Consider the following 57671-nt stretch of genomic DNA (forward strand, 5'->3'; position numbering starts at 1 on the left):
CCACGAAATTAGCATCATGCTAGCAAGTTAAGCGAACACTGACATGATAAATTAGTGGTTAGCTATATTTTTTTACTTTGCAACAGAACCTTTAATTAAAGGTAGTCATTCAAGTAGAATTCCTGAAAATGCAGTAGGTATTTCTTTTTATAAAGGATAATAAAGAATTTTAAGTACAGCTTTTAAGATTACTTTGAATGCCTCCTGTTAATTTATTTAGAAAGTAGGTAAATATCTTATGAGAAAATTGTTCAATTACATGATGACAATTATTGTGTTCTTATTATTAGCGTGTTTGCCTGCTTTATTTGATGATCAACATTTTAGTTTTATGAACTATCTTAATGCGTTGAAGTCGACGTTTTTATACATATTTCATCCACAAGATATTATATTTACAAATAAAATATCACATGTTGAACGCAGTTTATTTCCGTTCTTTATTGAACCATGGTTGAATACTATCTTTATTTTATTTGCTGCGTTATTGTTAGCTTTTATCGTATCTTTATTATTTACTTACCTTCTATATGTTAATGAACATATTAAAAAATGGTATTTAAAAATTAATATGGTCCTATCTATTATTCCGGATATTTTTTATATACCTTTTTCAATTTCGTTGGTGATATTATTTTATAGATATACAGATATTCTATTGTTTAATGTAGCAGATAGTTTTGAGAACAAAGCTTTGTTATTTCCTGTTTTAGTACTATCCATTATCCCTTTAGTGAGTAGTGTGACATTTTTAAGTAGTATTCTAGATGATGTATCTCATACCGATTATATTGAATTTTCTAAAGCTAAGGGGTTATCAAATGTAGAGTTATATTTTAATCATATATTAAGGAATTTGTTTGCATCCTACTTAATCAATTTTAAACATATTATCTGGATCACGCTTTCAAGTTTATTACTACTGGAGAGAATCTTTAACATGCACGGTTTGTCATCATTTATATTTGATTACGGATCCCCAGAAGTATTATTTGTCACATTTATATTGATTTATATACCTGTATCTATCGCCATATTTATGAGTCATAAAGTATTGTTTACCATCACTGGCGTACAGGGAGGGTTATCATGAAGAAATTTTATATACTATTAACGTTACTTATCTTACCTGCCCTAGTGGGTGTCGTTTATTTTGATTTACTAAACATCACGCCTAAACCTATGAACTTTCTATACAATTCTAATGGGGATATTATCAAGAGTTCGCCATTTGCACCTAGCTTTAAAGCTTTGTTTGGAGTAGATGCTGCTTCTAAAAACATGTTATTTGAAGTGTTGTCTGGATATCGTATCACTTTACTGATTATCATGGTTATATCAAGTTTATCTATTCTTTGTTCAGTAGTAATTGGAACTTATTTAGCATTTAATCGTAAGACAACAAGTATTTACAGTATCTTTTCTAATGCTTTATTTTATATTCCTCAATCTATATTGGCATATATCTTATTACACCCTTTACTATATGAAACAATAGACGGCTTTACGACCAATACGCAATTTAGAATAATTTACAATATCATCATTCTGACAATCTTAATGACACCAACGACAACTATGCTGATAAAAGAATCAACCCAACACTTATTAAATCAAGACTATATCGAAGCTGCATATACCATTAGTCCTAATCATAAACATATTTTTATCAAACATGTATTACCTAACATACAAACTCAATATTTGATCATATTTTTGAGAATATGCTTTCAAACCTTGCTAGTTATGACACACCTAGCCTTCTTCAAAATATTCTTCGGAGGCACAAAAGTTTGCTATGGCCCTGCATGCGAAATTATAGAGAGACCAAGTATCAATGACTTAAGCAGTTTATTAGGCTTTCACTCAAACGAGCTAACAACAAACTGGTGGACATTTTATGCACCATTAGTTGGCATATTATATATATTCATTATTATTAATTTATTGTCTAATCTATTAAAAGTAATACAAAGATAAGAAAAGTAGCGCAAATATAATTAACCCAAAACGACCCCCAAATCCTGAACATGTTGAGACGTGTTCGGGATATTTTAATGTAAAAAGGAAGCGGAAAGGAACGTACCAGATAAAAATTGTCCAGTTTACTGTTGACATACCAAGATGGAATGTCAACAGTTTTTCAGACACTTTTCATGTGAAGATTTTTAAACGCCACTGGCTTTAAGTACTGTAATGAAGAATGTGGTCTAAAATTGTTGTACCAATTTACATAATCAAATAATTCTGTTTCTAACTGTTCTAAGTTTTAATTTATATATTTTTTATAAAAATTAAAAACCTCATCACTTATGATACGATTCACAAAAACATAACAGCAATTCTCATAAACCTCATACGTTCCGATACGTTCAAAATCCCTTTATGAAGCGGCTGAAAAAACCGCATCATTTATGATATGCTTCTGCGTATCGGTTAATGATGCGGTTTTTTATATTGTTTTATCGTCAATCTTAAACATGTAAAATAACTTTTGAATTAAATGCAGTATAAATTAATTTAGGGAGCGAGACTACGATTCAAAATGAATTTTATCCCACTTCTCATACATGCTTAGTATCTCATTTTATTCACTAATGATTTGTCCTTTGATGACATAATCCTTTTGGTTAACAAAAAATCTCACATCTTTATCTTCAATTTTATAGATATATTCTTTACCTCAGGCTGATGTAGATGTATACTTTGCTTCAACGTAATGATTCAAAAATTCTTTTTTGCTCACTGACTTACGGTCTAATAAGAAGAAAACACCATTCGCTTTATGTTTAGAAACCCCGTAATATGTTGGATCGTATAAGTCTTTATTATTTTTAGTAATCTTGTAATTATTAATCTTGAAGTTAACAGCTTTTAGAGATGTTTTAAATTTCTTATCTAGAATAAAGTTACTTTGATGTGCTGTCTAACCTCTATAATTAAAAGAAGGTTTCACAGATTCTTGTGCATGTGCTTGAGTGACATTAAATAATTCGGGCGTTACAGAAAAGCTCAAAACTAAACTACTATCTAAAATAAATTTAGAAACTTTTTTCATAAAAACCCTCCTCATATTTGTCTTACAGGCCACATTATTACATTAATATTACAATGCCACAAAATAATTATATAAAAATATAAATTTTTTACTTCTTTTTACATTCATACACGCAATTTAACTTTTGATTTTCTTAGTTTAGAGACTTATCACTATAGACAAATTACAAAGTAAATGTTTGATATAATCATAATTAAATAAAGAGCGCATATACATTGCCATGCCCCATGTTGAGAATCATTTGATATACATTGATTTTAAGTGTAAATATAAAAAAATCGCTTGGAACAAAACGTAATGTTCCAGGCGTTGCTATGATAAGTCTTATAATAGTTTCGCGAGTGCGAACATGACAAATTGTAATTGCTCATCCACTTAGAAAGGTTGAATATTGCTTTTTGTATCATTCATTCTACCTCTCATGTAAGGATCTATAGATAAATAAATGGAGTCTACTTGAACTTCACCTACTTAAGGTTCTCGTGCTTCTATTGTTTCAAATCTAAATACAACGGTCTTGAGGGATACCTTATGGTAGTTTTGCAAGTACAACTTGTTGATTATTCATTTATTATTCCTCCAGATATTTAGTCGTTGCGTCTGGTAATGACAAATCACCATTGATGATTTGGAATTCGTGACCTTGTAATGCTTCATCAGTTAATACAGAAACAAGCACTTCTGCTACATCTTCTCTTGTAATAGACGGATTTTGTACATTTTCAAATTGCGCACTCATATTGAATTGTTGCGTTTCATGTTCGTTTGTTAAAGCGCCTAGATGCACAATGGTATATTTTAAATTTGCATGTCTTAAGTAGTCATCCGCATAATGTTTAGCAATGGTATATGGTTTCAAGTCGCCTGACGCATCAAAAGCTTCTCGACGTGAGTCGTACGTTGATACCATAACAAAGTGTTGACGACCGACGTGTTCACTTGCTTTAATTGCTTTCACTGCACCGTCTAAATCTACTATGATTGTTTGATCGTCACCTGTCCTTCCACCAGAACCGACGGAAAAAAGGATTTGATCATACGGTTTAAATAATTCTATTAATTCATCAATAGATTGTTTTGCAACATCAATGTAAGTTGCATCAATACCATCTGCTTTTAAAACTTCAACTTGTTCTTCTTTTCTAACACCGGCAGTAAAGTCAACGTTTCGTGCTTTGAGTTTGCGTACGAGATGTTGACCAACGCCACCATGAGCGCCAATTATTAATGATTTCATGTGTATCGCTCCTTTTTAAAATTATTGATTAGCTAAGATTTTTAAAGCATGTTCAGCAACTGCATGTCCTGATTGAGGATTTTGACCAGTGACAATGCGACCATCTACGACTGCGAAATTACTCCAGTCATCCTCTTTTTTAAAATGTGCACCGTTACTAATAAATTCGTCTTCTAATAAATATGGCATGTATTCAGTTGTACCATTTGCTTGTTCTTCACTATTTGTAAAACCAGTCACGTCTTTATGACGAACGAGGTAATCGCCATTTTCTTTAATGTCGAGTAGACCAGCCGCACCATGACATACAGAAGAGAGAACGCCTTGGTTATTGTAAATACTTAACGCAATGTCGTTAAGTTCTTTGTTATTTCTAAAACCCCAAATCGCACCATGTCCACCTGCAAAGTAAATGGCTTGATAGTCGCTAGGATTAACCTCTTTTGGAGATAATGTTTGTCCAAATTTATTCATATAATCATGATCCGTGTAGTATTCCCAGTCCTCAGCTCCCATCATTTCAGGGTTAAGACTGATAGGATCAAGAGGCACATATCCACCGTTCGGACTTACGAAATCAACATCATAACCTGCGTCATAGAAATCTTTCGCAAAGTGTGTAACCTCTGAGAACCACGCACCCGTAGGTCTGTCTAAATTATCGTATTTCGCAATGTTTGTTACAACAATTAAAGCCTTTTTCATTGTCTTTCCTCCTCATTCATGTTTGTATAGATTACAATATCAGTTAAACCTTGGTTTAAGAGAAAGGATATGCTTATATGAAACAATATTACATTGAATATGTCTCAGATTATTGCAATATACCTAAAAGCAAACTGCGTTATTACGAGAAAAAGAATATCTTGAAACACATCGACAGAGATAGCAATAACAAGCGTTTATACACAGACGACGATATCGAAATGATTAAATTTATCCAGTGCCTAAGCAATTTGAATATGCCATTAAAAGAAATACGAAAAAACACAGACATGCTTTATCAAAACAAAATAGATGTCTCAAGCGTTTTACGCGCACACCTAGAATTCTTGAATGAACAACGGAATTTGGTCAGTAAACATATCGACTTAATTGAACAAAAATTACAAACTGCCATGACCGAGTGACGAGGGAAAGGTATATGTGAATTAAAATAACGATGCTAACAAGTCATAGACTATACACAAATCTAATCCTATTATATGTAAATCATGCTCCACTATTAAGTGAATGTACAAAAAATAGAAATTATATCAGAGAAATTCGAAGATATGTTTGGCAAGATGATTTTGATATAATAGAAGATTTAAGGCTTATAGATTCAATTAAAAAACATATAAACTAAGGGGGCAAACAGTAAAAACACGATTTGGTGATGCAAAAGAACAGCATAGTAAGAGATGGGCAAGATATAAAGGTAGTAAAAAAGTTCCATAGACACCACCGCTTATTTGCGCTGCCATAAATCATAAAAAGTTGGCAATGTATCTCGTTAAAGAGCCACAAATAGCTATGATAAAACGTAATTTAATCATGATTTTAGTGAAAATTATTAGTTTATACTAAAAACAAACTGAACTTATAAATTTAAGTTCAGTTTGTCCATAGTCTGAAATGAGGCATATGTCTCTTTTTTTATACTTTATAAACATTTTTTCTAAACACTTCTTGATATTGAACATACCCTGATAAATAGTGTTCAATATCATCAATTCTTACTCTATAGCCATGATGTTTAATGAAGAATGAATTCACAATGCGTGCTGGATTTTTGAAATACATAGCAATTTCAGGATAAAAGTAGCCTGTTCTTTCATAATCAGCTCTTAAATGTATAGTATTAATAAATTTTTCTTCATCTAAATAAGTTTCAACAAGTTCAACATAGCCTGTCTTTTTAGCTTTTTCTACTAAGTGATACGTCGCCATTAACATTTCTAAAAATGTTGGGAATGTCGTTTCCCTTTGTTGCATATAATCTAAATAACTCGATACGTTCTGAATGCCAAATTTATAATATTTCTCTTGTGGATCAATTTGTACTAATTCATTTGTACAATATCCTAACCAGTGATCATGATACTTCCAATATTTTTTCTCTATAAACATTTCAAATAACATTTTGATTGTATTCAACCATTCTTCATTATGATCAATTTGATAAAGTCTTAATAATGCTAAAGCAGCTTCACCATCATAATATACAATTCTGAATTGTTCTTTTATCGTTAAATCAGGATAATTTAATACGTGAATCGTTTGTTGTTGATCATCAATCATCGTCAATATCCCTTTTGCAACTTTCTGTGCAGCTTCTAAATATTGATTTTTCTCAGGTACATGCTTTAAATATTCACAAATCGCGAAGATAAATGCAGCATTTTGACCTAATTTTATTTCATTCATACCTTCTGTATCATCAAATATATATCCTGCGCCATCAACTTCATATAAATAATGCTTGATTAAATAATCAATCGCCTTTTCTACAATTGTGACATCTTCATTTAAATAACTCAGACCTTCTATTAATGCATATGTTGAAGATGAATGACGTAAATTATTATAAAATCCTATTTCTTTATCGAAATGTGGAAAATAACCATAAATATACTTTCCGTTATCTTGAATTTGATTTTTCAAAAAGTGAGTACTTGTCTCAATTAGTCGATCGATTTCTTCATTAATATTATCAATTTTTCTTAGACCTTTACGATATCCCTTTTCTTCTAATTCAATAAGTTGATCTTTTTCAATAAAATAGCTTTTCGTGTAGAACTTATAAACATCTTCATTTTCATAATTACGATGTGTGAAATATTTTCTTATTCTTTTGTATTTTTTAATATAGTTGTTAATATTCTTCTCAGACATGAAAAGCTCTTTACTATTAGGTTCTGGTCTTATAAATGCATTGGTATTAATTTCTTCAGGTAAGAATGCTAACTCCCAATTATTATCTAATGAAAAGCCATATTCTACATAATTTCTACGAGTATGAGTTAAATCATGCTTTAATTGTTCATATTTAATTTTTTCAATTGATGTAACGAAATCTATTTTGATCCATTCAGCATTTTTACCAGTATTTTTTCGAAATGATTCGATATATTTTTTAATATTTCGTTCAGCATTATTAGCTTTAAACATTTTTACTATAGCCTTTTGGGAAGGATGACCAACACTAACAAATATTTTTTCTACATCAGAATTACTATTGAATAAATTCTTTAGTTGATTAGATATCTCCATACATTACATACCTTTCTGTATTAACTTTTATAAAAATAAGCCTAAATCTGTTTTATTAATGAAAATTATGAAACTACCCTAAAAATCATAGAGGCTGGGACAAAAAATTTGCCCCAGCCATAAAATTTCATTTATATAATTCTAGTTATTTTCTTTGTTGTCTTTTTTGCGACGACCAAGTAAGAATAATGATCCAATTCCAGCAAATAAACCGCCGAATAAAGCACCGTTATTTATTGGTTGTTCACCAGTGTCTGGTAATTTCTTATCATTATTTGATTTATCATGATCATCTGTAGTTGCAGCTTTTGCAATGCCGTTTCCACCATTGTTGTTTGAATCAGTTGAACCCATTCCCATATCTGAATCAGAGTCTGCATCTGAATCTGAGTCTGCGTCTGAATCACTGTCTGCATCTGAATCTGAGTCTGCATCTGAGTCAGAATCCGCATCTGAGTCTGCGTCTGAGTCAGAATCTGCATCTGAGTCTGCGTCTGAATCAGAGTCTGCATCTGAGTCAGAATCCGCATCTGAATCTGAGTCTGCGTCTGAATCACTGTCTGCATCTGAGTCAGAATCTGCATCTGAGTCTGCGTCTGCATCAGAGTCAGCATCTGAGTCAGAGTCTGCATCTGAGTCAGAATCTGCGTCTGAATCGCTATCCGCATCTGAGTCAGAATCTGCATCTGAGTCAGAATCTGCATCTGAATCAGAGTCTGCATCTGAGTCAGAATCTGCATCTGAATCAGAGTCTGCATCTGAGTCAGAATCTGCATCTGAGTCTGAGTCCGCATCTGAATCTGAGTCTGCATCTGAGTCTGAGTCTGCATCTGAATCTGATTCAGCATCTGAGTCTGAGTCCGCATCTGACTCTGATTCTGCATCTGAGTCAGAGTCTGCATCTGAATCTGAGTCTGCGTCTGAATCACTGTCTGCGTCTGAATCACTGTCTGCATCTGAGTCAGAATCCGCATCTGAGTCTGAGTCTGCATCTGAGTCTGCGTCTGAATCACTGTCTGCGTCTGAATCACTGTCTGCATCTGAATCGCTATCCGCATCTGAGTCAGAATCTGCATCTGAGTCTGCGTCTGAATCAGAGTCTGCATCTGAGTCAGAATCTGCATCTGAATCGCTATCCGCATCTGAGTCAGAATCTGCATCTGAGTCAGAGTCTGCATCTGAATCTGAGTCCGCATCTGAGTCGCTATCTGCGTCTGAATCGCTATCCGCATCTGAATCGCTGTCCGCATCTGAATCACTATCTGCGTCTGAGTCAGAGTCCGCATCTGAGTCACTGTCTGCGTCTGAGTCACTGTCTGCGTCTGAATCACTGTCCGCATCTGAGTCAGAATCTGCATCTGAATCGCTGTCTGCGTCTGAATCGCTGTCTGCATCTGAATCGCTATCCGCATCTGAATCTGAGTCTGCATCTGAATCTGAATCGCTATCTGCATCTGAGTCAGAATCTGCATCTGAATCAGAGTCATCTAATTCATAATAACCTTTATCGACACTCATGTTATCTGCGCCATCAATTGTTGCTTTTGTGATTCTTGTATTTGAATCTGTTTCTTCATTTTCACCTTGTTCTGTTGGCGTTTCTTCGAAACCTTCTGGTGTTATAAATTCAACTTCATAGTTCCCATTCTCTAATCCATCAAATTCGTAATAACCTGTTTCATCTGTTTTTGTTCTACCTATTTCTTTACCATTTTCGTCTCGTAAAATTACTTCTACATTTGAAATTGGTTTCTCATTTTCATCTGTTCCTTGTACACCATCTCGGTCAATATCATGCCATACATAATTACCTAATTTATATTTCTGTCTATTATCTCCATCCGCTCCACCATCACCAGTGCGAATTATGTTCTCATTATCCCAATAGTAAGACTTTTTGCTTCCACCATAAATGTCACTATTTGTTTCAGTTACTCTTGTCTTCACGTTTTCTCCGCTATCATCATACTGACCATCTACAGTTATAATGTAAGTTTCATTGATATCACCAAAATTAAATGTGATAGTGTTATCACCATTATCGTAGATATATGGTAAAACATCATTAGTAACATCAATATAATTAGAGCTATTAGGATCAATATAATAACTGTCAGTTACTTTTGCACCATCAGCTAATTTATACACTTTAAATTTAGTAACATCTTTATTTAGAACTGTACTACTTGTATTAGGATCATTATGATAACCCTGCAAAGTCACAGTAGTGTCTCTTAAATTATTATTTTTAGAGTTTACATATATAGTTTGTTTATAAGTTCGTTCTCCTGAAGATTTATCTATTTTTGTAATAAATGACGAAACATTTGCTCCATCTTCACCTGGAAGTCCCATCGACGGATCACCATAATCAATATCTATATTAGAATTAAATTTTTCATTAGCTATATCAAATTGAACATCATAGTTCCCTGAATAAGGAGTAATTTTTCTATCAGTCCATAGTGGTAATTCAAAAAATCCGTTAATATTTTCTTTACCATTTACATAATTAGTAAAAATATATCTACCAGTTTTAGAAAGTACATTATATTCACCTTTTGCAACAATATCTCCATTAGCATTTTTAATATCCACTAATTTCATAGAGTTATCCGTTTTTGAATAATCAATATCTCCGTCAATCGTTAAATTATTTGGAATAACAAATGTGAAATAATCCCCTTCTTTTACAGGACCATCAACACTAAATTTGGCGCTCATATTTGAGTATCCAGAATTATTTGGATATAAAGTTTTATTATCAAAGTTAAACTCACCAACTTTTATTTGATCATTAACATCATTCTCAGAAATAGCTGCGAAAGAATATTCTTCTTTATCTTCATTCTCTTTTAAAGAAGAAACTACACTCTCATTATTTTCACTAGATTCGTTACTATTTGCAGAAGTCTCTGGCTTAACTGTTTCTTCACTTGCTGGTGTTGCTTCTTCTGTTTCTACTTTGTCTGTTTCTTCTGCTGTTGGTGTCTCTTCTGTTTCTACTTTGTTTGTTTCTTCTGCTGTTGGTGTCTCTTCTGTTTCTACTTTGTTTGTTTCTTCTGCTGTTGGCTCTTCTTCTGTTTCTACTTTGCTTGCTTCTTCAGCTTTTGGCGCTTCTTCTGTTTCTGCTTTGTTTGATTCTTCAGATGTTGCTGCTTCTTCTGTTTCTACTTTGTTTGATTCTTCAGATGTTGCTGCTTCTTCTGTTTGTTCTTCTTTAGCGACCTCTTGTTCATTAGTTGCAATTTCTTCTGTGCTCTCTTGATCTACAATTTGTTTTTCTGTTGATGTTTGTTTTTCTATAGCCTCTTCAGATTGACCATCATCATTTAAATTGTTTGACTGTGATTGTACAGAATTATTTTGTTGTTCATTCGCTTTTGCTTCTTCACCTATCCCGAAAAGTAAAGTAGCTCCGACTAAAATAGAAGCAGTTCCTACCGTAAATTTTCTAATAGAATACTTATTAAGTCTATTAGGGATAAAATCTAATTTCACACCTCTTTTTTTCTTCATAACGCCTTGTCTGTCTCCCTTCAATATTATAAAAATTGATATGACACATATACAGCTAGTCCTATCAACCTCATTTTAATATATGGAAATTTAATTTTCAATAATTAAAAAATTTAAACAATCATAAAAATTATATCATTGTTTTATACAACTAAATATCATACATTTAATTGCATATAAATTTATATAAAATGGTATGTATCACTAGGATTTATTATAATATCTAGCAATGACAATAAAATACTTGTATATTGTAAAATTTTTGTAATTTTTTTGTGAAATCCATTATTTACTTATAAGTAAAGACAATATGACAAAACCAAAAATCCTAACTTCATTTTCATGAGTAAAAAATAATAATTCTCTCACTATATCTCTTTGTGTAAATAGATTTTCCCTTAAAACAATTACTTGTTATAACCTTTTATTCTTTATATATTTTATAAATAAAATATCAATGATTTCATATTTTGATATTTGCGAAAAAATTTCTATTTAAATTTTGTTTAACTATATATAATCTTTGATTATATGTGTAGACTCCTTTTAATGTATAAACCTTTTATATTTTATTCTCATTTCGAAAGCTATATATCTTAAAATTTTAAGAAAATCACTTTACCTTTAGGATTTTTTACAGATTAAAAACTTATAAATGACATATAACATTTATTCGATATTTGGATGATTAGGGTGACAAGTATTCCATAATCCATCAGTATTCAATGTTTCTGAATAATCAACTTTTACTTTCATAAGGTGTCTTCTTTAATTAAGAGTAGAATAGTACTTAATAAAAATTTCAATACAATTTATCTATTAAGTAGGACTATATGAGCAGCTAGTCTGTTCCTGTCTAAAAATATCATGAAGTACAAAGGAGATGTTTCACAAATTTTACTATTGTGAATAAATTGTTAATGTAGTAATACTATTTTAAAATTTAAATACTGTCTCTGATTCATTTAGTTTTTAATTTTGCATTACTATAGTACTACTTATCTAATTTAAAATTGATTAAATTATAATTTGAAAGATATTGTTTAATGTATAAACAAAGACGAAGTGCTAAGGTGCACTTCGTCAAGAGGATAGTTATTAAAAAGTACCTACTTCTTTATTGAATTTTATTGTGACGTAAAGCTTTTTTATTGTTGTCTTCATGAATATCAATGTACTCAATAATGCTTAGATATAATGCTCAAAACTATTTTTATAGATTCTACTTTCCTAAGTATATGGGAAAATGGTTTCTATTTGAATTTCGTCATACAACGATTAATCTATTTTTTCTTTAGATTACTTCATACAATTTTTGTGTAGTTAAGAATCATTAATCCTGGTCTAACTTAACATTTTTTAAAGTTAATTATATTTATAAATATTGTCAGTGAAAAACTATTTCTTTAAAGCATCTACAGCTTTAAAAAACAATGATACATTATATTCAATATTGTTATGCTTTGTTTTTTTTCTAGGATAGTAGTATTCCTTATAATAATCAATTTTAGCTTCTAGCATATTCTGTTCAATAGACAAAGTCGCGATTGATAATTCTTCTTTCAACGCATTTTCAAATCTTTCAATCTGTTCTTTTACATATCTGTACTTTTTAATGGATTCCTCTATCAGTTTAATTCTTTTTTGATTATCTGATTCTTTTTCGCATTCATCCACAATACGCCTAATAATATATAACCTAACAGTCGGTAATCTTATATCTATAAGTAAAATAATGACATATGATTGAATAAATGCGTTCAATCCTTCTTCAAATTCATGGCCAGTTTTCTTTTGTCCTTTAAATGCCTTCAAATATAATTCTATTAAATAAAATAATTCATTTAAAAAAGCCCATGCATATTCCATTTCTAAAGCAACATAACTAATTAATTGATTAGTAAGATTATAATACTGAATCTCATTATGTAAATATTCCCAATGCTTCTCCATCTTTGTATATGATATTTTTCCTCCTAACCGTACATACTCATTTTCTTTTTTGGATCGATTATAGAGAATATTTGGCTTTGTAACCAATCTTTTTTGCGTCTTGTTTATATCTGCTAATGCTTTTGAGGTAATAGATGGGTCATAACTCAAATGTTCATCTACTTTCTTTATCGCAAGTAGTGATTTTAATTGTTCTTCATTTATAAATGGTTTAAGTTTAAATTCATTGTTTTGACTATTGATATACGTCATAGTATTTAAATTTCTATAAATTTTATTCATACTTCTAAATTCTGAGTCATCTAACAAATAATCAAAATTAGAGTTAAAGTGTTTTTGTATAAATGATACTCTATGCATCTTTTGGTGTTCATTTAAATCGCTTAAACTTCTTAATAACAATAAATCTTCATAAACCTCACCTGATATATCCAACTGCAGACAATCTACTAAACTGCCATACTTGTCAATAATCTCTTCTATCGTAGGTATCATATATACCCCCCTCCCTATTTTTTGTTCCGCGTCTAATTAAAATGCTTCATTTATGCTTATTATAGCAATCAACCATTGAGGTGTTAAGCATCTACAGTATTGATTGACTAATAAGACTTATTTGGAGGAACTTATTATGAAAGAAAAAGAATTTTATTCACTAAAACGTGCTGTTACAAGCATCGCATTTAATTTACCTGTAGGCACCCTGTTTATGTATCACGATTTGAATGTGAGGGCTAATGTTTTGTGCTCGACTGAAATTCAACAAGATGTTGGTCGTTGGTTTGCACATTTTGTAAAATATACACCTAACCTTCCATTCATTGTAGTTGGAAAAAAAGGTTCATCTTTGCTCTACCTTAAGACTGCACCAAATCCGATGAATCATCAAAATAACTGGAAAGGTGGTAACAACTAATGACTAACATCATCTTTAGTGAATATCCATACTGGCTTACTGAAGATTCATGGTATGAAGTTATACCACCGAAAGGTAAAAATGATCAGCAAAAGTCCATACGCTTATCTAGTCCAATTTTAATTAAAAACAAGTTTCTTGACCCCAAATCTGGGGTTGAGAAACTAGTTATTTCCAACGGACAAAATATTGAACGTATTGAAACATCAGATATTTTAACATCGCAAAAGTTACCTTCACTAATCATGTATGGCTTCAGCATCAATGAGAAGTACATTAAATCATTAAGCAATGCACTACAATTAATGCGCCAATCACTGCCTCTGTCATCGTTGTATACGGGTGTCGGTGTGTTAAATACTGATAAAGGTGTCGTCATTTCATTAGATGAACCATATCTTTCAAAAGAAATTACACAGTCGCAGGCGGATGAAATCATTTGTGAAACACAGTACGATCTACAACCTAAAGGCACTTTTGAAGACTGGTGGCAAATGTATCTTGATGAAGTAAAAGGAAACTTGTTACTCGAACTTGCTGTAGTGTTTGGTATTTCTTCATTAGTAACTGCGTTTTTAAAAACAAAACATGAGGTTGAATTCGCAGGTACGATTTTCTCATTTACGGGAAATTCAAGCACGGGTAAATCAACTGCAGCGGCTTTAGGAGTCTCAATAACCGGCAACCCTACTAAAGGTAGTAATACGCTGTTTAGATCATGGAATGGCACTAGAAACGCGCTTGAAGGATATCTAAGTAACAACTATGGTGTACCTATTGTATTGGACGAACTGTCATCTGCAACCTTTAAAGATACAACTGGTTTGCTCTATTCAATTGCCGAAGGTCAAGGAAGACAACGTTCTAATATACACGGAGAAGTCAAGTCACTAAAAAACTGGGGAACCTCAGTAATTAGTACTGCCGAACACAGTATTTTCAATAATAGTGCACGTAATGATGGTTTGAATGTACGTACCATTGAAATATCTGAAGCTTTTACAACTAACGCTGACAACGCAGATACTATTAAAAAAGCAACATCAGCTAATTATGGTCATATCATGCCATTAGTAGCTGAATATCTACTCAATCGTGAACAAGAAGTCATTAAATGGTTCCAAAATGAGCACCTAAGGTTCAAAACTCAACTAGAAAAGGAAACCAGCAATACAGGAATTCGGATGTTCAAACGCTATGCAACCATTACAACATCAGCACGTATATTGGAACGTGTCATTGCCACACCTGTTGATTTGAATGCTGTAAGGGACTATCTTATTAACTATCATTTAGATTCTGTTAGTGAGCGAAGCCTAGCTGATAAAGCAATTGAAGTCATTGTCCAATTTGTAGCACAAAATCGTGGTAAGTTTTCTGACGACACTAGGTTATCAACGCTTATTGAAAATTATGGAATGATTTCACTTGAAGATGATCATATCCAGGTGAAAATGATTGCCTCGGTTTTTAAAAATATGTTAAAAGAACATAATTTCCAAGATACAAATAATGTCATTGATGCACTGAGGGATAAAGATTACATCCAGTCAGACGCCAATCGTAAAACAACAAAACGTAGTGTCAAAGACAAAGAAGGCAAACCAAAAACCATCGTATTTTATCATCTTAAGCTTGATAAATCATACGCTCCTATTTTTGGTCTATCTGAAAAAAGTAAATTCAATATACCCTTATCATTTATCTCTGAACACCAACATCCAATACTACGAGACATGATTTCAAAAGCAAGAGAATGGGATAAAAACGGTGATATTGACTTTTAAAGCTTAAAATATGTTATTAAATAAATTTGCTACAACACCTATTTAAAGGTGTTGTAGCACAAATATTAAATCAATGGAGGAATTGTACTATGAATACAGTAGCACTAGCTCACGAAATTGAAGATGAAAGATTTGAATACTTAGAAAGCACACCCCTAGATACTGTGAAGGAATGCTGTAAACAAGAAGGTCGTCAAATAAGTAACACTTACACTGAGGAGTACAAGTTAATAAATGACATTTTGGAGAAAGTAATCAAACCTACGTCCATTGTTGCATATGGAGAATATGAAGATTACATTCATTTAAAAAAATTTGCTCAAAGAAGAATATCGAATTCGTTACTACTTTTGAGATGCAACTAAAGAATTGTTGTTAATACTATGAATAATGAGGTGATATACATGGACGAATTAATCATACTATTAGCCGATCTGGTTATTGAAGAAATCAATCACGCTGATGACTAATAATACCGCCCAACACCCGACTGGTGTTGGGCTTATCTATAATTTCGTTCATAAATATATATTATCTCTTTGAAAGGAGGAAATACTATGAAACGAGCCATTGGTTATTTGCGCCAAAGTACAACGAAACAACAATCACTCCCAGCTCAAAAGCAAGCAATAGAATTATTAGCTCCAAAGCACAATATTCAAAATATCCAATACATTAGTGATAAGCAATCAGGCAGAACAGATAATCGAACAGGCTATCAACAAGTCACCGAACGCATCCAACAAAGACAATGTGACGTATTATGTTGTTATCGCTTGAATCGACTTCATCGCAACTTGAAAAATGCATTAAAACTCATGAAACTCTGTCAAAAATATCATGTTCATATTCTAAGTGTTCATGATGGCTATTTTGATATGGATAAAGCGTTTGATCGCCTAAAACTCAATATATTCATGAGTCTGGCTGAACTTGAATCCGATAATATTGGAGAACAAGTCAAAAATGGACTTAGAGAAAAGGCAAAACAAGGTAAACTCATAACGACCCATGCGCCTTTCGGTTATCACTATCAAAATGGTACTTTCATCATTAATAATGATGAATCACCTACCGTCAAAGCTGTATTCAATTATTATCTTCAAGGATATGGCTACAAGAAGATTGCACAATATTTAGAAGACGATAATAAACTTATTACCCGCAAGCCTTATCAGGTACGAAATATAATTATGAACCCAAATTATTGTGGTCGTGTCATCAATCAATATGGTCAATATAACAATATGGTACCACCTATTGTTTCGGCAACGAAATATGAACATGCTCAAGCAATCCGTAATAAGAAGCAACTTCACTGTATACCTTCAGAGAATCAGCTGAAACAAAAGATCAAATGTCCTTGTTGTGACTCAACACTGACAAATATGACAATAAGAAAAAAACATACATTGCGATATTATATTTGTCCTAAAAATATGAATGAATCTCGCTTTGTCTGTTCATTCAAAGGAATAAATGCACAAAAATTAGAAGTTCAAGTCTTAGCTACATGTCAGAACTTCTTTCAAAACCAACAGCTCTATTCAAAAATTAATAATGCAATTCATCAACGCCTCAAAAAACAAAGAGTGATAGAAGCTAAAAGTACGCTAACTCAAGAACAACTGATAGATAAACTTGCCAAAGGTATGATTGATGCTGAATCATTCAGAAAACAGACTCATTTGATGAATCAAAAGCACAAAACCATATCCTCCATAAGTGATAATCAGTTACAAACATCACTACAAAAGGTTATACAGAAAAGTTTCACGTTAAACATGCTGCATCCCTATATTGATGAAATTCGCATTACAAAAAATAAAGCCCTTGTTGGGATCTATTTCAAAAATGAACCATTGAACATTGTGAACCAAACCTCGCAATCATCGATTGCTTAATCAGAAAGGATGAAAAAATCATGCAACAACTCAAACAAAAACGTGTCGGTATCTATGTTCGTGTATCAACGGAAATCCAAAGTACTGAAGGCTATAGTATCGATGGACAAATCAATCAAATTCGAGAATATTGTGATTTCAATAACTTTGTTGTTGTAGATGTATACGCGGATAGAGGTATCTCTGGAAAATCTATGAACCGACCAGAACTACAACGTTTGTTAAAAGATGCGAACGAAGGTCAGATTGATTCTGTTATGGTCTACAAAACAAACCGACTAGCACGTAACACTTCTGACTTACTCAAAATTGTTGAAGACCTTCATCGTCAAAATGTCGAATTCTTCAGCTTATCTGAGCGTATGGAAGTCAATACAAGCAGTGGTAAATTGATGCTACAAATTCTAGCGAGTTTTTCAGAATTTGAAAGAAATAATATTGTCGAAAATGTATTCATGGGTCAAACCCGACGCGCTCAAGAAGGCTATTATCAAGGCAATTTGCCGCTGGGCTATGACAAAATACCGGATAGCAAGCATGAACTCATGATAAACCAACATGAAGCGAATATTGTCAAATATATATTTGAGTCATATGCTAAAGGCCACGGATATCGTAAAATTGCGAATGCACTCAATCACAAAGGATACGTGACTAAAAAAGGAAAGCCTTTCAGTATTGGTTCAGTGACCTATATCTTATCTAATCCATTCTATGTTGGTAAAATTCAATTCGCAAAGTACAAAGATTGGAATGAAAAGCGTCGTAAAGGGCTGAATGATAAACCAATAATAGCTGAAGGTAAGCATTCCCCTATTATTATTCAAGACTTATGGGATAAAGTCCAATTACGTAAAAAACAAGTCAGTCAAAAACCTCAAGTCCACGGTAAAGGAACTAATCTATTAACAGGTATCGTTCATTGTCCACAATGTGGTGCACCAATGGCAGCTAGTAACACAACGAACACATTGAAAGATGGTACCAAGAAGCGAATACGTTATTATTCTTGCAGTAACTTCCGAAACAAAGGCTCAAAAGTATGTTCTGCGAATAGCGTTAGAGCTGATGTGATTGAGAAATACGTCATGGATCAAATACTCGAAATTGTCAAAAGTGATAAAGTCATTAACCAAGTCTTAGAACGTGTCAATCAAGAAAATAAAGTCGATATTGGTGCATTGAACCACGATATCGCTTATAAACAACAACAATACGATGAAGTCAGCGGGAAACTCCATAATTTAGTTAAAACCATTGAAGATAATCCGGACCTAACATCTGCATTGAAAGCAACTATTCATCAATATGAAACACAACTCAATGACATTACAAATCAAATGAATCAACTCAAACAGCAACAAAATCAAGAGAAACTATCTTATGATACGAAACAAATCGCTGCCCTATTACAACGAATATTTCAAAATATAGAATCAATGGATAAAGCACAACTCAAAGCATTATATCTTACAGTCATTGACCGTATTGATATTCGTAAAGACGGTAATCATAAAAAACAGTTCTACGTTACACTAAAACTCAATAATGAAATTATTAAACAACTTTTCAATAATACCCCTCTCGACGAAGTGCTCCTCAGCACTTCGTCTTTATTTTTGCCTCAAACGCTCTTTCTTCAAATCTAATATCTATGTACTGTCCTTTCGTCATTCAATAACACCCATCTAACGAATCTTTTCAACATACTAACAAGTCACAACTCAATGTGAAGCTTATATTGTATGACGAAAGAACATCCCAAAATAAAATATGAACGGGATAGCAATGGGATTTGATAAATACATGTAGGATAAGGATTACGCAAGCGTAATCCCGAAATCCCATTATTATTTATAAATAAATAATATAAAAAGAAAAAGTAAGTCGTACTGACACCACCAAATCCAAATGATATATAAATATATCGCTATATTTCCTGAGAAATGAGCGGGATAATGGGATTTCCTTGTCATATCAACAATTGTGATAATTTTCTATTGGGATATTTTCTTAATAACAATGGGATTCACAAACGAAACAAAATTTTTTTGAAGCATATATTATCTATATGGTGTATTACATGTATACATCAAAAACATTATAGGAGGTCATAACCATGACACTAGAAAAACAACTCAAAGAGTATATAACTAACTTATTCAATCTGCCAAAGGACGAAAAATGGGAATGTGAATCTATCGATGAAGTGGCAGATAATATCCTTCCTGATCAATATATCAGACTTGGTCCGCTTACCAACAAAATCCTTCATACGTATACTTACTACTCTGACACACTTCATGAAAGGCATATATACCCCTTTATCCTCTACTATCAAAAACAACTTATTGCGATTGGTTATATTGATGAAACAAACGATATGGACTTCTTATATCTTCATAACACAGTTATGCCACTACTAGATCAAAGACACTTACTTGAAAAGGAGAATTATAATAATGAATAAATGGATACACATAGCTCAGATAAGCGTCACAGTCATTACAGAAGTTATTACAATAATGAAAGATATAGAAAAGGAGAAATGAGCATGAAACGTTATATTACACGTAGTATTGCCAATTACTTGCCAGCAATGTTGCAGCAACAGTTATGGAAACTTGTAGCGCAACGCGAAAACGAACAATTCAAGGAACTAGAAGAGATTGATTACTTTCATATATTCCAGTTCAATATGCATAATAGTCAATTATATATCAAACATAAGCAAGAACGTCCAGAGTACGTAAAAATTCATAAGGCAAATTATTCAAAAGCTATCAATATTAATAAGGTCTACATTATCCGAGAAGATGATGTAGACCTTTCTTATTACGTCATGTTGTTACCTGAAGAATATTAAATAAAGGAGTTAGATAAAATGAAATCAATCAAAAGTGTATTAGAAACTGAAGCGATATTTAGTCAGGATAAAATGCATCGTTATCTTCTCAAGAAAACTTGGGATATTGATAAAGAAGTACTTACAATTATAACGATGTATCCTCATTATGATGGTGTTATCAACGTTGACCTTACAACACAACTTATTGTCAATAAAGTAGCTGAAAAAGATGAATATGGTGGCGTTAATTTTATAAATCTTTTTTCAAATATTGATACCCCCATTAATTTAAAACATATCGAAAACAGCCATGACAAGCACACGGATATTCACATTATGAAAGCTGTCAAAGAAGCCGATAGTGTTTTATTGGCTTGGGGTTCCTACGGAAAAAAACCTCTTGTGGAAAATCGAGTGAATGAAGTATTAGACATGTTAAAACCTCACAGTAAGAAAATCAGTATATTAACAAATCCTCAAACAAATGAAATCATGCATCCATTAAATCCATACGCTAGAAAGGCATGGACAATTAAACCATTAAAGGAGACTAAATAGAATGAATCAAACATGGAAAGAAGTATACCAATATTTAATGCATCAACCACACATCGATGTTATTAAAGGCATTATCGCCTTTTCATCAAACAAAAAAAATAATTCAGAATTAGATGAGCTATATTCCATTTATATGAATGATGATTCTATCACATCCATTGTTCACCCTGACTTAATAGAAAGTATAGAGCTTATCCATAATGAGTAGAAAAAGAATAGATGTTGTCAAAGTCCAAATGGTTAAAGAAGATACACTTTGGTATTTAAAAAGACGTATTGAAGAACCAAAAGACGCTGCTGATATTATGCGTGACTTCATAGGAAATGCTGACCGAGAACACTTCATTTTAATTTGCTTGAATAGCAAAAATGAACCTACACATATTGAAACCGTCTCTATAGGAACCATTAATTTTGCGGTTATACATCCTCGAGAAATATTTAAAACAGCCATATTAAGTAACGCAACGGGTATGATTATTGGCCATAACCACCCAAGTGGAGACATATTAACCATAGTATAATAAATAATAGTAGTTAAAGTAGTTCAGGAGGAGATGTTAAAGGGAGATTTTACTTTAAATAAAAATTAACAAGGTTTATAATTTGTAGTACTTAAAGTGTTTAAAGAGGGGGGCGCGTGTGAGGGTTCAAAGGATAGAAGTGGAGAATAAGCCGTATCCATTGTATTTATTACTAGATAAAGAATACCAGCTAAATGAATGCTTCTAGTAAAAGGAAAATTATCAGTCAGAGTGAGATCAGCAAAAAAATAGCTGTAATGAATGAAGAAATGCAAGGGTTTTGGGCTAATAATAGTTGGGATATAAGAAAATGTCCACATCCTTCTGCCATAGAATTAAGTAAGAATCCTGCTTTAAGAAATCGTTGGGTTCGTTTTGAACGTGTTAAAAATCTGTGGTTAAGAACAGAATTGAAATATTTTTATTTTTACCATTTAAACAATGGAATATGGAATGCAAAAACTGTCTGGATTAGAAAAGGAACAGTAATTAATAAAATGTTGGATTTTTTAGATTTAAAGTATCCCAGCATTACTTCAATTACTGAAGTTCCTATTGATAAAGCAATGACGGAGTATAGAACATATTTGACAAAACAGGGTGTTAGAATTACCACCACTAATTATAAGATTACTGCTAATCAAGAAAAAACACCTGTAAAAGCTAATTCTTACTATGTTACTAATCTTAAACAATTTATTGAGTTTTATGAGGATTTTTATTTTGATGGAGAGGAGTGGGATAAAGACGTTTGGGATAGACGAAACTTACCTTTGCCAGATGATAAGGTTAACCCAACACAATATGAATATACAATTAACTTTAAAGGGTTTCGGAATACATATTTTAAACAGCTTGTAAAAAGATATTGTAAGTTAAGATTGAACATGGATAGCTTTTCCTATGTAAGTGATATTGCCCAAAAACTTAAAGAGTTCTTTAATTTTCTGGACATAAAGTTTAAACACGTTCAGAGAGTACACCAATTAACGAGAGTGGAAATTGAAGCATATTTAAGTGAACTAAACATGATGGGGATAAAACCTAGTACAATAACTGGGAGGATCTCTATATTGGAAGGACTATTTAGTACCCTTCATAGGCTAGAATGGGATGATGTTCCTTCCAAATTATTAATTTATCCCGAGGACTATCCGAAAATACCAAGAGCAAAACCTCGCTTTATAGACGAATTCGTTCTAGAGCAATTGAACAGTCATCTTGATAAATTACCCGAATATATAGCTACGATGACTATGATTGTTCAAGAATGTGGAATGAGGATAAGTGAATTGTGCACCTTGAAAAAAGGCTGTTTATTAGAGGACAAAGATGGAGATTACTTTTTAAAGTATTATCAATGGAAAATGAAAAAGGAGCATATAGTTCCAATATCTAAAGAGGTAGTTTTACTTATTAAAGTTCGGGAAGATAAAGTTTCAGAGGAATTTCCAGATAGTGAATACCTCTTTCCAAGAAAAGATGGATCGCCATTAAAACAAGAAACATTTAGAGGCGAATTAAATAAATTAGCTTATGAGCAAAATATAGTGGATAAATTAGGCGAGATTTATAGATTCCATGCCCATGCCTTTCGCCATTCAGTAGGAACAAGAATGATTAACAACGGGGTGCCCCAGCATATTGTGCAGAAATTTTTGGGACATGAAAGCCCAGAAATGACAAGCAGATACGCTCATATCTTTGATGAAACTCTAAAAAATGAATTTACTAAATTTCAAGAAAAACTGGTTACCAATAATGGAGATGTGCTCAATCTAGATGATGATAGTGAAGTCGATGATGTAGAGCTTCAATGGTTCAAGAAAAATATAAATGCACAAGTGCTTCCAAATGGTTATTGTAGATTGCCAGTAATAGCAGGTGGTTGTCCACATGCGAATGCATGCTTAGATTGCACTCACTTCTGTACCAGTAAGCAATTCTTACCACAGCACGAAGAACAGTTAGAGCGTACAGAAGAGTTATTAACCATAGCAAAGGATAAACAATGGCAAAGACAAATAGAGACTAATAGCCGTGTTAAAGAGCGTTTAGAACAAATCATTGGAAGTTTAACGGGGTAATTATCAATGAATAAACAAGTTAGAAATACAACAGAAATTGTACGTTTGGCGAAGCAGAAATCACAAAAGACAAGAGAAAAAGTAGACAAAGCGATTTCTAAATTTTCGATTGAAGGTAAAGCTATTAATTTTAATTCAATAGCAAAGGAAGCTAATGTTTCTAAATCATGGCTTTATAAGGAACACGATATTAGGCAAAGAATCGAATCCCTTCGTGAGCGTCAAATAACATCAAATGTAGTCTCAAAACCCAAGAAAAGTTCTCGTTCGGAGGAAATCCTTATAAAAACCTTAAAAAGAAGAGTTATGGAATTAGAAAAAGAAAATAAAAAATTACAGAACCAAATTCAAAAATTATATGGAGATCTGTATAATAAAGAGTAGTTTTTATTATTAATCTGTAGACAGATTGTGAAAGGATGCACTTAAACTAACGGGGCAGTTATGTTTAAGATACTTTAAAATTTGGTTAAAATCTCCGAAAGGATTGGTTTCTAACATTAGAAACCAATCCTTTTTAATATTAATTATATATCATTCAAACAATCATTTGACTATTTGTTTATAGTGGGATATATTATAATCATCAAACAAACAGTCATTTGAATAAGGAGGGTAATTATGACAAAAGATATGTGTGAAGTTACCTATATTCATGAAGATAAGGTAAACAGGGCTAAAAAAGACCTTGCTAAACAGAATCCTATGGATGTAGCGAAAGTTTTTAAGGCTCTATCAGATGATACAAGAGTTAAAATTGCTTATGTTTTGTCTTTAGAGGGAGAGTTATGTGTTTGTGATGTAGCTAATATCATTGAATCTTCAACGGCTACGGCATCCCATCATTTAAGATTATTGAAAAATTTAGGTATAGCAAAATACCGTAAAGAAGGAAAATTAGTCTATTATTCACTAGATGATGAGCATGTTAAACAGCTTGTAGAAAAAGCTTTCTTGCATCAAAGGGAGGTTGCTAGTATTGGATAGTTCAACAAAAACATTAACAGAAGATAAACAGGTTTACCGTGTGGAGGGTTTCTCGTGTGCGAATTGTGCTGGGAAGTTTGAAAAAAATGTAAAAGAACTATCAGGGGTGCATGATGCTAAAGTCAATTTCGGAGCTTCCAAAATTGATGTCTTTGGCAGTGCAACCGTTGAAGATCTGGAAAAGGCTGGTGCTTTCGAGAATCTTAAAGTGGCACCAGAGAAGGCTAGAAGAAGGGTCGAACCAGTGGTAACAGAAGATAAAAATGTTTACCGTGTGGAGGGATTTTCTTGCGCAAACTGTGCTGGGAAGTTTGAAAAAAATGTAAAACAACTAGCTGGAGTTCAGGATGCAAAAGTGAACTTTGGCGCTTCTAAAATTGATGTATATGGAAACGCATCGGTTGAAGAGCTTGAAAAAGCAGGTGCTTTCGAGAATCTTAAGGTAATTCCTGAAAAACTGGCGAATCCATCGATACAAGCGGTCAAAGAAGACACTAAGGCTCCTAAAGAAGAGAAAATACCGTTTTATAAAAAACACAGCACATTGCTGTTTGCCACATTACTGATTGCTTTTGGTTACCTTTCTCACTTTGTAAATGGAGAAGATAACCTTGTAACGTCCATGTTATTTGTAAGTTCGATTGTAATTGGCGGATATTCACTATTTAAAGTTGGTTTTCAAAATTTGATACGCTTTGATTTCGACATGAAAACCCTGATGACCGTTGCAGTTATTGGAGCTGCCATCATTGGTGAATGGGCAGAGGCATCCATTGTTGTCATTCTCTTTGCAATCAGTGAAGCACTTGAACGTTTTTCTATGGATAGAGCAAGACAGTCCATTCGTTCATTGATGGATATTGCCCCAAAAGAAGCACTTGTTAGGCGGAATGGTCAGGAAATAATGATCCATGTGGACGATATTGCCGTGGGTGATATTATGATCGTCAAACCAGGGGAGAAAATTGCCATGGATGGGATCATTATAAATGGTGTGTCGGCTGTCAACCAGGCTGCTATAACAGGAGAATCTGTCCCTGTTGCCAAAACGGTAGATGATGAAGTATTTGCAGGCACGCTTAACGAAGAGGGACTACTTGAAGTAAAAATCACCAAATACGTAGAGGATACAACTATCTCCAAGATTATTCATCTGGTTGAGGAAGCACAAGGGGAGCGCGCTCCAGCGCAAGCATTCGTAGATAAATTTGCGAAATATTATACGCCGATCATTATGGTTATTGCGGCGCTCGTTGCAGTCGTTCCACCTTTATTCTTTGGTGGAAGTTGGGATACTTGGGTTTATCAAGGATTAGCGGTACTTGTAGTTGGATGTCCGTGTGCATTAGTTATTACTACTCCAATCTCGATTGTCTCGGCAATTGGAAATGCAGCTAAAAAAGGTGTGTTGATTAAAGGCGGTGTCTATCTAGAGGAATTAGGAGCCATTAAGGCAATCGCATTTGATAAAACAGGAACACTGACAAAAGGTGTACCAGTGGTAACAGATTTTAAAGTGTTAAATGATCAAGTGGAAGAAAAAGAGCTGTTTTCCATTATTACAGCTTTAGAATATCGATCACAACATCCACTTGCTTCAGCAATAATGAAGAAAGCAGAGCAAGATAATATTACTTATTCCGATGTTAGAGTGAAGGACTTCACTTCTATTACAGGTCGGGGCATTCAAGGGAATATAGATGGAACAACCTATTACATTGGCAGTCCAAGGCTTTTTAAAGAATTAAATGTTTCCGATTTTAGCCTTGAGTTTGAAAATAAAGTGAAAGTTTTACAAAACCAAGGGAAAACGGCCATGATTATTGGAACGGACCAAACAATCCTCGGCGTGATTGCTGTAGCAGATGAGGTCCGCGAAACAAGTAAAAATGTGATTCTAAAACTTCATCAGTTAGGAATCAAGCAAACAATTATGCTGACAGGTGATAATCAAGGTACCGCAGAAGCAATCGGTGCTCATGTAGGCGTTTCTGATATTCAGTCCGAATTGTTGCCACAGGATAAGTTGGACTATATTAAAAAAATGAAAGCCGAGCATGGTAATGTAGCTATGATTGGCGATGGCGTCAATGATGCTCCTGCACTTGCTGCATCCACTGTTGGCATTGCAATGGGCGGTGCTGGAACAGATACTGCCATCGAGACAGCTGATATTGCATTAATGGGAGATGATTTAAGTAAGCTTCCATTTGCAGTAAGACTTAGCAGGAAAACGCTAAATATCATCAAAGCGAACATCACGTTTGCCATCGGAATTAAGATAATTGCCTTACTATTGGTTATTCCAGGCTGGCTAACCCTTTGGATTGCGATTCTTTCCGATATGGGAGCCACTATTTTGGTAGCATTAAATAGTTTGCGACTGATGAGAGTGAAGGATAAATAGGTACTATATGTGTGCAATTTACGGAAGGACTTTTCATTTTGAAGAAAAGTCCTATCCCTAAAATATTTGGAGATGATAAAATGATCGCGACGATACTGACGGCTACTGCGGTATATGTAGCAACAGGAATTGATTATCTCGTCATATTAATTCTTTTGTTTTCGCAAGTAAAAAAAGGTCAGGTAAAACATATTTGGATAGGACAATATATAGGGACTGCAATTGTGATAGGAGCAAGTCTTTTAGTTGCACAGGGGGTTGTAAATTTAATTCCTCAGCAATGGGTTATCGGACTACTTGGACTTTTACCACTTTACCTAGGCGTGAAAATATGGATTAAAGGAGAAGAGGATGAAGATGAAAGTAGCATTTTATCTTTATTCTCCTCTGGAAAATTTAATCAGTTATTTTTGACGATGATTTTCATCGTATTGGCTTCCAGTGCGGATGACTTTTCCATTTATATACCGTACTTCACGACCTTAAGTATGTCTGAAATCTTTATTGTCACTATTGTCTTTCTAATTATGGTTGGAGTTTTGTGCTATGTCAGTTACCGTCTAGCTTCCTTCGATTTTATATCGGAAACAATTGAGAAATATGAACGTTGGATTGTACCAATTGTATTCATTGGGCTAGGTATTTATATATTGTTTGAAAATGGAACATTCAATGCTCTGATTTCATTTCTTCTTTGAAGTGGCGAATCCAAACCATAAAGTAAAGTATAAAGAGGTTATCCTATTGATTGGGATAACCTTTTTATATTTAACTAATTATCATTTACGTTAAACACATGTACTTAAAGTAAGAACATTGATTTAAACCATTTTTTTCATAATTTACTCTTGATAAGATCCGACACCTTCTCCAGGAGATATCAAAATAACTCAGAGAATAAAAGAGATTAGTGAAATGATGGGCATTATATTATATGACCACATAATATTTTCAGAAAATGATCATCATTCAATTATCAAAAAAATTGCACTTTCTACTGGTATATATCCTTGCATTAATTTTATAAAAAATGCCCCTACTGAAGATATAAAAGCAATTGCTATGCTATTGTTCACTACCGTATTCATTGGTAATTTAAATAATGCTAATAATACAGGAATGATGATAAATGCTCCACCTGCACCCACAATTCCCGAAATTACACCAATTCCAAATCCAACTATAATAAATAGCAAAGGTTTAGATTTCGTCTCTTGTGTAGTAGGTTTAACTTTAATAAACATCAATATTAAAGCAAGTATGGCGATTATTACATATACCGTATTTACAAAAGTAGCATTAAACAAACTAGCTAAAATTGCCCCTAACATGCTTCCAATCAACATACCCCCTCCCATATATATAACAAGTTTAGGAGAGAAAGCTGGTTGTTTTCTTGCATTTAATGATCCACTAAGTGTACTGAAAAATACTTGACTAGAGGTAAGTCCCGAAGCAATATATGCACTATACGCAGGTATACCTATTAATGGTGGCAATATAAGAATAGCTGGGTAAATAATAATTGCGCCCCCAATACCTATTAATCCAGATATAAATCCACCCAGTACGCCAATTAGCAACATAATAGTCATATTTGCTATATCCATTATTTACTTTTAACTAATAAATTAACTGCTTCATTAATTAATTCTTGAGAACTTTCATTATTTTCTTCTGCTGTTTTAACGCATTCTATTAAATTTTCACTAATTATAATCCCCATTAAACGTTGTATAGAACCTTTAGATGCACTAAGTTGCGTAATTATATCTTTGCAATCTTTTTCTTCTTCCATCATTTTTACGACACCATTTAATTGACCTTGTATTCTATTTATACGATTAATCATTTTTTTATCATAAGTCATATTCATTTCCTCCACATAAATTGATTAAGTTAATAATAATAAATTAAAACAAAATTGTCAAATACCCCTATAGGTATTTGGCAAATGATTCTATCCGTTTTATTATACCCTCATAGGTATTTATAGGAGGTAAGTATGGAACAATACAAAGAAGTACACATTAATTCATTAAACAAAGAAGAATTAGAAAAATTGGCAAAAATGGGTCAATTGATTGATGTTAGAACAAAAGAAGAATATGAATTAGGACACATTAACGGTTCAACTTTACACCCAGTAGAAGAGATTAAATCATTCAATAAGAATAGCAACAAAACGTATTATATACATTGTAAAAGCGGTAACCGAAGCACTAAAGCTTGCGATTATTTAGCCAAACAAGGTTATGATGTCGTGAATTTAAAGGGTGGATATAAAGATTATGAAGCAAAGAACTTCAATAGTGCTCCTTTAATAGAAAAAGATATTGAAATCAAAGAGAATCGTAAACAATTTGATTTTAGAGGTCTTCAGTGCCCTGGACCTATTGTTAATATCAGTAAAGAAATTAACAATATTTCAACGGGTGAGCAAATCGAGGTAACAGTTACAGATCCTGGTTTCAATAGTGATATTAAAAGTTGGGCGAAACAAACAGGGAATACCCTTGTAAATCTTACTGAAGAAGCAAATGTAATTAATGCAATTATTCAAAAAGAAAAGCCAAAAGAATTTGAAATCAATGACACTGCTACAGGTACAACAATTGTTTTATTTAGCGGTGAGTTAGATAAGGCAGTAGCAGCAATGATCATCGCAAATGGCGCTAAAGCAGCAGGTAAAGATGTAACTATTTTCTTTACTTTTTGGGGCCTCAACGCATTAAAAAAAGCGCAATCAACTCGCGTTAAAAAGAAAGGTATTTCCAAAATGTTTGACCTTATGTTACCTAAGGATCCAATACATATGCCATTATCAAAAATGAATATGTTTGGACTAGGTAATATTATGATGCGTTATGTAATGAACAAGAAAAATGTTGATTCTTTATACTCACTTATCGATCAAGCAATCGATCAAGATATAAAGTTAATTGCTTGTACCATGAGTATGGATGTTATGGGAATTTCAAAAGAAGAATTAAGAGATGAAGTCGATTATGGTGGCGTAGGTACTTATATTGGACATACTGAGCAAGCAAATCATAACTTATTTATCTAATCAATAAAATCTATTTTAAAAAGGAGTTTTTTTTGTTTTTCAAACAATTTTATGAAGACAATTTTTCACAAGCATCTTATTTAATTGGATGTCAACGTACAGGAGAAGCAATGATTATTGACCCTATACGAGATTTAACAAAATATTTAAAAGTTGCAGATAAAGAAGGATTCACAATTACTAAAGCTGCAGAAACACATATTCATGCTGATTTTGCTTCAGGTATTAGAGATGTGGCAAATAAATTGAATGCAAGTATATACGTATCTGATGAAGGTAAAGATGAATTTAATTATAAAAATATGCCTAAACAAACACATTTCGTTAAGCATCAAGATATTATCTATTTAGGAAAGATTAAATTAGAAGTCTTACACACTCCAGGCCATCCCCCTGAGAGTATTAGTTTTTTACTTACTGACGAAGGTGGGGGTTCCAGTATACCAATGGGATTATTTAGCGGTGACTTCATCTTTGTTGGTGATGTAGGTAGACCAGATCTATTAGAAAAAGCTGTAAATGTTGAAGGTTCTACAAAAATCGGAGCAAAACAAATGTATCAGTCCATACAATTTGCTGCAACATTACCAGACTATATTCAAATTTGGCCAGGTCATGGTGCAGGGAGTCCTTGTGGTAAAGCGCTAGGTTCATTACCTACAACTACTTTGGGTTATGAGAAAATAAACAACTGGGCTTTTAATGTTAAAGATGAAACTTCATTTATCGAAACTTTAACACTCAATCAGCCAGCTCCACCACACCATTTTTCACAAATGAAAAAAATAAATCAATTTGGTATGCAAATGTACCAACCATATAATGTTTACCCTAGTTCAAGCAATACACAAACTGCTTTTGATCTTCGAAGTAAAGAAGCATTCCATGGTGGTCATATGCATGGAACTATCAATATTCCTTTTAATAAAACTTTTATAAATCAAATTGGTTGGTATTTAGATTATGACTAAGATATTGAATTAATTGGCGATAAATCTACCGTTCAACAAGCTATTCATGCTTTACAATTAATTGGTTTTGAAAATGTAAAAAGTTACCGTTTGCCACAAACAAATATCGTCACATCATCTATTCATAGTTCTGAAATGACTGGTGAAGAACATAATGTATTAGATGTTCGTAATGATGATGAATGGCGTAAAGGTCATTTAAAACAAGCAATTCATATTCCTCACGGTAAACTTTTAAATGAAGATATACCTTTCGATAAAAATGACCTAATTTATGTACATTGTCAATCAGGTGTTAGAAGTTCAATAGCGGTAGGAATATTAGAATATAAAGGATTTACGAATATTGTTAACGTTAGAGGTGGCTATCAACATTTACCAGCATTTTTAAAATAGTTTTCTTCTGCAATAGAACTATAAAAATCCCTCAATCCGAAAATTCAATTCGGATTGAGGGATTTTTTTATAAAGACAATTACGAACTTTGATTATTCATTTGAATTAGTTTTTTATGCTTTTATATCTAAGTAAATATCATTAATCTGTAGTACTTTTTGGATAATTGCTAATGTACCACCTAGCAAAGTTGCAAATTTGACATTAGATGTTAACTTTATTTGAATTTCGTTACGTGAATATTGTTTGAACTGGTTCTTAATTGCTTCTAATATTTCAGGCATTTCATTGAACAATGGACAGTTAATGTAAATTGCATTCGGATTAAACTGGGTGTTTAAATTATGTATTAAAACAGCAATTTTATTTATAAATTGTTCCATTTCTTCAACTACGACTGGATTTTTTTCATTATAAAATTGAATTAATTTGCTAAGCGTCATCTTCTCATTTAGTTGATTACTTAAATTATGCAGTAAAGCTTCTTGTGAAAAAATATCTTCAATCTTATGAAAGATCTCCACATTATCGCTAACTTTTGAGACAAGTGTTTTTCCAATTTCACCCGCTTCCCCATTTGCACCACGATACAATTGATTATTAATAATAAGCCCAGCACCAATACCTTTATGTATACTTAAAGCAATAAGATTATTGTAGGATAAATTATGATTAAAATTACGTTCATATAACGCTGAAAGATTCGCTTCATTTTCAACTACGACTGGAACATTAGTAATTTCTTTTATTTTCTTAGCAATTGAAATTCCTTCAGTTTCATGGAATGGTAAATATGTCACATGCTGCTCATTATCCACAACTCCATGTATAGAAACAGACACACCTAATAGTCCGTTATAAGTATCAAGTTTCTCCTGAATATCAATATGTTTTTTTATTATGCTTAATATACTACTAACCTTTTCATCAGGTAAATCATAAGATTCATGCTTAATGACATTACCATCAAAATAATTGTACATCACTTCAACAGAACTATAAGTTAAATCCAAAGAAATAAAATAACCATAAAGATGATTAACCTTCAGAAGAATAGGTTTTCTACCACCACTCTTCGTGCTATCACCCTCACCAACCTCATTAACAAGAGATTTATACTTTAACTTATTCAAAATACTAGAAATCGTTGCCTTATTAATCTCAAGATTTTTAGATATTTGAGTACGCGAAATATTATGATGGTTATAAATTTCCCTTAGCACTCTTTTTTCATTATCATTTATATTTAAAATATTTTCCATAATTGCCTACCCCATAAGTTATTTTGAATTTAGTTTATAGTTTATCATGTATTTTTATACCAACTATTTTAACATAAATTAAATTAAACCTTAGAACAACTTAAAACCTCACTTAGGTTATCATCTTCGTTCTTTTATTTTTTTTATTATTTCAATAAATTACGTATTTCCAATATGACGATTTTTTATGCAAAGTCGTTGTATGTTTTTCAAATTTTTGACATTTATGCAATCTAAATAGCCAATTAGGGAATTTTTAACATTTTTTATTTGTTTGATATTATACTTAATGTATCTTAAATAGAAAGAGGGTATGCATATGGATTTCACTGGTGTTATTACAAGCATTATTGATTTAATCAAGACTTGCATTCAGGCTTTCGGTTAATTTTTTCAACTAAAAAACAGAGGAAATATTCAACGACTTGATTGTTTCCTCTGTTTTCTATGTATTGTTGTAAACACAACAATTTTATTTTTTATTCAATATATTTCTCAATTCTTCTATTTCATCTTGTGATAGATCTTCTTTTTCTACAAAGTTTAAGACAAGTGAATTGAAACCGCCTTTGTATACTTTATTGATAAAGTTTTTAGATGTTTTATATTTTATATCACTTTCTTCTACAAGAGAGTAATATTGAAAAATTTTATTGTCTTTTTTACGATCTATAAATCCCTTTTTATACAATCTCGTTATAAGTGTACGAATGGTTTTTGGACTCCAGTCCTTTTGCATTTGTATTTCTTCTATTATATTATTCGCACTTGAATATTTTTTCATCCAAATGATATTCATAACTTCCCATTCTGCAGATGATATTTCATACGTTTTATTATCCATTATATTAACTCCATTTCTTTTAAAATACGCTCAGAAATTTGTTGTGCTTTTTCGCCATTCGCATTGTCTTCGCCTTTTAAATGTGTAGCAAAATAATACGTATTATCTTTCGTTTCAACATAACCTACGAACCATCCATTTGCTTCTTTGTGATTCACGATTCCTGTTCCAGTTTTACCTACATATTTATAAGTATCTTTTTGTTTCAAAGTCATACTATTTTCAACTTTTTCAATAGCCTTATTATCAAAATGCATGTTATGTTGTTTCATATTTTTCAACAAATTAACCTGTTCTATTGCAGAAATTTTTAATGAAGATTCATTCCAATAATTTTCATTCCCTGATATTTCTTCATTACCATATTCAATTAGATCTAAATAAGATTTAACCTCATCTTGTCTTAAATGTTTGTTTAAATTTTCGTAATACCAATTTACTGAATATTTCATTGAAGAATTTAAATTTTGATCTTGGTTCCATTCTTTAAATGGATATTGATGTTTATCCCATTGTTGTTCAGTATGATTTAATGAGAGTAAATTTTGGTCGAATGCCATTAACGCTAAATAAATTTTGTAAGTAGAATTAGGTGAATATCGTTGTTTACTTTCTGGTTCATTATAAATAGAATAAGCTTGCTCCCGTTCATTATAAAGCACAAAACTTCCATCAAATCCTTTGAAATACGGAGCTAGTTGATTTAATTTTTTATATGATACATTTGTTTCATATTTGTCTTGTTGAACATGTGCAGATAGTAACGGTGCTTGTATTAAAAGCGATATACTACATACAATATACGCAACAATACGCTTGTTTCGATTAGGTTTAGGCATTGAATCATAAAGTGCAATATACTTAACACGTTCTTTAATATTTGAATTAAAACCTAGTAAATATTGTGCTGCCACATTATTTATGTGCTGAGATTTTAAAATAGAGCATTTTAATATCGATTCACCATAACGTATATGTTCATGGCGATTCAAAATTTTTAAAACGTTTCTATCACATACTTTTTCACAGTCATTGTCCATCATTGTTTTACTTATATATAGTGCAGGATTAAACCAGAATATCATTTTAAAAACAACATAAAGCTGGTTGAATATTAAGTCATGACTTTTCACATGTGATAGTTCATGTAGAATAATATATTCAATTTCTTTGTCATTCATGGTTTCGACTACGACAGTTGGTAGTACAATTTGGGATTTCACTAAACCAAATACCATCGGATTATCAATGTTTGAACTATAACTAATTGTTATATGCTTTTTGTAGAACTGCATCTTACTTTGACATACTTTAAGTCGTTCATTAAGATATGACGATTCCAATGACGAACTTTTAATAACATCAATTTGTCGGAATGCCTTAATCATATAAAATAAGCACAACAAACTACCAAATACCCATATCAAAAGAATCATATACGTTATATTTGAGGTCTCAAACTGATTAACATTAATTGCTAAGTCTTTCGTAACAGATGATTGTTGACCATCTAACATATGACTAACCGAAGAAGTCGTGTCAGATACATTTCGATTCATCATATCTTTTGAAAATGTAAAATTCGATATTTTGTAAAATGGTATTAATGGAATTAACGTGGAGACGAGCACTAATAACCAAATCTTATGTGACATAATATTTTGAGTATATTTTATATAGAGCATTCTCACTAAAAAAATTACACATATCGTGAGCAATGAACTGATTATACTTAACATTAAAAAAGATGATAACACCTTCTACACCTCCATATCACAAAAATTATAACATTATTTTGACATAAATACTACATTTGTAATATACTACAAATGTAGTCTTATATAAGGAGGATATTGATGAAAAAGATAAAAATTGTTCCACTTATTTTAATAGTTGTAGTTGTCGGGTTTGGTATATATTTTTATGCTTCAAAAGATAAAGAAATTAATAATACTATTGATGCAATTGAAGATAAAAATTTCAAACAAGTTTATAAAGATAGCAGTTATATTTCTAAAAGCGATAATGGTGAAGTAGAAATGACTGAACGTCCGATAAAAATATATAATAGTTTAGGCGTTAAAGATATAAACATTCAGGATCGTAAAATAAAAAAAGTATCTAAAAATAAAAAACGAGTAGATGCTCAATATAAAATTAAAACAAACTACGGTAACATTGATCGCAACGTTCAATTTAATTTTGTTAAAGAAGATGGTATGTGGAAGTTAGATTGGGATCATAGCGTCATTATTCCAGGAATGCAGAAAGACCAAAGCATACATATTGAAAATTTAAAATCAGAACGTGGTAAAATTTTAGACCGAAACAATGTGGAATTGGCCAATACAGGAACAGCATATGAGATAGGCATCGTTCCAAAGAATGTATCTAAAAAAGATTATAAAGCAATCGCTAAAGAACTAAGTATTTCTGAAGACTATATCAAACAACAAATGGATCAAAATTGGGTACAAGATGATACCTTCGTTCCACTTAAAACCGTTAAAAAAATGGATGAATATTTAAGTGATTTCGCAAAAAAATTTCATCTTACAACTAATGAAACAGAAAGTCGTAACTATCCTCTAGAAAAAGCGACTTCACATCTATTAGGTTATGTTGGTCCCATTAACTCTGAAGAATTAAAACAAAAAGAATATAAAGGCTATAAAGATGATGCAGTTATTGGTAAAAAGGGACTCGAAAAACTTTACGATAAAAAGCTCCAACATGAAGATGGCTATCGTGTCACAATCGTTGACGATAATAGCAATACAATCGCACATACATTAATAGAGAAAAAGAAAAAAGATGGCAAAGATATTCAACTAACTATTGATGCTAAAGTTCAAAAGAGTATTTATAACAACATGAAAAATGATTATGGCTCAGGTACTGCTATCCACCCTCAAACAGGTGAATTATTAGCACTTGTAAGCACACCTTCATATGACGTCTATCCATTTATGTATGGCATGAGTAACGAAGAATATAATAAATTAACCGAAGATAAAAAAGAACCTCTGCTCAACAAGTTCCAGATTACAACTTCACCAGGTTCAACTCAAAAAATATTAACAGCAATGATTGGGTTAAATAACAAAACATTAGACGATAAAACAAGTTATAAAATCGATGGTAAAGGTTGGCAAAAAGATAAATCTTGGGGTGGTTACAACGTTACAAGATATGAAGTGGTAAATGGTAATATCGACTTAAAACAAGCAATAGAATCATCAGATAACATTTTCTTTGCTAGAGTAGCACTCGAATTAGGCAGTAAGAAATTTGAAAAAGGCATGAAAAAACTAGGTGTTGGTGAAGATATACCAAGTGATTATCCATTTTATAATGCTCAAATTTCAAACAAAAATTTAGATAATGAAATATTATTAGCTGATTCAGGTTACGGACAAGGTGAAATACTGATTAACCCAGTACAGATCCTTTCAATCTATAGCGCATTAGAAAATAATGGCAATATTAACGCACCTCACTTATTAAAAGACACGAAAAACAAAGTTTGGAAGAAAAATATTATTTCCAAAGAAAATATCAATCTATTAACTGATGGTATGCAACAAGTCGTAAATAAAACACATAAAGAAGATATTTATAGATCTTATGCAAACTTAATTGGCAAATCCGGTACTGCAGAACTCAAAATGAAACAAGGAGAAACTGGCAGACAAATTGGGTGGTTTATATCATATGATAAAGATAATCCAAACATGATGATGGCTATTAATGTTAAAGATGTACAAGATAAAGGAATGGCTAGCTACAATGCCAAAATCTCAGGTAAAGTGTATGATGAGCTATATGAGAACGGTAATAAAAAATACGATATAGATGAATAACAAAACAGTGAAGCAATCCGTAACGATGGTTGCTTCACTGTTTTATTATGAATTATTAATAAGTGCTGTTACTTCTCCCTTAAATACAATTTCTTCATTTTCATTGTATGTTGAAAGTGACACTGTAACGAGTCCATTTTCTTTTTTTATGGATTTCTTATTTGTAATTTCAGCGATAACGTACAATGTATTACCTGGGTATACAGGTTTAATAAATTTAACGTTATTCATTTGTGTTCCTGCTACAACTTCTTCTCTGTTTTCAACGTAAAGTGTATAAAACAGAATGCGATACTATCAAGGGAGTTAAAACAATATACAGAACAGTAAAACACTATAAATAAAAATAAAAGTGCAATAAAAGTGCAATTTTTGCACCTAATCATACTCTGTTTATATATGAAAACTAGATTCTGAATCCAATATTTGGTTAACGAGAGGCGTTCGAATTTGAACGTCTTTTATATATTACTTTCAAATAAATATGAGGTAGAATACTATCTATTTTCTTTTTAACCCAATTGTTATAATGGAGAGTGTAAAATATTTTGTGTAAATAGAAAAAAGGAAGTCCCTTCTGTAGAATAGAGTTACCACAACACATTCACAGAAGAGAGGACTTCCCTATGAACGATTTTACTACAGAAATTCTAAAGACTCTAGCGAACAAAGGCGATTTGAATGAATTATTCCGTGTCCATTTGGAGAAAGCAGTCAATACGCTTCTCAAAACGGAGTTAACGGCTTTCCTAGATTACGAAAAGTATGATCGCATTGGTTTTAACACGGGTAATTCTCGTAACGGCTCCTATGACCGTACGGTCAAGACCGAGTATGGGGAACTTCATCTCCAGATTCCGCGCGACCGCAATGGTGAGTTCAAGCAACAGACTGTTCCTGCTTATAGACGGACGAATGACACGTTAGAGGAGACCGTCATTCACCTCTTCCGAAAAGGTATTACCATGTCGGAAATCGCAGACTTGATTGAGAAAATGTATGGGCATTACTACACGCCCCAAACCATGTCCAATATAACAAAATCATTTACAGAAGAGGTAACGGCGTTTAATGGGCGGGAGCTTCATGACCGTTATGCTGCTATTTATATGGACGCAACGTATATTCCGTTAAAGCGGAAAACCGTCGCCAAGGAAGCTATTCATATCGCAGTTGGCATTCGCCCGGACGGATCAAAGGAAGTATTGAGCTATGCGATTGCACCGACTGAATCCATCACGATTTGGGAGGAAATTTTATTGGACCTTCAAGAGCGCGGTTTGAAAAATGTCCTCCTGTTCATCACGGATGGCTTAAAGGGGATGGTAGGAGCGATTAGTCGGTTCTATCCCAAAGCTCGTTTTCAACATTGTTGTGTACACGTTTCCCGTAATATCAGTCATAAAGTGCGTGTCGATGATCGTAAGGAAGTCTGTGATGATTTTAAAATGGTGTATCAAGCCTCATCTAAAGAGGTGGCGTTGGAAGCACGTGGTACTTTTGCGGAAAAATGGAAAACCAGCTATCCAAAAGTGGTTGAATCGATTCTTTCGAACGATCACTTGCTCACTTTCTATGATTTCCCCTTGGCCATACGCAAGAGTATTTATTCTACGAACTTGATTGAATCCTTTAATAAACAAATCAAGAAATACAGCCACCGCAAGGAACAGTTCCAAAATGAAGAGTCGATGGAACGTTTCTTAGTCTCGTCTTTTGATACTTACAACCAAAAATTCCTAGGTCGCAGTCATAAAGGTTTCCAACAGGCCGAAGGCGAGCTCGAACAAATGCTAAGCCAACTGATTGAGAATTAGAAACAATCTGCAGTAGGGAAGAATCATTTACACAAAATTATTGACGCACCCTTATAATGAGAACTTTTACTAACATAATTTATGATAAACTTACTATATAATCATATTAATTAAATAGTTAGGAGATCTGCTTATGTTTATATCTACTCTTCAAATTCGAAATTTTAGAAATTATGAATCCGAAATCTTTCGATTCGATAATGAGACAAATACTATTATAGGTGAGAATGATTCAGGGAAAACCAATGCTCTTACTGCATTGAGAATCTTATTAGATGATAGTTATTACTATAGTAGTAAAACACTAAAAGAATCAGATTTTTTTCATGGAATTCAAAATGGGTGGCAAGGGCATTGGATTATTATCTCTGCGACATTTGAAGGAATCAGCGAAGAAGAATTTGACAATGAGATTTGTGCTTCCATTTCTTTAAATTCTGAAAGTCAAACAATCTTAGAAGAATTGATTTCAAATGCAGATAAAGGTGTAGGTAGTATTTCTCTATTTATTAGACCTAACAAAGCTATTAGAAAGCAATTATTTGATATTTCCACTGAATTAGACTCTCATCAATTTAACGAATTTAGAAATTCTATTCGTCTATCCGACTATGAATTTTACTACACATCTAAATCAAATCTAAATTTCTGTATCAATGAAAATTATGATAAATTGGTAGGAAGACTCAATGACAATATAGCTAGTAATCCTGAAGAAGACGATGAAGCTCTGTTGGGCTCAAGAATTGACATGTCAGATATTTTCAAGCATATTTCGGTTGTTTATGTTGACGCTCTTCGAGATGTTCTTAGAGAAATGAAAAACAATCGAAACCCAGTCAAAAGAATCATGGAAACAATTGAATCAAAAATATCATCAGATAATGTTGAGTCATTAAAAACAATTATACAGCAATTAAATGAGACTATTACCAGTGTTCCTGAAATTAGGAAAATTGGCGAAAATATTAATCGGCAACTAAATAGCATAATTGGTTCAGTGTATTCTCCTAATCTTCTTCTTTCCTCAACTATGTCAGATGATATGGGTTCTTTAGCAAAATTTCTTTCAATGAAGCCAGAACAAAATATCGACTTAGACTTACTAGGGTTAGGACATCTAAATATGATTTATTTAGCTTTGAAAATAGTCGAATTTGAAGCGTGTCGTTCAAGAGAACTACTTAATATTATGTTGATTGAAGAACCAGAAGCTCATATTCATCATCATATTCAAAAAACTCTGTTCGAAGGATTAAATCTTCAAAAAAACTATACTCAGATTCTCATGACCACACATTCTGTACATTTAGCTGAAGTGTCTGAAATATCTCGGATGAATGTATTAAAATCGTTTAATGGCAAATCTATCGTTATGAATCCAGCAAATAATCTGAACTCATTTGCTAAAGAAAAGTTAAAAAAGAACAATCTAAATCTAATAAACGCAGTAGAGAGATATTTAGATGTTAAAAGAAATGGATTGCTTTTTTCTAAAGGTGTTATCTTAGTTGAAGGAGATGCTGAAGAAATACTTATTCCTCAAATAGTAAAAAAATTATTTGGTATAAACTTAGACGAACTTGGAATAGGTTTGATTAATGTTGGTAGTACTTCGTTTGAATATATCGCTAGCTTGTTTGACGATGATAGAATACAGAGAAAGTGTGCTATTGTAACTGATTTAGATGAACAGGCAATCCCATCAGAACATCGATTGTATAAAAGCACTGCACAAGAGAAAGGTCAAGCAAGAAAAGAAAAATTATCCTCCCTTTTTAATGAAAACAATTGGGTTAATTGTTTTTATGCTAATACAACATTTGAAATTGAGTTTTTAGATGTGAATAAAGAAAATATTCTAACTTATGTCAGTCCAATTATAGATGACGCATTCAAAGATAAAAAAACAATAACTGCTTATAAAGAAGAAATACAAAGTGAACAATATTTAGAAAGAAATTTAGCGATGTTAAAACTAGCCAATCATGTTGGTAAGGGGTGGTTTGCAATTGAGTTAGGTGAAAAAATTGACTTTTTAATCAAAATTCCTAAGTATATTCTTAATGCTATTGCTTTTGCATGTCAGGAAATAGTAGATCTCTCAATTTATAAAAAAATTCTACTCCATACAATCGACTTGTACGAGGAAACTACAGAATTGTCAGCTTTATCAGCTAGTTTAAAAACAAGTGATACAGCTGATTTGAATATAGCAATAATTTCTTTATTAGAGTACTTTGGTAAAGATGAGGATGTTGTGTATCTAATCAATCAGATAGAAAATTACACAAAAATACTTTATGCTGAGGTTTCAAAATGACAAATATCTTCGAAAAAATCGTAAATGATTTAAATTTAGAACAAAAAGATGTTGTGGAAAGTGAAGATAACCTTTATGTAAATGCATGTCCTGGGAGTGGGAAAACAAGGGTACTTACAAGGAAAATTGCTTACCAAGCAATTAAACACGATGGATCACTAAAAAGAATAATTGCTATCACATACACTAATAGAGCTGCTGAAGAAATTAAGGAACGCCTAAGTTTACTTAGTATAGATGATGATATTAATATTTGGGTGGGGACAATACATCAGTTTTGTCTTGAATTTATTATTTATCCTTTTAAAATGAATCTCTCAAGAGTATCAAAAGGATTTACAATTATTGATGATTATACTCAAAGAGCTTACGTCAGCCAAATTAATAATATGCTGAATTTAAATCTCAAAACGTATGAACTGAACAAAATTGATTTGTCACTTTCTCATGATTTTAAAATTAATGAAGTTCAGTATACTCAAGTTTCTGAAATGTATCACACTATGTTGGAAAAAAATAAAGAAATTGATTTTGATATGATTTTACTAGTAGCGTATAAAATTTTAACTGTAAACAGTAACGTTGCACGTAATATTGCTAGTAATATAAGGGCGATTTATGTGGATGAATTTCAAGATACTAGAGAATTACAATACAATGTAATAGCTAAATTACTTCAAAACAACCCTCAAATTCAGTCAATGTTTGTTGGAGATATTGACCAAGCAATTTATGGATCATTAGATGGTATAGCTAAATCAGTTGAAGAACTAGAAATGCTAACTAGTCACACTTTTCAATCAAAGACGCTACATGGCTGTTACAGGTCTAATCAGAGATTAGTAGACTTCTACTCTAATTTTCAGAGTTGTCCTTACGAGATTGAAAGCAGAGGGAATAATAAAAACGACCGTGGTTTTATAAGTTATGATTGCAAAGTTACTAAGGAGGATTTACCCAACATAATAAAAAATATAATAAAGGAAAAGATTGAAAGCGGCATTCATGAAAAAGATATTTGTGTACTTGCTCCTCAACACTATCCTCTGTTTTCACTGGGTGAGTATTTAAAGAAAGAATTACCGTATTGCAATTTTGATGCTATAAATATATCACCAATTAAGGTAAATAATCATAGTTTATTTTTCAAGTTAGCAATTTTGTACTTTACTGAATCAGGTGAAAAGGTTCGAAGAAGAAAGCTAATTGCAAACGATATTTTAATTATATTAAAAAATGAATTTGGAATAGAAGTTAAAGATTATTTTATTGACTTAGATTTATTACAGCTAATAAACAGTGTGAAAAGAATGTATAGTGGAGACGACAACGGTGTTGATTTATACAAATTTGTTACCAAACATATATTTGTTAATCTTAATATTGACGAGAAAAATTACCCGTCTATTTTTAAGCACTATCTATTTTTTATTAACGAAGTAGAAGATCGGATAAAAAATAATTCATTATCTAGTAGTGTATCTAGTTTTAAGAAGATGTTTAAATCTCGAGATGGTATCACACTTACTACAGCACATAAAGTTAAAGGAAATGAGTATGATACTGTTATCGCTATTAATCTTCTAAACGGGAAAATTCCTCATTGGAATGAAATTTTTAATGTTTCTGATAAAGGAATTAGTTCAGCGAGAAAACTACTATACGTAATTTGTTCAAGAGCAAAAAATAATTTATTTCTTTTCTCAGAGGTGGGTTATTTTACGAGTAAAGGAGACTTGCTTTATCCCACTCAATTATTAGATAAAATAGAATTTGATTATAATATTTAAAATACCTAGGTAGTCGTTGTTTTAAATATAGTAGGAATCGGACGCTCAGTACGGAGCGTCTATTTTTTTACCCAATTTTGAAAGGAAGTGAACTTATGAAAATAAAAAATCAAGAATCAAAAGGTCGCTCTCCCCCCTTTAAAACCATCACACAAATAAGATTCATTCAAACATAAAAACAGAAAGGATAGGTAAAAATATGGAACTTAAATATGTCATTCCCAATATGGAAAAAACATTTGGACAATTAGAATATGCTGGTGAAGGGAACATTGAACAACGTCGAATAAATGGCAGACCAACCATTCTCTCTCGTAGTTACAATTTATACTCAACGATTCAACGAGCAGATGATATTGTTGTCATTCTTCCCTCCGAAGCTGGCGAGAAACATTTTGAATCCGACGAAAAAGTCAAACTCATCAACCCACATATTACCGCAGAAGGTTATAAAATTGGCAATCGAGGATTTACCAATTACATTATGCACGCAGACGATATGGTGAAAGCATAAGAAAGGAAAGGTGAAAAAATATGAGATTAGCAGAAGGTATTGTGATTGAAAAAGACCAGACATTTGGCACATTGAAATTTTCCGCCTTGCGTCGTGAGGTTCGTATCCAGAATGAAGATGGTACGGTTTCCGAAGAAATTAAAGAACGTACCTATGACTTAAAATCAAAAGGACAAGGACGCATGATACAAGTCAGTATCCCCGCTTCTGTTCCTTTGAAAGAATTTGACTACAACGCAGAAGTGGAATTAATCAATCCTGTGGCAGATACCGTAGCGACGGCTACTTTTCGAGGGGCAGACGTTGATTGGTACGTGAAAGCAGACGATCTTGTATTAAAAGGACAGACAAAACCTCATCAGAAATATAAAAAAGAAGCGTCCGAAAGTGAAAAATAGGTGTTGCTTATGACAAACACACCATTGATTTTGAAAGAAATTCCGAAGGATGAAGCCATTTCTTTTATTCGGCAATACCATTATTCAAAGATACTCCCTAGATTGTGTAAATACTTTCTAGGGATTTTTTCAGAAGAAAAATTATTAGGCGTTGTGGAATTAGGCTGGGGTACGCAACCCCTACAAACCATACGCAAACTCTTTCCCGACAGTTCCCTTCAAACCACAGATTATTTAGAAATTGGAAAGATGTGTTTTCTTCCAGAAATGAATCAAACCAATTATTTTGGCAGTCAAGCTCTTTCAGCTCTAATTAAGTGGTTGAAAGAACATACGGACTGTCATTTTTTATATACACTGGCAGATGGAATTGAGGGAAAATGTGGCTATGTCTATCAAGCGTCCAACTTCTTTTACTGCGGGTATTTCAAGACAAGTGTCTATCGTGATAAGCAGTCATGGGAAAAGATACACCCTCGAAGTGCTCGCCTTTTATTAGAGGAAAATGCTCGCTTTGAACAGGTAGAGAAAAAGCATTGGCTTTCCCAGGCATTTTGCGAATACAAAGGGATTGAGAAAATCAATGGACGCATGTTTCGCTATCTCTATCCGTTGACAAAAGAAGCGAAAAAACTGTTAGGACACACTCTCTATCGACGTCATTATTATCCGAAAGAAAAAAATTTACGCTTTGAAAAGCGAATCGCTTATCAGAAATATGAAGCCATTTCTCAACCAACTTTTGATAAACAGGCTCGTATCTACAATACACAATTATTTTGATAGGTGGAAAGGAGGATTTTTATGCCATTGCTTCATGACAGAGGAGAGCGAATCAAAGCCAACGATAAGCACTTGGTCTATCATTTTGTACTAATTTCATTGCTGGTAGTTTTTCTAGTCGTCCTACTCCCTTTTCATTGGAGAGCGTTACAATCGGTGAACTGGCAAGCAGTTCAGTTAGATACATTTTTCTATCAACTTCATACGCCATACTTTTGGAGCAGTATTCTCACTGCTCTTTTTGTATGCGGACTTATCAGCTGGCTTTATTATCACTATCGTATAGATTCTATAAAACAGTTAGAGCACCGTCAAAAGTTAGCTCGTATGATTTTAGAAAATCATTGGTATGAAGCCGAAGAAACTCAATCAGAGGGATTCTTTAAAGATTTACCCAGCAAGAAAACCAAACAACGAATCCGCCATTTTCCTAAAATATATTATCGAATGAAAGATGGACTAATCCATATTCATGTAGAAATCACCTTAGGGAAATATCAAGATCAGCTTTTGCACCTAGAAAACAAACTAGAAACAGGATTGTATTGTGAATTAGTGGAAAAAACGTTGAAAGATTCTTATGTAGAGTATGTCCTACTTTATGATACTATTGGCAATCGAATTGGCATTGAAGACGTGGTAGCTCAAGATGGACGTGTCAAATTGATGGAATCGGTCTATTGGGAGTTCGATTCTCTCCCTCACATGTTAATTGCTGGGGGCACTGGTAGTGGAAAATCCTATTTTATTCTCACATTGATTGAATCTCTCCTGCATACAAATGCAAAGCTTTATATTCTTGACCCTAAAAATGCTGATTTGGCAGACTTAGGGGCGGTCATGAATAATGTCTATTACCGTAAAGAAGATATGTTGGCATGTATCAATCAATTTTACGAAGATATGATTGATCGCAGTGAAACCATGAAACAACACCCTAACTATAAAACAGGAGAAAATTATGCTTATCTTGGTTTGTCTGCCAATTTTCTTATTTTTGATGAATATGTGGCAATGATGGATATGCTAGGTCGTGAAAGTACCACCGTTATTCATAAACTCAAACAAATTGTAATGTTAGGACGACAAGCAGGCTTCTTTTTAATTCTTGCCTGTCAACGTCCAGACGCAAAATATTTTAGTGATGGGATTCGGGACAACTTTAACTTCCGTGTGGCTTTGGGTCGTATGTCTGAAATGGGCTTTGGTATGATGTTCGGAAGCGATACACAAAAACAATTTTTCTTAAAACCCATCAAGGGAAGAGGTTACGTGGATACAGGAAAAAGTGTGATTAGTGAGTTTTATACACCCCTTGTACCAAAAAGGTACGATTTCTTAGGAGAAATAGGAAAAGTCATTCAAAAAAAGCAATCTGAGCCTGTACCGCACGAAGTGAAAGGTACAGGTTCAGACTTGCTTTGATTGGTGTGGCGTTAGCCACGCCAATCCTTTAGCCCCCTCTATCTAACAGGGGGGCACAAATACAACTGAAAACAGGCAATTCTCATCAACCAATGTTGATGGTACAAAGGATTGCGGAAAATATGAAAGGTGTAAACTCAAGGGTCATAGTTTACATCTTTTTTAGATTGGAGGTTTGCGAATGGAAAACGAAAAAATTTGGATTAAGGAATTGAAAGAAAAGCGACTGGCTTATGGCGTTTCTCAAAATAAACTGGCGGTTGCTTCTCATATTACCAGACCTTACCTATCGGATATTGAAACAGGCAAGGCAGTCCCTACTCAACAGGTGAAAGAAGATTTACTGAACGCTTTGGAACGCTTCAATCCCGATAACCCATTGGAGATGTTATTCGACTATGTACGGATTCGATTCCCTACCAATGATGTGGCTCAAATTATCGGTGAGGTTTTACGTTTGAATATGGATTATATGCTACACGAAGACTTTGGCTATTATTCTTATCCCGAACACTATCGTTTCGGTGATATTGTTGTCCTAGTCTCTCATGATGTAAGTAAAGGTGTTTTATTAGAACTGAAAGGAAAAGGCTGTCGGCAATTTGAAAACTTTCTATTGGCTCAACATCGGAGCTGGTATGATTTCTTTCAAGATTGCATGGAACATAAAGGTATTTTCAAACGCTTGGATTTAGCTATCAACGATAAAACAGGGATTTTGAATATTCCAGATTTGGCAAAGAAATGTAAACAGGAAGAATGCATTTCCGTCTTTCGAAGCTTTAAAAATTATCGCAGTGGTGAATTGGTTCACCGTGATGAAAAACCATACATGGGAAACACACTTTATATTGGCTCATTAAAAAGTGAAGTCTATTTCTGTATATATGAGAAAGATTATGAGCAATACGTGAAAAATGATGTTCCCTTAGAAGACGCAGAAGTAAAGAATCGGTTTGAAATTCGGTTAAAAAATGACCGAGCCACCCAAGCCATGAAAGATTTATTGGCACATCAACAGGCGGAAAAAACAGCCTTTGAAATTATCAATCGCTATATCCGCTTTGCAGATAAAGACGACACTAAACGTCGGAGTGATTGGAAAACTAATGAACGTTGGGAATGGTTTATCGGTAAAAATCGTGGAGCATTACGCCTAACCACACAGCCAGAGCCTTATTCTTTTGAACGAACATTGAACTGGTTACATCATCAAGTCGCCCCTACATTAAAAATCGCAAGCATTTTAGATGTTCTCAACGGTACAACCATTATCTCCACCATGATTCAGGAAGCCAAACTGACAGAAAAACATGAGAAATTAATTGAACAACAACATCTAGCCATGGAGGATTTGATTACATGAGCCTTTTAACAAAAGAATTAAAGAAGTTAGGGTTTCAGTGTGGCATTGAGTTTCAAGCGTATATACAAAATACAGGGAAATATACGTCTCTCATTATTGAGGGAAAACGGCAAGCTGGTGATACCATCTATACCTATGATTTTTACAAGGTGAGATTTTATAATAATTATACCAATCGAGTAACCGTCTATGGAGAGCATTTAACCCCTTTTCAATTATTAAGGCGTGTAAAAAGCTATATCTATTATCGAGAAAAATATCTTAAGGAAAGGAGGACAATCACATGAATTTTGGGCAGAATTTGTACAACTGGTTCTTGGATAATGCACAGTCATTGGTATTGTTAGCGATTGTTGTCATTGGACTGTTTTTAGGTTTTAAACGAGAATTTTCAAAACTCATTGGCTTCTTGATTATTGCTCTAATCGCCGTCGGACTTGTGTTCAATGCAGCTGGCGTGAAAGATGTGTTATTAAACTTATTTAACCGAATCATTGGTGCTTAACAGATATTTTTCATGATAAAATAGGAAGTATATATTTTGTTATGAAAGGATTTATGAATATGTTTACAAATGATCAATTTAAATCTCTTTTAATTAAAACATTAGAAAGAAAGAGCTCTTCAAATTATTATGAAGGAGGTAACGAGATTGTTTCTAAAATGAAAATATCAGAGGTAACTTTAGATGAGACTGACGATTTTACTTATTATAAAGGATATAAAAAGGGCTGGAATACGCTTTGCACATATCTTAAAATAAGAGTTCCTTTTGATGATTTAGACTTTTTTGAAAGTCATAAAGATTTGATTACCCAGACAGCAAGCTCCATATATGATAAACAAGGTGATAATGTATTAGTGGATACTATTTTAGTACCACTTCCAGAGAATTACGAAGTAATTAACTTTAGTCAGTTGAAAATTAGTGATGTGGTTTCACAAGCTATTGAAGACGCTGAGTCTTTTATGAGTAATGGTGAATATCAACGTGCCTTTGACAGAGTTCACACTGCTTTTCATGGATATTTAATTGAAATACTAAAAAAATATGAAATTACAGTTCCTAGAGACGAAAATCTATCTAAATTATATAGTAGGATACAACAATTAATTGAAAAAGAAATTCAACCTACTGAACTTGCTGATATAGTGAAGACAACGATAAGGTCATCAAATGGAATGATTAGCTCTCTTAATGAAGCAAGAAATAGGCATTCACTTGCACACCCTAATACAAATATTATTGGAAAGAGAGAAGCAAAACTAATAATAGGTATTTCAAGTACAGTTACAGATTATATTAGCGGATACCTTGATAAGTAGCGTCATTAACTGATTGCTACTTTTTTTATGACTATTTTTATAAAAAGGATGTGATAAGAATTGGAAATGAAAGTCTATGTGGCAAATTTAGGACGGTATAATGAAGGTGAATTAGTCGGAGCATGGTTTACTCCACCAATTGATGAGGAAGAAATGGCAGAAAGAATCGGTTTAAATGAGGACTACGAAGAATATGCAATACATGATTTTGAGCTTCCTTTTGATGTGGACGAATACACGCCGATTAGTGAAATCAACCGTCTATGTGAAGCCATTCAAGAAATCGAAGGTACACCTATTTATAATGAACTCAAAGAAATTCAAGGCATGTGGTTTAGTAGCTTGGAAGAATTACTGGAAAACAAAGAGGATATTCATTGTTATAGTGATTGTGATTCGATGGAAGATGTCGCCCGTTATTACGTGGAAGAAACAGGACAGCTTGGTGAAGTCCCTTCCAATTTACAAAATTATATTGACTACCAATCTTTGGGACGTGATATGGAAATAGAGGGTAATTACCTAGTTACCTCTCATGGGGTATTTGAATATTGTCAGTAAGTTTAACAATCCGTGTTATAATTAAATTAATAAATAGCACGGAGAGGTATAAATTATGGTAAATGTATTTGAAAATCTTAAACTATTAAAACTAGACATGAAAGATAAAGGCTGGGTGATAGATTCCTTTTACTTTCGTTACAAACAGCAAAATTATATTGTACTTGTTAAGCTATTTGAAAAAGAGGAAAAAGTTCCAGAATATGCTCTGTTAAAACTAGAATTTTTAAAGGAAAACGATTTTTCAGATATGCTAGCTGTCTATGCTAATTCGGTAAAATTATATACAGACACGAAAACAATAAGAGAATATTTTGGTATCGAATACAGTAGTAACTTGGGAGATGTTTTATTTCAATTTAGCCAAACTCTTGCTCGATTTATTCCGACAGAAGTTAGTGAGAAGAAAAATGAAGACCAAAAAGAAGCCATGTGTTTCTCATTAAGTCAAAGTGATTCAGAAGATCCCAGAAAAAAATATTGTTTTTCAGTTAGAAGAAATCCTTTAAAGGGAAATGGTGAGCTGGGAAAACGAAGTCCTTTTAATGACAATAAAACGAGATTGTATAGACCCAGCTTATATGAACGATTAGGGTCAGATACCAATTTAAGTTTCAGATATTCAATGAATCCAGATGATGAAGAAACTGATGAAGGTATTATTGCAAAATGGACAAAAAATAAAATTGAATAGTTAAAGCATTGAAAGAGCAATCACCTATTTTGATTGTTCTTTTTCTATTTTTACGGAAAGGACGTGAAGACATGAAAAAAATAAGAAGTTACACCAGTATTTGGTCAGTAGAAAAAGTGATTTATGCGATTAATGATTTACAACTCCCTTTCCCAATTACCTTTACGCAAATGACATGGTTTATCGTTTCTTTGTTTGTCGTCATACTCTTTGGCAGTTTACCACCACTTTCTCTGATTGACGGAGCACTACTCAAATACTTAGGGATTCCCATTGTTCTCACTGGGTTCATGTGCCAAAAGACCTTTGACGGAAAGAAACCCTATGGATTTCTAAAGTCTATCATTACCTATGCTCTACGCCCTAAAGTAACCTACGCTGGCAAACAAATACGATTAAAAAAAGAAACAATGAATGAATCGATTACGATTGTAAGGAGTGAACAACTAGATGGCATATCCGATTAAATATATGGAAGATAATCTCGTATTTAATCATGATGGCGAAGTATTCGCTTATTATGAATTAATTCCCTATAATTACAGTTTTTTAAGTTCCGATGAAAAAATTCAAGTTCATGATAATTTCTGTCAATTGATTGCCCAAAATCGTGATGGCAAGATTCATGCTCTGCAACTAGCAACCGAATCAAGTATTCGAGCCACACAGGAACAATCGAAAAAAGAAATCACTGGACGATTAAAAGAGATAGCTTACGAAAAAATAGATGAACAGACCGAAGCGTTAATTTCTATGATTGGTGACAATCAAGTAGACTATCGCTTTTTTATTGGTTTTAAACTCTACCTCAATGAACAGGAAGTATCCGTAAAAAATGTTGGGAAAGAAATTCAAAAAGCATTTGCGGAATTCTTTCATGGTGTGAATCACAAATTAATGGGCGATTTTGTTTCTATGCCTATGGCGGAAATCGAACGCTTTTCTAAGATGGAACAGTTGTTAGAAAGTAAATTATCCAGACGCTTTCAGATTCGTAAATTGGAGAAAGATGATTTTGGTTATATTATTGAACATCTTTACGGGCAAACAGGTGTCCCTTTTGATGACTACGACTACCATTTACCGAAACGATACGAAGATAAAAAAGTGTTGGTAAAGAAATACGATATTCTCAAACCCACTCGCTGTTTAATCGAAGAAAATCAACGCTATTTACGGATTGAACAGGAAGATACCACTACTTATGTGGCGTATTTTACAATTAATAGTATTGTTGGTGAATTGGATTTCCCTAATAGTGAAATTTTTTATTACCAGCAACAGCAGTTTACTTTCCCCGTTGATACCAGTATGAATGTTGAAATTGTCGCCAATAAAAAAGCCTTATCTACCGTTCGCAATAAAAAGAAAGAACTGAAAGATTTAGATAGCCACGCATGGGAAAGCGACAACGAAACCAGTACTAATGTGGTGGACGCTTTAGAATCTGTCGATGAATTAGAAAGTAATTTAGACCAAACCAAAGAATCTATGTACAAACTAAGCTATGTGGTACGGGTATCAGCAAAGAATTTGGACGAGCTGAAACAACGTTGTGATGAAGTAAAAGATTTTTATGATGATCTGTCTATCAAATTAGTACGACCTTTTGGCGATATGCTAGGCTTGCATAATGAATTTATTCCCTCAAGCAAGCGATATATCAATGACTATATTCAATATGTCACGTCGGATTTTTTGGCTGGTCTTGGTTTCGGTGCTACACAAATGATTGGTGAAAATTCTGGTATTTACGTCGGTTACAATCTCGATACAGGCAGAAATATTTATCTCCAACCTAGCCTTGCAAGTCAAGGAATTAAAGGCTCTGTAACAAATGCATTAGCGTCCGCTTTTATTGGTTCATTAGGTGGCGGAAAATCATTCTCTAACAATATGCTGGTCTATTATTCAGTACTCTTTGGCGGACAGGCAACCATTGTTGACCCAAAAGCTGAACGTGGTGAATGGAAAGAAACCTTACCTGATATTGCCCATGAAATCAATATTGTTAATCTCACGAGTGAGAACGACAATAAAGGGTTACTTGACCCTTATGTGATTTTAAAACTCCCGAAAGATTCAGAAAGCCTTGCCATTGATATTCTCACGTTCTTAACAGGTATTTCCAGCCGAGATAGCGAGAAGTTTCCTGTCCTGCGTAAAGCTATTCGGAGTGTAACTCAAAGCAAACAACGAGGGTTGTTATTGGTGATTGATGAATTGCGAAAAGAAGATACGCCCATCAGCAATAGTATTGCTGACCATATCGAAAGCTTTGTCGATTATGATTTTGCCCATCTGTTATTCAGTGATGGCAGTGTCACCCAATCCATTAGCTTGGAAAAACAACTCAATATTATTCAAGTGGCAGATTTGGTCTTACCCGATTCCAATAGCTCTTTTGAAGAATACACTACCATGGAATTATTAAGTGTGGCAATGCTGATTGTCATTAGTACCTTTGCTTTAGACTTTATCCACTCTGACCGTTCCATTTTTAAAATTGTTGACCTTGATGAGGCTTGGAGTTTTTTACAAGTGGCACAAGGAAAAGCTCTATCTATGCGATTGGTTCGAGCAGGACGTGCCATGAATGCAGGGGTCTATTTCGTTACTCAAAACGCGGACGATTTACTAGATGAAAAGATGAAGAATAATATTGGCTTGAAATTTGCCTTTCGTTCCACTGACCTAGTGGAAATCAAAAAGACCTTAGAATTTTTTGGTGTGGACAAGGAAGATGAAAACAATCAGAAACGCTTACGTGAATTAGAAAATGGACAATGTTTAGTTTCAGACATCTATGGTCGTGTAGGGGTTATGCAGTTTCACCCGATTTTTGAAGAGTTGCTTCATGCCTTTGATACCAGACCGCCTGTGCGAAATGAGGTGGAAGAATGACACAAAAACAAAAGAAATTTCTTCACTATAGTTGGATAACGCTCCTTTGTGTGGGCGTTATTTTACTTTTATTAGGCACGCTGGGCAATGCAGTACAAGCGACAGGCTTAGTTGATGAAACCATTGATACAAGCAATGAATACTCCAAGTATGGTTTGAATCAATATCAGCTTGATTATTATGTGGACAATAGCTGGGGCTGGCTTCCATGGAATTGGAGTGATGGCATAGGACAATCGGTGATGTATGGATTGTATGCCATTACTAATTTTATTTGGACAATTTCTCTTTATCTATCGAACGCCACAGGTTATTTGGTGAAAGAAGCCTATGCCTTAGATTTCATTAGTCAAACATCCCAAGCAATTGGCGAAAACATGCAGACGATTGCAGGCATTACACCGAATGGCTTTTCCAGTTCAGGGTTTTATGTCGGTTTCCTCCTTCTTTTTATTCTCATTGTTGGAATCTATGTTGCCTATACAGGATTGGTTAAGCGAGAAACGACGAAAGTGATACGAGCTGTTTTAAACTTTGTCGTGGTGTTTATTCTATCGGCTTCCTTTATTGCGTATGCACCCGATTATATTGCGAAAATCAATGATTTTTCCAAAGATGTCAGTACCGCCAGTCTGAATATTGGGACAAAAATTGTTCTTCCTAACACGGATAGTCAAGGGAAAGACAGTGTGGACATGATACGTGACAGCTTATTCTCTGTTCAAGTAAAGCAACCATGGCTATTGCTTCAATATGGCTCCACTGATGTAGAAGCGTTAGGGGAAGAACGTGTGGAAAGTTTATTGTCTACCAGTCCAGATACAAACAATGGTGAAGATAGAGAAAATGTAGTGATTGAAGAAATTGAAGATCATGACAATACCTATTTAACCCTACCGAAGACGATTTCCAGATTAGGAACAGTCTTCTTTTTGTTTGTATTCAATATTGGTATCTCGATTTTTGTTTTCCTTCTAACAGGAATCATGATTTTTTCGCAAGTGCTATTTATTATTTTCGCTATGTTTTTGCCAATCAGTTTCCTATTAAGTATGTTGCCGAGTTTTGATGGCATGGGCAGGCATGCCATTACCAAGTTATTTAATGTGATTATGACAAGGGCTGGTATTACCTTGATTATTACCGTTGCCTTTAGTATTTCCACTATGCTTTATTCGCTGTCAGCAAGTTCTCCCTTTTTCATGATTATGTTTTTACAAATTGTGACCTTTGCAGGGATTTATTTTAAACTGGGCGATTTAATGAGCCTATTCACTTTACAAAGCAACGACTCTCAAAACATGGGCAGACAAGTGTTTCGCAGACCTCGTCAAATGATGAATCGACAAACCAGAAGATTTCAACGCAGTATGAGTAAGATTTTTCGTGGAAAAGCAGGGTCAACGAAGCAAAAGACAATGACAACAAAGCAGAATCAAACCAATAAAGCTAACCATACTCGTCAAAATGAACGGACTACACCAAAGAAAGAAACAGCACTTTCCAATGTGAAAAAGCAACAAGGCGGTATCGGGCAACGATTAGGTGAAAAGACAGCCCATGTATTGGACACGAAAAATCGTCTAGTCAATAAAAGAAAGCAGGCAAAACAACAGATACAGGCGACACCAACCCATGTCAAATATGCCCTTCATCAAGGAAAAGAGAATGTCACTCATAATGTAACAGACTTTAAACAATCTATGGCAGATACCAAAGCTCAACGCAAACAACAGCGTATGAACCAGCAGGAGCAAAAACGAAAGAACATTGCTCAAAAGCGTTTGGAGCTGGATAAAGCAAAAGAAAAAAGACGAAAAGAAAACCCATCATCTCCTGTTCAGAATAACCAGCAGCATGTTCGCAAGCGTCAGCAAACCGTCACGCCTGTTTTGTCACAAAACACTAAACGTGAAAATCATCAGCGACCATTGAAAAAAGAGCAAAAACAAAAGACACCACCGAAGCAATTCAATCAGAGGAAGCTAAATAAAAGAACGGATAAGCGAGGACAACAAACATGAAGCTAAAAATAACAGTGATTTGTAGTGTGGTCTTCTCTCTCTTCTTTTTTCTCTTATTATTCCTAGTCATTTTCTTTGCAGATGATACGGACAGTGGCGAAAACAACAAGGATTCTTCTATTCCACAAGGCGGTGTGACCGTTTCACCAGAAGTGTTGGCACACCGTCCGTTGATTGAAAAATATGGTAAGGAATATGGGATTGAAGACTATGTTTCTTATATCTTAGCCATTATGCAAGTGGAATCGGGCGGTACAGCAGAAGATGTTATGCAAAGTTCCGAATCTTTGGGTTTACCGCCCAACAGTTTGAGTACCGAAGAGTCCATCAAACAAGGGGTTAAATATTTCAGTGAATTATTAACCAGTGCAGAACAACAAGGAGTGGATATAGATTCTGTTATCCAATCTTATAATTATGGCGGTGGCTTTTTAAATTATGTGAGGAGTCATGGGAAAAAATATACCTATGAATTAGCCGAACAGTTTTCTAAAGAGAAGTCGGGTGGTCAAAAAGCAGACTATCCCAATCCTATAGCCATACCTGTGAATGGTGGTTGGCGATATAACTATGGAAATCAGTTTTATGTTCAGTTGGTTTCACAATACCTAACCGACACTTCCCCAACAGAATTTGATGATGAAACCGTGCAAGTCATTATGGACGAAGCCTTGAAATACGAAGGGTTTCCCTATGTCTTTGGAGGGGCGTCGCCTACCACCTCTTTTGATTGTAGTGGCTTAATACAATGGGTGTATGACAAAGCTGGCATTTCTCTCCCTCGTGTCGCCCAAGATCAGTATGACGCTACGCAAGAAATCTCTATGGAAGAAGCCCAAGCAGGCGACCTTATCTTCTTTCATTCAACCTATAATGCAGGCACATATGTGACTCATGTGGCGATATATTTAGAGGGAAATCGCTTTTATCATGCAGGCGACCCAATCGGTTATGGCGACTTAAGCAGTCGTTATTGGCAAGACCATCTGATTGGGGCTAGACGTGTTATTCATAACTAAGAAAGGAATGAATCAAATGATTATAAAAATCGAGCGAAAAGAAAAGAAGGAGAAACCAAAGAAATCTAAAAAACCGAGCAAGCAAAGAAAAGTTCCGATGATTAAAGTTGGCACGCATAAGAAATTAACCTTTGTTTTATGGGTTTTATTGATTGGTAGTGTCGGATTTGGAATCTATAAAAATTTTACTGCCATTGACACTCATACTGTCCGTGAAACAGAAATCATTAAACAGCAGATTGTCGATACCAACCAAGTAGAAAGTTTTGTGAAATCCTTTGCGAAAGACTACTTTTCGTGGCAACAATCCCAAGAAGCCATTGATAAACGAAATGAAAAATTGACCCATTATTTGACGGAAGAATTGCAGGTATTAAATGAAGAAATGATTCGTAAGGATATTCCTACTAGTTCTAGTGTGAACGATATACAGGTGTGGCAGGTTTCTCAAGTGAATGAGAACACCTTTGAGGTACTGTTTTCTGTTGAACAAGTTATTACCGAAGACAAAGACAAGGAAACTATATCGTCTAGCTTTCATGTGGTTGTCCATATAGATGAATCAGATAATATGGTTATTATCAAAAATCCGACAATGAGTAAGAAACCTCAAAAATCGGACTACCAACCCAAACAGCTAGAAAGTGACCATACAGTAGATACAGAAACGATGGACGAAATCACTAGCTTTTTAGAAACGTTCTTCCAGCTCTATCCTACCGCCACAGAAAAAGAATTGACTTACTATGTAAGTAATCATGTGTTACCTATGATTAACAAGGAATATGTTTTCGAGGAATTGGTGAATCCTATCTTTACCAGAAAAGATAACCAAGTAATCGTGAATGTCGCTGTGAAATATTTAGATCAAGAAACAAAGGCAACCCAAATCTCGCAATTTGAGTTGATATTAGAAAAACAAGATAATTGGAAGATTGTAAAATAACAAATATTGGTACATGATTACAGATACTTTGTAATCATGTACTCTTTTTGATAAAAAATTGGAGATTCCTTTACAAATATGCTCTTACGTGCTATTATTTAAGTGACTATTTAAAAGGAGTTAATAAATATGCGGCAAGGTATTCTTAAATAAACTGTCAATTTGATAGCGGGAACAAATAATTAGATGTCCTTTTTTAGGAGGGCTTAGTTTTTTGTACCCAGTTTAAGAATACCTTTATCATGTGATTCTAAAGTATCCAGAGAATATCTGTATGCTTTGTATACCTATGGTTATGCATAAAAATCCCAGTGATAAAAGTATTTATCACTGGG

Annotated in this window: 48 protein-coding genes and 7 pseudogenes (1 of these 55 running past the window's edge); 41 read left to right on the top strand and 14 right to left on the bottom strand. The window is 33.4% G+C overall.

Annotated features, from left to right (window positions below; all coding sequences use genetic code 11):
* Positions 1 to 238 precede the first annotated feature (238 nt).
* Positions 239 to 1093, top strand: coding sequence for an ABC transporter permease family protein (locus tag LQ611_RS09965; RefSeq protein WP_239709552.1), 855 nt, complete (start codon positions 239 to 241; stop codon positions 1091 to 1093).
* Positions 1090 to 1980, top strand: a complete 891-nt coding sequence (locus LQ611_RS09970) for an ABC transporter permease subunit (protein WP_107510188.1) — start codon at positions 1090 to 1092, stop codon at positions 1978 to 1980. The genes LQ611_RS09965 and LQ611_RS09970 overlap by 4 nt, the downstream gene beginning before the upstream one ends.
* 163 nt (positions 1981 to 2143) lie before the next feature.
* Here LQ611_RS09970 and LQ611_RS09975 read toward each other — a convergent pair.
* From LQ611_RS09975 to LQ611_RS09995, 5 genes and pseudogenes are all read right to left on the bottom strand, one after another.
* Positions 2144 to 2269: pseudogene (locus LQ611_RS09975) on the bottom strand (IS3 family transposase); the annotation flags it as partial.
* A gap of 318 nt (positions 2270 to 2587) precedes the next feature.
* A pseudogene (gene isaB / locus LQ611_RS09980) lies at positions 2588 to 3058 on the bottom strand (immunodominant staphylococcal antigen IsaB family protein).
* A 378-nt stretch (positions 3059 to 3436) separates the two neighbouring features.
* Positions 3437 to 3584 (bottom strand): annotated as a pseudogene (locus LQ611_RS14210) (NADP-dependent oxidoreductase); the annotation flags it as partial.
* Positions 3585 to 3629: 45 nt separating this feature from the next.
* Entirely contained in the window at positions 3630 to 4295 is a 666-nt protein-coding gene (locus LQ611_RS09990) for an SDR family oxidoreductase (RefSeq protein WP_239705906.1), read from the bottom strand.
* Between the two features lie 21 nt (positions 4296 to 4316).
* On the bottom strand, positions 4317 to 5000 hold the full coding sequence (locus LQ611_RS09995; RefSeq protein ID WP_239705907.1) for a type 1 glutamine amidotransferase domain-containing protein: 684 nt from the start codon (positions 4998 to 5000) through the stop codon (positions 4317 to 4319).
* A gap of 77 nt (positions 5001 to 5077) precedes the next feature.
* Here LQ611_RS09995 and LQ611_RS10000 point away from each other — a divergent pair, with 77 nt between their 5' ends.
* Entirely contained in the window at positions 5078 to 5425 is a 348-nt protein-coding gene (locus LQ611_RS10000; protein ID WP_239706555.1) for a MerR family transcriptional regulator, read from the top strand.
* 508 nt (positions 5426 to 5933) lie between these two features.
* Here LQ611_RS10000 and LQ611_RS10005 read toward each other — a convergent pair.
* The 3 genes from LQ611_RS10005 to LQ611_RS10015 all read right to left on the bottom strand — a co-directional run bounded on the left by LQ611_RS10005 (position 5934) and on the right by LQ611_RS10015 (position 13517).
* The gene (locus LQ611_RS10005; protein ID WP_071562374.1) at positions 5934 to 7550 is read right to left on the bottom strand and encodes a poly(glycerol-phosphate) alpha-glucosyltransferase; all 1617 of its coding nucleotides are present in this window, start codon (positions 7548 to 7550) and stop codon (positions 5934 to 5936) included.
* 141 nt (positions 7551 to 7691) lie between these two features.
* On the bottom strand, positions 7692 to 11069 hold the full coding sequence (locus LQ611_RS10010) for an SdrD B-like domain-containing protein (RefSeq protein WP_239709553.1): 3378 nt from the start codon (positions 11067 to 11069) through the stop codon (positions 7692 to 7694).
* A 1398-nt stretch (positions 11070 to 12467) separates the two neighbouring features.
* A complete protein-coding gene (locus LQ611_RS10015; RefSeq protein ID WP_164961584.1) occupies positions 12468 to 13517 on the bottom strand; it encodes an ACP synthase in 1050 nt (349 codons plus the stop codon).
* A 136-nt stretch (positions 13518 to 13653) separates the two neighbouring features.
* Here LQ611_RS10015 and ssb point away from each other — a divergent pair, with 136 nt between their 5' ends.
* The 16 genes and pseudogenes from ssb to LQ611_RS10090 all read left to right on the top strand — a co-directional run bounded on the left by ssb (position 13654) and on the right by LQ611_RS10090 (position 27738).
* Complete coding sequence (gene ssb / locus LQ611_RS10020) at positions 13654 to 13938, top strand: cassette chromosome ssDNA-binding protein (RefSeq protein WP_239709555.1); 285 nt, start codon at positions 13654 to 13656, stop codon at positions 13936 to 13938.
* On the top strand, positions 13938 to 15725 hold the full coding sequence (cch1, locus tag LQ611_RS10025) for a cassette chromosome replicative helicase (RefSeq protein ID WP_000181743.1): 1788 nt from the start codon (positions 13938 to 13940) through the stop codon (positions 15723 to 15725). The genes ssb and cch1 overlap by 1 nt, the downstream gene beginning before the upstream one ends.
* An 89-nt stretch (positions 15726 to 15814) precedes the next feature.
* Positions 15815 to 16090 carry a hypothetical protein gene (locus LQ611_RS10030; RefSeq protein WP_001791132.1) on the top strand — a complete coding sequence of 92 codons (276 nt, stop codon included), beginning with the start codon at positions 15815 to 15817 and terminating at the stop codon, positions 16088 to 16090.
* A 192-nt stretch (positions 16091 to 16282) separates the two neighbouring features.
* Positions 16283 to 17629, top strand: coding sequence for a cassette chromosome recombinase CcrA (gene ccrA, locus LQ611_RS10035; protein ID WP_000816499.1), 1347 nt, complete (start codon positions 16283 to 16285; stop codon positions 17627 to 17629).
* A gap of 20 nt (positions 17630 to 17649) precedes the next feature.
* Positions 17650 to 19278 (top strand): cassette chromosome recombinase CcrB, encoded by a 1629-nt coding sequence (gene ccrB / locus LQ611_RS10040; protein ID WP_001186596.1) that lies wholly within the window; start codon positions 17650 to 17652, stop codon positions 19276 to 19278.
* 470 nt (positions 19279 to 19748) lie between these two features.
* Entirely contained in the window at positions 19749 to 20099 is a 351-nt protein-coding gene (locus tag LQ611_RS10045; RefSeq protein WP_239705862.1) for an SAUGI family uracil-DNA glycosylase inhibitor, read from the top strand.
* An 84-nt stretch (positions 20100 to 20183) separates the two neighbouring features.
* Positions 20184 to 20495 (top strand): DUF960 family protein, encoded by a 312-nt coding sequence (locus LQ611_RS10050; RefSeq protein ID WP_000833212.1) that lies wholly within the window; start codon positions 20184 to 20186, stop codon positions 20493 to 20495.
* An 18-nt stretch (positions 20496 to 20513) separates the two neighbouring features.
* Positions 20514 to 21035 carry a DUF1643 domain-containing protein gene (locus LQ611_RS10055; protein WP_000836008.1) on the top strand — a complete coding sequence of 174 codons (522 nt, stop codon included), beginning with the start codon at positions 20514 to 20516 and terminating at the stop codon, positions 21033 to 21035.
* A gap of 1 nt (position 21036) precedes the next feature.
* Positions 21037 to 21243 (top strand): hypothetical protein, encoded by a 207-nt coding sequence (locus LQ611_RS10060; RefSeq protein ID WP_001077283.1) that lies wholly within the window; start codon positions 21037 to 21039, stop codon positions 21241 to 21243.
* A complete protein-coding gene (locus LQ611_RS10065) occupies positions 21236 to 21559 on the top strand; it encodes a JAB domain-containing protein (RefSeq protein WP_000088091.1) in 324 nt (107 codons plus the stop codon). The genes LQ611_RS10060 and LQ611_RS10065 overlap by 8 nt, the downstream gene beginning before the upstream one ends.
* Positions 21560 to 21677: 118 nt before the next feature.
* A pseudogene (locus LQ611_RS14285) lies at positions 21678 to 21758 on the top strand (site-specific integrase); the annotation flags it as partial.
* Positions 21754 to 23646, top strand: a complete 1893-nt coding sequence (locus LQ611_RS10070; protein ID WP_002485298.1) for a site-specific integrase — start codon at positions 21754 to 21756, stop codon at positions 23644 to 23646. The pseudogene LQ611_RS14285 and the gene LQ611_RS10070, both read left to right, overlap by 5 nt.
* Positions 23647 to 23652: 6 nt before the next feature.
* Positions 23653 to 24030: a DUF6262 family protein gene (locus LQ611_RS10075; protein ID WP_001041908.1), complete on the top strand. Its 378-nt coding sequence runs from the start codon at positions 23653 to 23655 to the stop codon at positions 24028 to 24030.
* A gap of 237 nt (positions 24031 to 24267) precedes the next feature.
* Positions 24268 to 24633 (top strand): ArsR/SmtB family transcription factor, encoded by a 366-nt coding sequence (locus LQ611_RS10080; RefSeq protein WP_000159127.1) that lies wholly within the window; start codon positions 24268 to 24270, stop codon positions 24631 to 24633.
* Complete coding sequence (locus LQ611_RS10085) at positions 24626 to 27040, top strand: cadmium-translocating P-type ATPase CadA (protein WP_000378485.1); 2415 nt, start codon at positions 24626 to 24628, stop codon at positions 27038 to 27040. Before LQ611_RS10080 ends, LQ611_RS10085 begins: the two co-directional genes overlap by 8 nt.
* An 80-nt stretch (positions 27041 to 27120) precedes the next feature.
* On the top strand, positions 27121 to 27738 hold the full coding sequence (locus LQ611_RS10090) for a CadD family cadmium resistance transporter (protein ID WP_000562107.1): 618 nt from the start codon (positions 27121 to 27123) through the stop codon (positions 27736 to 27738).
* Between the two features lie 273 nt (positions 27739 to 28011).
* Here LQ611_RS10090 and LQ611_RS10100 read toward each other — a convergent pair.
* Together LQ611_RS10100 and cstR are read right to left on the bottom strand one after the other, a co-directional pair.
* A pseudogene (locus LQ611_RS10100) lies at positions 28012 to 28650 on the bottom strand (sulfite exporter TauE/SafE family protein); the annotation flags it as partial.
* Positions 28650 to 28910 carry a persulfide-sensing transcriptional repressor CstR gene (gene cstR / locus LQ611_RS10105; RefSeq protein WP_000220507.1) on the bottom strand — a complete coding sequence of 87 codons (261 nt, stop codon included), beginning with the start codon at positions 28908 to 28910 and terminating at the stop codon, positions 28650 to 28652. The gene cstR and the pseudogene LQ611_RS10100, both read right to left, overlap by 1 nt.
* 135 nt (positions 28911 to 29045) lie before the next feature.
* Here cstR and LQ611_RS10110 point away from each other — a divergent pair, with 135 nt between their 5' ends.
* A complete protein-coding gene (locus LQ611_RS10110; RefSeq protein ID WP_000438836.1) occupies positions 29046 to 30110 on the top strand; it encodes a DsrE/DsrF/DrsH-like family protein in 1065 nt (354 codons plus the stop codon).
* A gap of 32 nt (positions 30111 to 30142) precedes the next feature.
* Positions 30143 to 31477 (top strand): annotated as a pseudogene (gene cstB, locus LQ611_RS10115) (persulfide dioxygenase-sulfurtransferase CstB).
* Between the two features lie 113 nt (positions 31478 to 31590).
* Here the strand turns inward: cstB and LQ611_RS10120 are convergent.
* Positions 31591 to 32739: an ROK family transcriptional regulator gene (locus tag LQ611_RS10120; RefSeq protein ID WP_000427807.1), complete on the bottom strand. Its 1149-nt coding sequence runs from the start codon at positions 32737 to 32739 to the stop codon at positions 31591 to 31593.
* 319 nt (positions 32740 to 33058) lie between these two features.
* Here LQ611_RS10120 and psm-mec point away from each other — a divergent pair, with 319 nt between their 5' ends.
* Complete coding sequence (gene psm-mec, locus LQ611_RS10125; protein ID WP_014532405.1) at positions 33059 to 33127, top strand: phenol-soluble modulin PSM-mec; 69 nt, start codon at positions 33059 to 33061, stop codon at positions 33125 to 33127.
* Between the two features lie 84 nt (positions 33128 to 33211).
* Here psm-mec and mecI read toward each other — a convergent pair whose 3' ends face one another.
* Both mecI and mecR1 read right to left on the bottom strand, forming a co-directional pair.
* Positions 33212 to 33583 (bottom strand): mecA-type methicillin resistance repressor MecI, encoded by a 372-nt coding sequence (gene mecI, locus LQ611_RS10130; RefSeq protein WP_239709557.1) that lies wholly within the window; start codon positions 33581 to 33583, stop codon positions 33212 to 33214.
* Positions 33583 to 35340: a beta-lactam sensor/signal transducer MecR1 gene (mecR1, locus tag LQ611_RS10135; protein WP_000952923.1), complete on the bottom strand. Its 1758-nt coding sequence runs from the start codon at positions 35338 to 35340 to the stop codon at positions 33583 to 33585. Before mecR1 ends, mecI begins: the two co-directional genes overlap by 1 nt.
* Positions 35341 to 35436: 96 nt before the next feature.
* On the opposite strand from mecR1, the gene mecA reads away from it, so the two are divergent.
* Complete coding sequence (gene mecA / locus LQ611_RS10140; protein WP_063852655.1) at positions 35437 to 37446, top strand: PBP2a family beta-lactam-resistant peptidoglycan transpeptidase MecA; 2010 nt, start codon at positions 35437 to 35439, stop codon at positions 37444 to 37446.
* Between the two features lie 45 nt (positions 37447 to 37491).
* On the opposite strand, the pseudogene LQ611_RS10145 reads toward mecA, so the two are convergent.
* Positions 37492 to 37704: pseudogene (locus tag LQ611_RS10145) on the bottom strand (MaoC/PaaZ C-terminal domain-containing protein); the annotation flags it as partial.
* 368 nt (positions 37705 to 38072) lie between these two features.
* On the opposite strand from LQ611_RS10145, the gene LQ611_RS10150 reads away from it, so the two are divergent.
* The 18 genes from LQ611_RS10150 to LQ611_RS10240 form a co-directional block, all read left to right on the top strand.
* A complete protein-coding gene (locus tag LQ611_RS10150; RefSeq protein WP_000997694.1) occupies positions 38073 to 39263 on the top strand; it encodes an IS256-like element ISLgar5 family transposase in 1191 nt (396 codons plus the stop codon).
* 133 nt (positions 39264 to 39396) lie between these two features.
* Positions 39397 to 41586 (top strand): ATP-dependent nuclease, encoded by a 2190-nt coding sequence (locus tag LQ611_RS10155; protein WP_000470931.1) that lies wholly within the window; start codon positions 39397 to 39399, stop codon positions 41584 to 41586.
* On the top strand, positions 41583 to 43376 hold the full coding sequence (locus LQ611_RS10160) for an ATP-dependent helicase (protein ID WP_000181735.1): 1794 nt from the start codon (positions 41583 to 41585) through the stop codon (positions 43374 to 43376). The genes LQ611_RS10155 and LQ611_RS10160 overlap by 4 nt, the downstream gene beginning before the upstream one ends.
* 199 nt (positions 43377 to 43575) lie before the next feature.
* Positions 43576 to 43890: a YdcP family protein gene (locus LQ611_RS10165; RefSeq protein WP_000421279.1), complete on the top strand. Its 315-nt coding sequence runs from the start codon at positions 43576 to 43578 to the stop codon at positions 43888 to 43890.
* Between the two features lie 20 nt (positions 43891 to 43910).
* Entirely contained in the window at positions 43911 to 44288 is a 378-nt protein-coding gene (locus LQ611_RS10170) for a YdcP family protein (protein WP_001234191.1), read from the top strand.
* Positions 44289 to 44297: 9 nt separating this feature from the next.
* Positions 44298 to 45071 (top strand): Mom family adenine methylcarbamoylation protein, encoded by a 774-nt coding sequence (locus tag LQ611_RS10175; protein ID WP_000185761.1) that lies wholly within the window; start codon positions 44298 to 44300, stop codon positions 45069 to 45071.
* Between the two features lie 21 nt (positions 45072 to 45092).
* Positions 45093 to 46496, top strand: a complete 1404-nt coding sequence (locus tag LQ611_RS10180; RefSeq protein WP_001130244.1) for an FtsK/SpoIIIE domain-containing protein — start codon at positions 45093 to 45095, stop codon at positions 46494 to 46496.
* 181 nt (positions 46497 to 46677) lie between these two features.
* On the top strand, positions 46678 to 47862 hold the full coding sequence (mobT, locus tag LQ611_RS10185; RefSeq protein ID WP_000426689.1) for a MobT family relaxase: 1185 nt from the start codon (positions 46678 to 46680) through the stop codon (positions 47860 to 47862).
* 283 nt (positions 47863 to 48145) lie between these two features.
* On the top strand, positions 48146 to 48367 hold the full coding sequence (locus tag LQ611_RS10195) for a hypothetical protein (RefSeq protein ID WP_001009054.1): 222 nt from the start codon (positions 48146 to 48148) through the stop codon (positions 48365 to 48367).
* Positions 48368 to 48426: 59 nt separating this feature from the next.
* Complete coding sequence (locus LQ611_RS10200) at positions 48427 to 49188, top strand: abortive infection family protein (RefSeq protein WP_001565981.1); 762 nt, start codon at positions 48427 to 48429, stop codon at positions 49186 to 49188.
* A 60-nt stretch (positions 49189 to 49248) separates the two neighbouring features.
* On the top strand, positions 49249 to 49749 hold the full coding sequence (locus tag LQ611_RS10205) for an antirestriction protein ArdA (RefSeq protein WP_000425404.1): 501 nt from the start codon (positions 49249 to 49251) through the stop codon (positions 49747 to 49749).
* A gap of 55 nt (positions 49750 to 49804) precedes the next feature.
* Positions 49805 to 50443, top strand: a complete 639-nt coding sequence (locus tag LQ611_RS10210) for a DUF6037 family protein (protein ID WP_000248477.1) — start codon at positions 49805 to 49807, stop codon at positions 50441 to 50443.
* Between the two features lie 71 nt (positions 50444 to 50514).
* The gene (locus LQ611_RS10215; RefSeq protein ID WP_000723887.1) at positions 50515 to 50910 is read left to right on the top strand and encodes a conjugal transfer protein; all 396 of its coding nucleotides are present in this window, start codon (positions 50515 to 50517) and stop codon (positions 50908 to 50910) included.
* Positions 50894 to 53347 carry a conjugal transfer ATPase TcpF gene (gene tcpF, locus LQ611_RS10220; RefSeq protein WP_000331165.1) on the top strand — a complete coding sequence of 818 codons (2454 nt, stop codon included), beginning with the start codon at positions 50894 to 50896 and terminating at the stop codon, positions 53345 to 53347. The genes LQ611_RS10215 and tcpF overlap by 17 nt, the downstream gene beginning before the upstream one ends.
* The gene (locus tag LQ611_RS10225) at positions 53344 to 55371 is read left to right on the top strand and encodes a CD3337/EF1877 family mobilome membrane protein (RefSeq protein WP_000192393.1); all 2028 of its coding nucleotides are present in this window, start codon (positions 53344 to 53346) and stop codon (positions 55369 to 55371) included. The genes tcpF and LQ611_RS10225 overlap by 4 nt, the downstream gene beginning before the upstream one ends.
* On the top strand, positions 55368 to 56390 hold the full coding sequence (locus LQ611_RS10230) for a bifunctional lytic transglycosylase/C40 family peptidase (RefSeq protein ID WP_000768373.1): 1023 nt from the start codon (positions 55368 to 55370) through the stop codon (positions 56388 to 56390). The genes LQ611_RS10225 and LQ611_RS10230 overlap by 4 nt, the downstream gene beginning before the upstream one ends.
* Before the next feature lie 16 nt (positions 56391 to 56406).
* Positions 56407 to 57336, top strand: coding sequence for a conjugal transfer protein (locus LQ611_RS10235; protein ID WP_000584387.1), 930 nt, complete (start codon positions 56407 to 56409; stop codon positions 57334 to 57336).
* Between the two features lie 274 nt (positions 57337 to 57610).
* Positions 57611 to 57671 carry the 5' portion of a tetracycline resistance determinant leader peptide gene (locus LQ611_RS10240; RefSeq protein WP_011058339.1) on the top strand. The gene runs 26 nt beyond the window's last position, so only the first 61 of its 87 coding nucleotides appear in the window; it begins with the start codon at positions 57611 to 57613; the stop codon falls past the right edge of the window.

The organism is Mammaliicoccus sp. L-M44, from assembly GCF_022386355.1.
Lineage (GTDB): Bacteria > Bacillota > Bacilli > Staphylococcales > Staphylococcaceae > Mammaliicoccus > Mammaliicoccus sciuri_A.

Bases quoted from the DNA above. Each gene is read 5' to 3' on its own strand.
- LQ611_RS09965 (WP_239709552.1), top strand. From the start codon at position 239: ATGAGAAAATTGTTCAATTACATGATGACAATTATTGTGTTCTTATTA.
- LQ611_RS09970 (WP_107510188.1), top strand. From the start codon at position 1,090: ATGAAGAAATTTTATATACTATTAACGTTACTTATCTTACCTGCCCTA.
- LQ611_RS09990 (WP_239705906.1), bottom strand. From the start codon at position 4,295: ATGAAATCATTAATAATTGGCGCTCATGGTGGCGTTGGTCAACATCTC.
- LQ611_RS09995 (WP_239705907.1), bottom strand. From the start codon at position 5,000: ATGAAAAAGGCTTTAATTGTTGTAACAAACATTGCGAAATACGATAAT.
- LQ611_RS10000 (WP_239706555.1), top strand. From the start codon at position 5,078: ATGAAACAATATTACATTGAATATGTCTCAGATTATTGCAATATACCT.
- LQ611_RS10005 (WP_071562374.1), bottom strand. From the start codon at position 7,550: ATGGAGATATCTAATCAACTAAAGAATTTATTCAATAGTAATTCTGAT.
- LQ611_RS10010 (WP_239709553.1), bottom strand. From the start codon at position 11,069: ATGAAGAAAAAAAGAGGTGTGAAATTAGATTTTATCCCTAATAGACTT.
- LQ611_RS10015 (WP_164961584.1), bottom strand. From the start codon at position 13,517: ATGATACCTACGATAGAAGAGATTATTGACAAGTATGGCAGTTTAGTA.
- ssb (WP_239709555.1), top strand. From the start codon at position 13,654: ATGAAAGAAAAAGAATTTTATTCACTAAAACGTGCTGTTACAAGCATC.
- cch1 (WP_000181743.1), top strand. From the start codon at position 13,938: ATGACTAACATCATCTTTAGTGAATATCCATACTGGCTTACTGAAGAT.
- LQ611_RS10030 (WP_001791132.1), top strand. From the start codon at position 15,815: ATGAATACAGTAGCACTAGCTCACGAAATTGAAGATGAAAGATTTGAA.
- ccrA (WP_000816499.1), top strand. From the start codon at position 16,283: ATGAAACGAGCCATTGGTTATTTGCGCCAAAGTACAACGAAACAACAA.
- ccrB (WP_001186596.1), top strand. From the start codon at position 17,650: ATGCAACAACTCAAACAAAAACGTGTCGGTATCTATGTTCGTGTATCA.
- LQ611_RS10045 (WP_239705862.1), top strand. From the start codon at position 19,749: ATGACACTAGAAAAACAACTCAAAGAGTATATAACTAACTTATTCAAT.
- LQ611_RS10050 (WP_000833212.1), top strand. From the start codon at position 20,184: ATGAAACGTTATATTACACGTAGTATTGCCAATTACTTGCCAGCAATG.
- LQ611_RS10055 (WP_000836008.1), top strand. From the start codon at position 20,514: ATGAAATCAATCAAAAGTGTATTAGAAACTGAAGCGATATTTAGTCAG.
- LQ611_RS10060 (WP_001077283.1), top strand. From the start codon at position 21,037: ATGAATCAAACATGGAAAGAAGTATACCAATATTTAATGCATCAACCA.
- LQ611_RS10065 (WP_000088091.1), top strand. From the start codon at position 21,236: ATGAGTAGAAAAAGAATAGATGTTGTCAAAGTCCAAATGGTTAAAGAA.
- LQ611_RS10070 (WP_002485298.1), top strand. From the start codon at position 21,754: ATGAATGCTTCTAGTAAAAGGAAAATTATCAGTCAGAGTGAGATCAGC.
- LQ611_RS10075 (WP_001041908.1), top strand. From the start codon at position 23,653: ATGAATAAACAAGTTAGAAATACAACAGAAATTGTACGTTTGGCGAAG.
- LQ611_RS10080 (WP_000159127.1), top strand. From the start codon at position 24,268: ATGACAAAAGATATGTGTGAAGTTACCTATATTCATGAAGATAAGGTA.
- LQ611_RS10090 (WP_000562107.1), top strand. From the start codon at position 27,121: ATGATCGCGACGATACTGACGGCTACTGCGGTATATGTAGCAACAGGA.
- cstR (WP_000220507.1), bottom strand. From the start codon at position 28,910: ATGACTTATGATAAAAAAATGATTAATCGTATAAATAGAATACAAGGT.
- LQ611_RS10110 (WP_000438836.1), top strand. From the start codon at position 29,046: ATGGAACAATACAAAGAAGTACACATTAATTCATTAAACAAAGAAGAA.
- LQ611_RS10120 (WP_000427807.1), bottom strand. From the start codon at position 32,739: ATGGAAAATATTTTAAATATAAATGATAATGAAAAAAGAGTGCTAAGG.
- mecI (WP_239709557.1), bottom strand. From the start codon at position 33,583: ATGGATAATAAAACGTATGAAATATCATCTGCAGAATGGGAAGTTATG.
- LQ611_RS10150 (WP_000997694.1), top strand. From the start codon at position 38,073: ATGAACGATTTTACTACAGAAATTCTAAAGACTCTAGCGAACAAAGGC.
- LQ611_RS10155 (WP_000470931.1), top strand. From the start codon at position 39,397: ATGTTTATATCTACTCTTCAAATTCGAAATTTTAGAAATTATGAATCC.
- LQ611_RS10160 (WP_000181735.1), top strand. From the start codon at position 41,583: ATGACAAATATCTTCGAAAAAATCGTAAATGATTTAAATTTAGAACAA.
- LQ611_RS10165 (WP_000421279.1), top strand. From the start codon at position 43,576: ATGGAACTTAAATATGTCATTCCCAATATGGAAAAAACATTTGGACAA.
- LQ611_RS10170 (WP_001234191.1), top strand. From the start codon at position 43,911: ATGAGATTAGCAGAAGGTATTGTGATTGAAAAAGACCAGACATTTGGC.
- LQ611_RS10175 (WP_000185761.1), top strand. From the start codon at position 44,298: ATGACAAACACACCATTGATTTTGAAAGAAATTCCGAAGGATGAAGCC.
- LQ611_RS10180 (WP_001130244.1), top strand. From the start codon at position 45,093: ATGCCATTGCTTCATGACAGAGGAGAGCGAATCAAAGCCAACGATAAG.
- mobT (WP_000426689.1), top strand. From the start codon at position 46,678: ATGGAAAACGAAAAAATTTGGATTAAGGAATTGAAAGAAAAGCGACTG.
- LQ611_RS10195 (WP_001009054.1), top strand. From the start codon at position 48,146: ATGAATTTTGGGCAGAATTTGTACAACTGGTTCTTGGATAATGCACAG.
- LQ611_RS10200 (WP_001565981.1), top strand. From the start codon at position 48,427: ATGTTTACAAATGATCAATTTAAATCTCTTTTAATTAAAACATTAGAA.
- LQ611_RS10210 (WP_000248477.1), top strand. From the start codon at position 49,805: ATGGTAAATGTATTTGAAAATCTTAAACTATTAAAACTAGACATGAAA.
- LQ611_RS10215 (WP_000723887.1), top strand. From the start codon at position 50,515: ATGAAAAAAATAAGAAGTTACACCAGTATTTGGTCAGTAGAAAAAGTG.
- tcpF (WP_000331165.1), top strand. From the start codon at position 50,894: ATGGCATATCCGATTAAATATATGGAAGATAATCTCGTATTTAATCAT.
- LQ611_RS10225 (WP_000192393.1), top strand. From the start codon at position 53,344: ATGACACAAAAACAAAAGAAATTTCTTCACTATAGTTGGATAACGCTC.
- LQ611_RS10230 (WP_000768373.1), top strand. From the start codon at position 55,368: ATGAAGCTAAAAATAACAGTGATTTGTAGTGTGGTCTTCTCTCTCTTC.
- LQ611_RS10235 (WP_000584387.1), top strand. From the start codon at position 56,407: ATGATTATAAAAATCGAGCGAAAAGAAAAGAAGGAGAAACCAAAGAAA.